The 57,671-nt window shown below is 41.5% G+C and carries 50 protein-coding genes (1 of these 50 running past the window's edge); 30 read left to right on the top strand and 20 right to left on the bottom strand.

The window, feature by feature from the left end:
* Window positions 1-591, bottom strand: the start of a protein-coding gene (locus P2W72_RS03430; protein ID WP_276359489.1) for a dehydrogenase E1 component subunit alpha/beta. 1,392 nt of this gene lie to the left of the window's left edge; the window shows 591 of its 1,983 coding nt (coding positions 1-591); its start codon is at window positions 589-591; its stop codon lies off the left edge, out of view.
* Window positions 592-715: 124 nt separating this feature from the next.
* Between P2W72_RS03430 and P2W72_RS03425 the strand changes: the two genes are divergently transcribed.
* The 8 genes from P2W72_RS03425 (at window position 716) to P2W72_RS03390 (ending at window position 8,701) form a co-directional block, all read left to right on the top strand.
* On the top strand, window positions 716-1,306 hold the full coding sequence (locus P2W72_RS03425) for a gluconate 2-dehydrogenase subunit 3 family protein (protein ID WP_276359488.1): 591 nt from the start codon (window positions 716-718) through the stop codon (window positions 1,304-1,306).
* 32 nt (window positions 1,307-1,338) lie between these two features.
* Entirely contained in the window at window positions 1,339-3,042 is a 1,704-nt protein-coding gene (locus tag P2W72_RS03420; RefSeq protein ID WP_276359487.1) for a GMC family oxidoreductase, read from the top strand.
* 92 nt (window positions 3,043-3,134) lie between these two features.
* Window positions 3,135-4,217, top strand: a complete 1,083-nt coding sequence (locus tag P2W72_RS03415) for a Gfo/Idh/MocA family oxidoreductase (protein ID WP_276359486.1) — start codon at window positions 3,135-3,137, stop codon at window positions 4,215-4,217.
* A gap of 34 nt (window positions 4,218-4,251) precedes the next feature.
* Complete coding sequence (locus P2W72_RS03410) at window positions 4,252-5,265, top strand: 3-hydroxyacyl-CoA dehydrogenase family protein (protein ID WP_276359485.1); 1,014 nt, start codon at window positions 4,252-4,254, stop codon at window positions 5,263-5,265.
* Window positions 5,266-5,411: 146 nt separating this feature from the next.
* Window positions 5,412-6,053 (top strand): carbohydrate-binding family 9-like protein, encoded by a 642-nt coding sequence (locus tag P2W72_RS03405; protein WP_276359484.1) that lies wholly within the window; start codon window positions 5,412-5,414, stop codon window positions 6,051-6,053.
* A 24-nt stretch (window positions 6,054-6,077) separates the two neighbouring features.
* Window positions 6,078-6,479 (top strand): Rid family detoxifying hydrolase, encoded by a 402-nt coding sequence (locus P2W72_RS03400; protein WP_276359483.1) that lies wholly within the window; start codon window positions 6,078-6,080, stop codon window positions 6,477-6,479.
* A 14-nt stretch (window positions 6,480-6,493) separates the two neighbouring features.
* Window positions 6,494-7,582, top strand: a complete 1,089-nt coding sequence (locus tag P2W72_RS03395) for a membrane dipeptidase (RefSeq protein ID WP_276359482.1) — start codon at window positions 6,494-6,496, stop codon at window positions 7,580-7,582.
* Between the two features lie 15 nt (window positions 7,583-7,597).
* Entirely contained in the window at window positions 7,598-8,701 is a 1,104-nt protein-coding gene (locus P2W72_RS03390) for a D-TA family PLP-dependent enzyme (RefSeq protein WP_276359481.1), read from the top strand.
* A gap of 347 nt (window positions 8,702-9,048) precedes the next feature.
* Here P2W72_RS03390 and P2W72_RS03385 read toward each other — a convergent pair whose 3' ends face one another.
* Complete coding sequence (locus P2W72_RS03385) at window positions 9,049-10,245, bottom strand: TlpA disulfide reductase family protein (RefSeq protein ID WP_276359480.1); 1,197 nt, start codon at window positions 10,243-10,245, stop codon at window positions 9,049-9,051.
* A gap of 475 nt (window positions 10,246-10,720) precedes the next feature.
* Between P2W72_RS03385 and P2W72_RS03380 the strand changes: the two genes are divergently transcribed.
* The 9 genes from P2W72_RS03380 to P2W72_RS03340 all read left to right on the top strand — a co-directional run bounded on the left by P2W72_RS03380 (window position 10,721) and on the right by P2W72_RS03340 (window position 26,947).
* Window positions 10,721-12,184: a hypothetical protein gene (locus P2W72_RS03380; protein WP_276359479.1), complete on the top strand. Its 1,464-nt coding sequence runs from the start codon at window positions 10,721-10,723 to the stop codon at window positions 12,182-12,184.
* Window positions 12,181-13,704 (top strand): hypothetical protein, encoded by a 1,524-nt coding sequence (locus P2W72_RS03375; RefSeq protein WP_276359478.1) that lies wholly within the window; start codon window positions 12,181-12,183, stop codon window positions 13,702-13,704. Before P2W72_RS03380 ends, P2W72_RS03375 begins: the two co-directional genes overlap by 4 nt.
* A gap of 24 nt (window positions 13,705-13,728) precedes the next feature.
* A complete protein-coding gene (locus tag P2W72_RS03370) occupies window positions 13,729-15,204 on the top strand; it encodes a neutral/alkaline non-lysosomal ceramidase N-terminal domain-containing protein (protein WP_276359477.1) in 1,476 nt (491 codons plus the stop codon).
* A gap of 15 nt (window positions 15,205-15,219) precedes the next feature.
* Window positions 15,220-16,782: a hypothetical protein gene (locus tag P2W72_RS03365; RefSeq protein WP_276359476.1), complete on the top strand. Its 1,563-nt coding sequence runs from the start codon at window positions 15,220-15,222 to the stop codon at window positions 16,780-16,782.
* Window positions 16,783-16,800: 18 nt separating this feature from the next.
* Entirely contained in the window at window positions 16,801-19,770 is a 2,970-nt protein-coding gene (locus P2W72_RS03360) for a PVC-type heme-binding CxxCH protein (RefSeq protein ID WP_276359474.1), read from the top strand.
* 63 nt (window positions 19,771-19,833) lie between these two features.
* On the top strand, window positions 19,834-21,441 hold the full coding sequence (locus P2W72_RS03355) for a N,N-dimethylformamidase beta subunit family domain-containing protein (RefSeq protein WP_276359473.1): 1,608 nt from the start codon (window positions 19,834-19,836) through the stop codon (window positions 21,439-21,441).
* A 73-nt stretch (window positions 21,442-21,514) separates the two neighbouring features.
* Window positions 21,515-24,667, top strand: coding sequence for a PVC-type heme-binding CxxCH protein (locus P2W72_RS03350; protein WP_276359472.1), 3,153 nt, complete (start codon window positions 21,515-21,517; stop codon window positions 24,665-24,667).
* A gap of 26 nt (window positions 24,668-24,693) precedes the next feature.
* The gene (locus tag P2W72_RS03345; protein ID WP_276359471.1) at window positions 24,694-25,515 is read left to right on the top strand and encodes a DUF1080 domain-containing protein; all 822 of its coding nucleotides are present in this window, start codon (window positions 24,694-24,696) and stop codon (window positions 25,513-25,515) included.
* A gap of 70 nt (window positions 25,516-25,585) precedes the next feature.
* Window positions 25,586-26,947 carry a DUF1080 domain-containing protein gene (locus tag P2W72_RS03340; RefSeq protein ID WP_276359470.1) on the top strand — a complete coding sequence of 454 codons (1,362 nt, stop codon included), beginning with the start codon at window positions 25,586-25,588 and terminating at the stop codon, window positions 26,945-26,947.
* Between the two features lie 84 nt (window positions 26,948-27,031).
* Here P2W72_RS03340 and P2W72_RS03335 read toward each other — a convergent pair whose 3' ends face one another.
* The 13 genes from P2W72_RS03335 to pdxA form a co-directional block, all read right to left on the bottom strand.
* Window positions 27,032-28,252 carry an MFS transporter gene (locus tag P2W72_RS03335; RefSeq protein WP_276359469.1) on the bottom strand — a complete coding sequence of 407 codons (1,221 nt, stop codon included), beginning with the start codon at window positions 28,250-28,252 and terminating at the stop codon, window positions 27,032-27,034.
* Between the two features lie 154 nt (window positions 28,253-28,406).
* Entirely contained in the window at window positions 28,407-29,795 is a 1,389-nt protein-coding gene (locus P2W72_RS03330) for a LutB/LldF family L-lactate oxidation iron-sulfur protein (RefSeq protein ID WP_276359468.1), read from the bottom strand.
* A gap of 168 nt (window positions 29,796-29,963) precedes the next feature.
* Entirely contained in the window at window positions 29,964-31,478 is a 1,515-nt protein-coding gene (locus P2W72_RS03325; protein ID WP_276359467.1) for a M28 family peptidase, read from the bottom strand.
* Window positions 31,479-31,555: 77 nt separating this feature from the next.
* A complete protein-coding gene (locus P2W72_RS03320; protein ID WP_276359466.1) occupies window positions 31,556-33,160 on the bottom strand; it encodes a M28 family peptidase in 1,605 nt (534 codons plus the stop codon).
* 27 nt (window positions 33,161-33,187) lie between these two features.
* Window positions 33,188-33,622, bottom strand: coding sequence for a ribose 5-phosphate isomerase B (rpiB, locus tag P2W72_RS03315; RefSeq protein ID WP_276359465.1), 435 nt, complete (start codon window positions 33,620-33,622; stop codon window positions 33,188-33,190).
* Between the two features lie 26 nt (window positions 33,623-33,648).
* Window positions 33,649-34,527, bottom strand: coding sequence for a twin-arginine translocase subunit TatC (tatC, locus tag P2W72_RS03310; RefSeq protein WP_276359464.1), 879 nt, complete (start codon window positions 34,525-34,527; stop codon window positions 33,649-33,651).
* A 129-nt stretch (window positions 34,528-34,656) separates the two neighbouring features.
* On the bottom strand, window positions 34,657-35,997 hold the full coding sequence (gene accC, locus P2W72_RS03305) for an acetyl-CoA carboxylase biotin carboxylase subunit (protein ID WP_276359463.1): 1,341 nt from the start codon (window positions 35,995-35,997) through the stop codon (window positions 34,657-34,659).
* A gap of 102 nt (window positions 35,998-36,099) precedes the next feature.
* Window positions 36,100-36,585, bottom strand: a complete 486-nt coding sequence (gene accB / locus P2W72_RS03300) for an acetyl-CoA carboxylase biotin carboxyl carrier protein (RefSeq protein ID WP_276359462.1) — start codon at window positions 36,583-36,585, stop codon at window positions 36,100-36,102.
* 70 nt (window positions 36,586-36,655) lie between these two features.
* Window positions 36,656-37,642, bottom strand: a complete 987-nt coding sequence (locus tag P2W72_RS03295) for a beta-ketoacyl-ACP synthase III (protein ID WP_276359461.1) — start codon at window positions 37,640-37,642, stop codon at window positions 36,656-36,658.
* A gap of 18 nt (window positions 37,643-37,660) precedes the next feature.
* Complete coding sequence (plsX, locus tag P2W72_RS03290) at window positions 37,661-38,596, bottom strand: phosphate acyltransferase PlsX (protein ID WP_276359460.1); 936 nt, start codon at window positions 38,594-38,596, stop codon at window positions 37,661-37,663.
* A 14-nt stretch (window positions 38,597-38,610) separates the two neighbouring features.
* Entirely contained in the window at window positions 38,611-38,802 is a 192-nt protein-coding gene (gene rpmF, locus P2W72_RS03285; protein ID WP_276359459.1) for a 50S ribosomal protein L32, read from the bottom strand.
* 17 nt (window positions 38,803-38,819) lie between these two features.
* A complete protein-coding gene (locus P2W72_RS03280) occupies window positions 38,820-39,362 on the bottom strand; it encodes a DUF177 domain-containing protein (RefSeq protein WP_276359458.1) in 543 nt (180 codons plus the stop codon).
* A 100-nt stretch (window positions 39,363-39,462) separates the two neighbouring features.
* Window positions 39,463-40,518: a 4-hydroxythreonine-4-phosphate dehydrogenase PdxA gene (gene pdxA / locus P2W72_RS03275; protein ID WP_276359456.1), complete on the bottom strand. Its 1,056-nt coding sequence runs from the start codon at window positions 40,516-40,518 to the stop codon at window positions 39,463-39,465.
* A gap of 253 nt (window positions 40,519-40,771) precedes the next feature.
* Between pdxA and rsmA the strand changes: the two genes are divergently transcribed.
* From rsmA to P2W72_RS03255, 4 genes are all read left to right on the top strand, one after another.
* Entirely contained in the window at window positions 40,772-41,569 is a 798-nt protein-coding gene (gene rsmA / locus P2W72_RS03270) for a 16S rRNA (adenine(1518)-N(6)/adenine(1519)-N(6))-dimethyltransferase RsmA (RefSeq protein WP_276359455.1), read from the top strand.
* Entirely contained in the window at window positions 41,562-42,503 is a 942-nt protein-coding gene (locus P2W72_RS03265) for an NAD(P)-dependent oxidoreductase (protein WP_276359454.1), read from the top strand. The genes rsmA and P2W72_RS03265 overlap by 8 nt, the downstream gene beginning before the upstream one ends.
* Window positions 42,504-42,667: 164 nt before the next feature.
* On the top strand, window positions 42,668-43,141 hold the full coding sequence (greA, locus tag P2W72_RS03260; protein ID WP_276359453.1) for a transcription elongation factor GreA: 474 nt from the start codon (window positions 42,668-42,670) through the stop codon (window positions 43,139-43,141).
* Window positions 43,142-43,172: 31 nt separating this feature from the next.
* On the top strand, window positions 43,173-43,565 hold the full coding sequence (locus tag P2W72_RS03255; RefSeq protein WP_276359452.1) for an HIT family protein: 393 nt from the start codon (window positions 43,173-43,175) through the stop codon (window positions 43,563-43,565).
* Window positions 43,566-43,569: 4 nt separating this feature from the next.
* On the opposite strand, the gene ruvC is transcribed toward P2W72_RS03255, so the two are convergent.
* Window positions 43,570-44,139 (bottom strand): crossover junction endodeoxyribonuclease RuvC, encoded by a 570-nt coding sequence (gene ruvC / locus P2W72_RS03250; protein WP_276359451.1) that lies wholly within the window; start codon window positions 44,137-44,139, stop codon window positions 43,570-43,572.
* 107 nt (window positions 44,140-44,246) lie between these two features.
* On the opposite strand from ruvC, the gene P2W72_RS03245 reads away from it, so the two are divergent.
* The 6 genes from P2W72_RS03245 to P2W72_RS03220 all read left to right on the top strand — a co-directional run bounded on the left by P2W72_RS03245 (window position 44,247) and on the right by P2W72_RS03220 (window position 50,313).
* Complete coding sequence (locus tag P2W72_RS03245; RefSeq protein ID WP_276359450.1) at window positions 44,247-45,221, top strand: lysylphosphatidylglycerol synthase domain-containing protein; 975 nt, start codon at window positions 44,247-44,249, stop codon at window positions 45,219-45,221.
* On the top strand, window positions 45,202-46,338 hold the full coding sequence (locus P2W72_RS03240; protein WP_346429764.1) for a glycosyltransferase: 1,137 nt from the start codon (window positions 45,202-45,204) through the stop codon (window positions 46,336-46,338). Before P2W72_RS03245 ends, P2W72_RS03240 begins: the two co-directional genes overlap by 20 nt.
* Window positions 46,339-46,546: 208 nt before the next feature.
* Entirely contained in the window at window positions 46,547-47,791 is a 1,245-nt protein-coding gene (locus P2W72_RS03235; RefSeq protein WP_276359449.1) for a PP2C family protein-serine/threonine phosphatase, read from the top strand.
* A 28-nt stretch (window positions 47,792-47,819) separates the two neighbouring features.
* Window positions 47,820-48,419 carry a ribonuclease HII gene (locus tag P2W72_RS03230; protein ID WP_276359448.1) on the top strand — a complete coding sequence of 200 codons (600 nt, stop codon included), beginning with the start codon at window positions 47,820-47,822 and terminating at the stop codon, window positions 48,417-48,419.
* An 83-nt stretch (window positions 48,420-48,502) separates the two neighbouring features.
* Window positions 48,503-49,579, top strand: a complete 1,077-nt coding sequence (gene gcvT / locus P2W72_RS03225; RefSeq protein WP_276359446.1) for a glycine cleavage system aminomethyltransferase GcvT — start codon at window positions 48,503-48,505, stop codon at window positions 49,577-49,579.
* A gap of 23 nt (window positions 49,580-49,602) precedes the next feature.
* A complete protein-coding gene (locus tag P2W72_RS03220) occupies window positions 49,603-50,313 on the top strand; it encodes a 2-phosphosulfolactate phosphatase (RefSeq protein WP_276359445.1) in 711 nt (236 codons plus the stop codon).
* Window positions 50,314-50,350: 37 nt separating this feature from the next.
* Here P2W72_RS03220 and P2W72_RS03215 read toward each other — a convergent pair whose 3' ends face one another.
* The 3 genes from P2W72_RS03215 to rsgA are packed head-to-tail and all read right to left on the bottom strand — an operon-like array spanning window position 50,351 to window position 52,057.
* A complete protein-coding gene (locus tag P2W72_RS03215; RefSeq protein ID WP_276359444.1) occupies window positions 50,351-50,677 on the bottom strand; it encodes a nucleotide pyrophosphohydrolase in 327 nt (108 codons plus the stop codon).
* Window positions 50,678-50,681: 4 nt separating this feature from the next.
* A complete protein-coding gene (gene dtd / locus P2W72_RS03210) occupies window positions 50,682-51,134 on the bottom strand; it encodes a D-aminoacyl-tRNA deacylase (RefSeq protein ID WP_276359443.1) in 453 nt (150 codons plus the stop codon).
* A gap of 2 nt (window positions 51,135-51,136) precedes the next feature.
* Window positions 51,137-52,057 carry a ribosome small subunit-dependent GTPase A gene (rsgA, locus tag P2W72_RS03205; protein ID WP_276359442.1) on the bottom strand — a complete coding sequence of 307 codons (921 nt, stop codon included), beginning with the start codon at window positions 52,055-52,057 and terminating at the stop codon, window positions 51,137-51,139.
* A 401-nt stretch (window positions 52,058-52,458) separates the two neighbouring features.
* Here rsgA and thrA point away from each other — a divergent pair, with 401 nt between their 5' ends.
* The 3 genes from thrA to thrC are packed head-to-tail and all read left to right on the top strand — an operon-like array spanning window position 52,459 to window position 57,176.
* Window positions 52,459-54,915 (top strand): bifunctional aspartate kinase/homoserine dehydrogenase I, encoded by a 2,457-nt coding sequence (thrA, locus tag P2W72_RS03200; RefSeq protein WP_276359441.1) that lies wholly within the window; start codon window positions 52,459-52,461, stop codon window positions 54,913-54,915.
* Window positions 54,916-54,933: 18 nt separating this feature from the next.
* On the top strand, window positions 54,934-55,869 hold the full coding sequence (locus P2W72_RS03195; protein ID WP_276359440.1) for a homoserine kinase: 936 nt from the start codon (window positions 54,934-54,936) through the stop codon (window positions 55,867-55,869).
* Window positions 55,869-57,176 carry a threonine synthase gene (gene thrC / locus P2W72_RS03190; protein ID WP_276359439.1) on the top strand — a complete coding sequence of 436 codons (1,308 nt, stop codon included), beginning with the start codon at window positions 55,869-55,871 and terminating at the stop codon, window positions 57,174-57,176. Before P2W72_RS03195 ends, thrC begins: the two co-directional genes overlap by 1 nt.
* Window positions 57,177-57,239: 63 nt before the next feature.
* Here the strand turns inward: thrC and P2W72_RS03185 are convergent.
* The coding region (locus tag P2W72_RS03185) for a methylenetetrahydrofolate reductase (RefSeq protein ID WP_276359438.1) at window positions 57,240-57,671 on the bottom strand (432 nt) is incomplete at its 5' end.

Raw genomic sequence — 57,671 nt, 5'->3', positions numbered from 1 at the left:
GTCAACGAGGTTTTCGCAGCGGTATTGCTCATTGACGGGGGTTGATAAACCATAGCCATTATTTTCAATCACAAAAATAACAGGCAGATCCCATACAGCAGCCACATTCAGGGCTTCATGGAATTCACCCTCGCTAGTAGCACCCTCACCGGTAAATACCAGTGTAGCTTTTTGGCGGTTCTCCAGAATATCGGCTAAAGCAATGCCGTCGGCAAGAGAAAGCTGCGGGCCTAAATGAGAGATCATTCCGATAATATGGTAATCCTGCGTTCCGAAATGGAAGGAGCGATCGCGGCCTTTGGTAAAGCCTTCCAGCTTGCCCTGCCATTGAGCCATTAGTTTTGAGAGTGGAATTTCCCGGCCGGTAAATACCCCCAGATTTCGATGCATAGGCAGAATATATTCATCAGAATGCATCGCCAAAGTAGTTCCCACCGCAATGGCCTCCTGCCCGATTCCCGAGAACCATTTGCCTATTCTGCCCTGTCTGAGAAGAATCAGCATTTTCTCTTCGATCATCCGCGGTCTGAGCAGATGTTCGTAAAGCTTCAGAAGAGTTTGATCATCGAGGTTTTTTCGGTCAAAAATCATGGCTAAACATACAGTTTTTCTAAAAAAACTCTCTAAATTAAGCTTTTCTAAAAATGTTGAGGATATCGGGGTTTTACCCCTTTTTTAGCAGTTTTTAAATAATATTTGTAATAATATATACTAAATGAACAGAAGAGAAGCAGTCAGGAGAGCCACTTTTTTACTGGGTGGAGCACTAACTATGTCAGGCTTCGGGGCCTTTGCCGGTGTGTTAAGCCCTGAAAGCGTTAAAGGTTTTGAAGTAAAATCAATTGAATCACAGGAAGCGTTGATCGCAGAACTTGCGAATACTATCATTCCTGACAGAAAGGATATTCCGGGTGCAAAAGCTGCGGGATTGGGTCCCTTCATTGTTATGATGATGAAGGATTGTTATACCGCTGATATGCAAAGTCATTTTGCTGCCGGATTGATGAAGGTTGAAGAAGTGGCTCAAAGTCAGTTTAAGCGCTCATTTACATCGCTGAGTCTGAAAGAACGTGAAGAATTATTCAAATTGTTTAAGACAGAAGCCGAAACGCAGAAAAAAACGAATGCTGCCGGCGGCGGTCCGGTTGCTCCTCCGCACTTCTTCCAGTTACTGGCAGAGTTAACCTACCTTGGTTACTATACTTCAGAAATTGGTGCTACCAAGGCATTGCGTTATATGCACATTCCGGGAAAATACGAAGCCTGCATCCCCTTACAGCCGGGACAAAAAGCATGGGCAACTTAATTGATTGATAAACAGCATATTTACAAGGATAAATGAATCTTAATATAAAAGCAGATAAGCAGAATACCTACGATGCGATCGTTGTTGGTTCGGGTATTAGCGGTGGCTGGGCAGCCAAAGAATTAACTGAAAAAGGACTGAAGGTATTGATGCTGGAGCGTGGCCGTAATGTGGAGCATGTGAAGGATTACGATACGGCTCTGATGAAGCCCTGGGAATTTAAGCACAGAGGCAGGATTACTCCTGAGGAGAAGGCCTCTCACCTGATACAGACCCGTGGAGGGCAGTACAGCGAACTCAACGCTAAGTTTTGGGTAAATGATCTTGATTGTCCATATACTGAAGTAAAGCGTTTTGACTGGTACCGTGGTTATCACGTGGGCGGAAGGTCTATTACCTGGGGACGTGGTTGTCTGCGTTTGAGTGAGATGGATTTTTCGGCCAATGCAAAAGACGGGTATGGAGTTGACTGGCCGGTACGTTACAAGGATATAGCTCCATGGTACGATTACGTGGAACGCTTTGCCGGTATCAGCGGGCAAAACGAAGGTTTGGCTCAATTGCCTGATGGTATTTTTCTGCCTCCATTTGAGATGAACTGTGTTGAGAAGGCGGTGAAGGAGAGAATCGAAAAACATTATAATAAGACCAGAATGATGACGGTTTACCGTATGGCGAACCTCACTGTTCCGCATAATGGCAGGGGTACCTGCCAGAACAGAAACCTTTGTAACAGGGGCTGTCCTTTCGGCGCGTATTTTAGTACTCAGTCTGCAACACTTCCTGCTGCAGTGGCAACAGGAAATCTGACGCTTCGTCCTTATTCTATTGTAAGCTCTGTACTTTACGATAAAGAGAGCGGAAAGGCTAAAGGAGTTCTGGTGATCGATTCAGAAACCAATGAGCATATCGAATATTATGCAAAAGTGATTTTCATGAACGCGTCCACTCTGGGAACCACCCAGATCCTTTTGAATTCTACTTCTGATACCTTCCCTGACGGATTGGGCAACAGCAGCGGTCATTTAGGCCATAACCTGATGGATCATCACTTCCAGGTTGGAGCAAGTGGAAGGGCAGAAGGGTTTGATGATAAATATTACTACGGACGCCGTCCGATTGGTGTTTACATTCCGCGTTACCGTAACCTTGGTGATAAGCCGGAACGCGATTACCTGCGTGGGTTTCATTACGGAGGCAGTGCCAGCCGTACCGGATGGCAAAGGGCAATTCCGGAGATGGGCTATGGTCAGGATTTTGCGGAAGATATGGAAGAACCGGGACCATGGATGATGGGACTGGGATCTTTTGGCGAGCATCTGCCAGAGTATAAGAATCGTGTGTTTCTTGATGAGACCAAAAAGGATAAATGGGGAATCCCATTGCTTGCCGTAGACTGTGAGTTTGGTGAGAACGAGCGTAAGATGCGTATCGACATGAGAAATGATGCAGCAGAAATTCTTGAAAATGCGGGAATGAAAGACATCACCACTTTCGACAGGGGTGCAATACCGGGAATGGCCATTCACGAAATGGGAACAGCCAGGATGGGACATGACCCTAAAACTTCAGTACTGAATAAGTGGAACCAGATGCACGATGTGAAGAACGTGTTTGTAACAGATGGTGCATTCATGACTTCAAACGCATGTCAGAATCCATCTCTTACCTATATGGCATTCACTGCAAGAGCATGTGATTATGCGGTAAAAGAGCTTAAGAAAGGTAATTTATAATAATCGGAATACGCCGTTCATGGATAGTGGTTTATTTAACCACATAGAAACTTTAGAACTTATACATCAGTAAATCGAACAATATTTTTAATATGTCAAATCAAGTTAAACCTGTACGCGTCCTTGTTGTAGGCTGCGGAAACATGGGCGCTTCACACGCCATTGCTTATCATACCAATCCCGGATTTGAAATTGTAGGATTGGTATCACGAGGAAAGTCAAAAGAGTTATTAAACACCAGAATGGGTAGTAATTATCCTTTATTTGAGGATATGGATTCTGCAATGGCAGCAACCAGCCCGGATGCGGTTTGTATCTCTACTTATCCCGACACTCATGAAAAATATGCCGTTCAGGCATTTGAGGCCGGATGCCATGTATTCATTGAAAAACCGGTAGCAGATTCAGTGAAAGGTGCAGAGCGTGTGGTTGCTGCAGCGAAAAAGGCAAATAAGAAATTAGTTGTTGGATATATCCTGCGTCATCATCCATCATGGGAGAAGTTTATCGAGCTGACCTCCCAGCTTGGTAAGCCATTGGTGATGAGGATGAACCTGAATCAGCAAAGCGATGGTGCGATGTGGACCCTGCACCGTAATCTGATGAGCTCTCTGAGCCCAATTGTGGATTGCGGAGTGCATTATATTGATGTAATGTGTCAGATGACGCGTTCAAAGCCGGTACAGGTTTATGCGATCGGTGCCAGACTGACTGATGATATTCCTGCGGATAATTATAATTATGGTCAGCTTCAGATTCGTTTTGAAGATGGTTCAGTGGGATGGTACGAAGCTGGCTGGGGACCAATGATCAGCGAAACCGCTTACTTTGTGAAAGATGTATTTGGGCCGAAGGGTTCAGTATCTATCGTTGCTAAAAATGCAGGTGGTGCAGGTAAATCTGCTTCGATCGAATCGCATTCCAAAACAGAATCAATACTTTTCCATCATGCTGACCTCGACAAAGATGAAAAATTTGCCAAGAAGGATATCCTGGTCAATCTGGAGGATGAGCCTGATCATCAGGAGCTTTGTAACCGTGAACAAAGATATTTCCTGAAATCTATTCTGGAGGATATTGATCTTACTGCACATGGCGAAGATGCGGTGAACAGTCTGCGTATTGCTTTTGCATGCGATGAGTCTGTCAGGACCGGTCAGGTTGTAAAACTTTAATAATCAAGAGGTAATTCACATAGCGTTTAATCTTATGTCAGAAATTCCACCAAGTAATGAAATTCCTGTAGGTGTTGTCGGACTGGGCCTAATGGGCTGCAGTATCGTAACCTGCCTGCTGATGGCCGGTCATCCGGTAGTTGCCATAGCTCCGATCAGTATCGATATGGGTACCGCTGAGCCTCGTATCCGCCGGCATTTTGTCAAAGCAAAAGAAGAGGGACTGGTTACAGAGGATCCTGAATTTTACTTCAAAAATCTGACCATTACGGAGGATTATTCTGCATTGAAGTCCTGCAGGCTGGTGATTGAGTGTACTATTGAGAGTGAGGAGATCAAGAAATCGGTATATGGGAAGATCGAAGCGGTAATCGCAGAAGATGCACTGATGACTTCCAATACCTCCGCAATTCCAATCAGTCTCTTGCAGAAAATGACTAAACATCCGGATCGTTTCTTCGGATTGCACTGGGCGGAGCCTTCGCATACCACCCGTTTCCTTGAAGTGATCTGCGGAGATCAGAGTGACATCAAAAAAGGGGAATATCTTTACGATCTTTCTCACCGCTGGAATAAAGAACCCACGCTGGTAAGAAAGGATATCCGCGGATTTATCGGTAACCGCCTGATGTATGCAATGTACCGTGAGGCATTTTACCTGGTAGAGAACGGTTACGCTACCGTTGAGGATATCGACAGAGCATGCCGCAACAATACCGGCTACTGGATGACTTTGGTAGGGGTGTTCGGCTGGATGGATCTGACAGGTGTACCTGCTTATCATAATGTGATGAAAGATCTGAATCCAACCCTTTGCAATGATACCCATGTGCCTAAACTAATCGATGATATCGTAAAAGAAGGCGGTAAAGGTGTTGCTAACGGACATGGGTTTTATAAGTACACCCCTGAAGAGTCGCATATGTGGGAAGAGGTATTCTCAGATTTCAATTATGACATCCGTAATCTGGCAATGAAATATCCTGCTGATATTGTGAAGCAGAGACTGCAGAAGCTAAAAGAAGAGGAAGAAAAGAAAAACAGTTAACCTTCAATGGATTACTGACAATTAAAAACAAGAAAAATAAACAGATGAACCCAACATGATTAAACTAATCATTAAGCACACAGGGCAATGATTAGTTTAATCATCAAAGGCTCCATCTGACAATTAAAAACAAGAAAAATAAACAGATGAAACAACTTTCAGTTCCTTTTATCCATGTGGATGATATCAGTGCAGTGAATGAGATTTCAGGCAAGCTGGATCGTGTACATCAGGAGTTAATTCATCTTGCTCCGTGGCCCGGATTTGCTTATAAACCCCAGGTTGCATTTGCTCTTGCTCATGGTGATAAGGCTTTGTTTCTGAAGTTTTACGTGGAAGAAAAGCATCTGAAGGCAATTTATTCAGAACCGAATAATCCGGTTTACAAGGATAGTTGTGTGGAAATGTTCATCTCTTTCGGAGAGGAACAGGAATATTATAATTTCGAGTTCAATTGTGCCGGAACCTGTTTACTGAGTTTTGGGGAGCAAAGGGCTATGCGTCTGATGTCGTCGGATGAAACAATCCGAAGCATCGCTTTTCAAAATTCGATAAAACCTGTGAGCTCAAAAGATGCAAACATTGCCTGGGAGCTGACCGTAGCGATACCATTCAGTGTTTTTCAGTACCATGAGATTGGCTCATTCAAGGGTAAAAAATGTCGTGCTAATTTTTACAAGTGCGGAGATGACCTTCCTGAACCTCATTATGTGGTTTGGAATGAAATCAAAACAGAACAACCTGACTTTCATCGTCCGGAGTTTTTCGGAGCGGTAGAATTTAATTAAACATCAATTTTAAAAAACATAATCATGGAAAAGATAGAAATACAACACCCGGATAAGGCGGATAAATCATTCACAACGGGAGCATATTCAGCAGGGGTAATGGTTGCAGGCGACTGGCTGTTCGTAAGCGGACAAGCAGCGGTTGATTTTACAACCAGTGAGTTTAAGCTCGGAACAATCGAAGAGGAAACTCATTTAACCATTCACAATGTGAAGCGTATCTGTGAAGCTGCCGGATTTACTTTGGATGATATCGTGAAATGTACAGTTCACCTGAGCGATATTAAGGATTTCGATCGTTACAATGCGGTTTATGCCTCTTATTTTACCAAAGTTAAGCCTGCCCGTACCACTGTTCAGTCAGGTTTGGGACATGGTATCAAAGTGGAAATCGATGCGATTGCATTCCGCCAGGACAAAAAATAATTTGTAAGGATAAGATGAGAGATGAATCTTTATTCATGATCGACTGCCATCTCGATCTGGCAATGAATGCCATCGAGTGGAATCGTGACCTTCGGAAAACGGTTAATGAAATCCGCAGCCGTGAACTTGGTATGACTGATAAGCTGGACAGGGCAAAGGGTGTTGTTGCACTTCCGGAACTGCGTAAAGGAAATATCGGACTGGTTGTTGCTACGCAGATTGCACGTTATGTGGAGGCGGGCAGCGCCCTGCCGGGATGGAATTCACCTGAGATTGCATGGGGCATTTCACAGGCTCAGCTGGCCTGGTACCGCGCCATGGAAGATCATGGTGAAATGGTTCAGATCACTAATTTACCTGAACTTGAAAAGCATCTCAAATTATGGTTTGATACCACAGTTCCTAATCAGAATAAACCTGTCGGCTATATTTTAAGTCTGGAAGGTGCAGATTCATTTGTCAAACTTTCTTATCTGGAGAAGGCTTATGCCTATGGCCTGCGTGCCTGTGGACCGGCTCACTATGGCCCCGGGCGTTATGCTGCAGGTACCGGAATGACCGACGGACTGACGGTAGCAGGTAAAGAACTGGTGAGGGAAATGGATAATTTAAACATGATTCTGGATGTTACCCACCTTACCGACAAGGGTTTTGAGGAGGCGACGGCCATTTTCAAAGGCCCGGTTTGGGCAAGTCATCATAATTGCCGTAAACTTGTTGATCATCAGCGTCAGCTAACTGATGATCAGATCCGGGTTTTGGTTGAGAGGGATGCTGTAATCGGTGGTGTGTTCGATACCTGGATGCTCTGTGATAACTGGGTTCGTGGGGTGGATGATCCTAAAGAACGTGGAATTAATATTGAAAAGGTGGTAGATCACTTTGATCATATCTGTCAGCTTGCCGGCAACAGTTTGCATATTGCCATTGGCAGCGATCTGGACGGGGCCTATGGTAAAGAACAGTCGCCTTATGATCTGGAAGATATTGCTGATCTGCAATCCCTGAGCGGAATTCTTAGCAGGAGAGGCTACTCATCTGAAGATATTGAAAATATTTTTTATAAAAACTGGCTGAGATTTCTCAGAAAAGCCTGGGCCTGATCTAATGAACTTCCTATGAACTGGTATACCATCAATCATGTAGAAAATATTGACTCTCCGGCACTGATTGTGTATAAAGACCGGGTGCAGCAAAATATACAGAATGTTCTCACCATGGTGAAAGATCCTGCACAATTGCGTCCGCATGTCAAGACCAATAAAATGCTGGAAGTCTGCAAAATGATGATGAATTCAGGCATCAGTAAGTTTAAGGCAGCCAGTATTGCTGAAGCTGAAATGCTGGGAATGGCCGGTGCAAGAGACGTTATTCTGGCCTATCAGCCAGTGAAGCCTAAGTTTCTGCGATTACTGAATCTGATTAAGGCTTATCCTGACACGAAGTACTCCTGTCTGGTTGATAATCCGGGATCTTTAAAGATGTTTTCCGGGATGGCATCTGAGGCGGGGCTTACAATTGATATTTTTATCGACCTGAATGTGGGAATGAACCGGACAGGGATTAAACCCTCGGATGCTTATAATCTGTTTAATGAAGTTAAGAGCCTAGCCGGTGTAGATTTTAAAGGATTCCATGCTTATGATGGGCATATCAGGGATTATGATCTGACTGAGCGGATAGCACATTGTGACCGCGATTTTAAGGAAGCTGAAGAGCTTCGCAATAAAATTCAGCAGTCAGGACACGGTTTCCCTTTACTTGTGGCAGGTGGTTCTCCGACATTTGCTATACATTCAGCAAGAAACCATGTCGAATGCTGTCCGGGAACATTTATTTTCTGGGACAAGGGTTATCATGATGCCCTGCCTGAACAGGATTTCCATTATGCCGCAATGGTCCTGACAAGGGTTATCTCATTGCCTGATGAAGGCAAAATTTGCATTGACCTCGGACATAAATCGATCGCATCCGAAAATGAATTGCAGAAACGGGTTTATTTTCCTGATTATCCGGAACTGAAGCCTTTTGGTCAGAATGAGGAGCATATGGTTATTGAAGTGGGGCGCGATCATCAATTTAAGATCGGAGATGTATTGTACGCATTACCAATCCATGTTTGTCCGACTGTTGCCCTTTATGATCGGGCACAAATTGTGGAAGACGGAAACAGGGTTGATACCTGGAGAGTGATTGCCAGGGACAGGCAGATTAATTATTGAACATCTTATATTGAATGTGTCTCATAAGGCTTTCAGGATGCAGGTTTTAAAAATTAGAGCCGCGAAAACAATTAATGAAATTATTTCCCCGATAACAGAATCTCTTTCTTAAACCGGATAAACTCTGTACAATAGCTTTACAGAAAACTATCCTGATCATATGACCTGATTTAATTTCTGTCAATATTCCTTTATTATATAGGATAATTCCCCCAATAAAGTAATAAATTTCGTATCAGATATTTAAATCTGAACGTTACTGTTCATATCATTTACCTTATTGATACATTCTGCAGGAGGTTTTAACTAAATTTTCAGCAATATTAAAAGAGGATATACAACATACTTCAATTTTTATATTCTTGTAAAGAATCCTGTAAGAATTTGTCTAAATCGTCCAGTTCTATGTCCCGTCTTATTATCTTTCCATGTTTGTTTACTAAATAATTTAATGGCAGCCGGGTAGCTATAAAATTCTCGATATTTTTAGAATCTTTGGGTTTAACCGATTCGCTTACATTATACCAGGGGATATTATCATATTTAGATATTTTTATCCACCACTCTTTATCTTTATCCACAGAAACAGCAAGGATATCAAAATCCTTGGTTTTATATTTTTGATAGATCACTTTTAACCGGGGTGTTTGGTAGCGACAGGGGAGGCACCAGGAAGCCCAAAGATCTATTAAGGTATATTTTTTCTTTGTATAATCATATTTAAAGGGCTTTCCGTAAATATCACTTCCGTAAATTTGCGGTACATCTCCTCCTATCCTTAATTTTTCTACAGATTTAAGAAAAGTATAAGCTTTTTTGGCATATTCTGTTTTTTTGACTTCCGGATCTAAGCCATCCAATACATTTTTATATAATGAATAGTTCTCGAAAAAATCTGGCATTTGGGTAATTAAATAGGGAGTGATCAAAGTAGAGGGGTTATTTTTAATATACTCATATGTGCCTTCGTGGTAGATAAGTCTTTCTTTGTTTTCTATTATGCTTGATGAGTCGAGGTACTTTTTATACTTGTCATTATTCCCTTGTTGTAAAAAGATATCTGCCAGGTGAAGGTATTTTCGTTTTTCGGCAAGCAGCCTTTTTCTTTTTAAATTTACGCCTGAATAGTATTCATCTAATTTCTGTTGCGTGGGTGATGTGGACCTGATACTATGGTAATTTTGTAGGATTTGATATTTACCATTCGCCTGAAAAAAATATTTTCCATTCTTTTCCAAATACAATTGACAAGGGTGCAACCACCCTTCAACAGTAAATTTTCCCTCCCGATACGGAATATTATTATGAAAATCGATATAATAAAAGCCTTTTTCCGGAACGGTACTATTAAATTTAAACTGATTATTTCTTACAATAGTAGAGTCGTAAACTTCAGTTAAATCTAAATTTGTAAGCCTTACTTTTGTGCCGTTTATACTATCTACTTGTCCTGTAATAATGATTCCGTCAATGTTATTTCTGCATGCAGGTGATATCAAAATTACTGTGAGTATAGCTATTACAGATATTTTTATTTGATTCATATATCTTTTTTACCTGATTTTAAACTAATTTAATACATTCCTGCGGTGATAAATCATATAAATTTGTATATAACTTAATTTAATTAACTCAGCTTGTTGCAAAATCTAATTCTCCGGTCATCACCTTCAACCGGTTTATTTTTCTTAACAGATTTCTTATTTGATTCAAATATTCTGATTGTATGGTCTTATAGGAGAGTTTATCAGGGAGCTGAAAGGTGCCGGGCAGGATTCCGGGGCTTAAGTCCGGCGAAAATGCAGTGTCATACAGCAGTGATTTAGAAGGATTTGTTAAGTCACGTGTACAACTGACTATTATGTCAGAGGGTAAGCCGCTTTTGAATTAAAACAGGGGCTGAACATTAACAAGATATTTTATTAACTTAAGCATGCTATAAATTTAATTTTCAGCAGCTGAGCCGGGTTCGGGCAGGATTGATAGGAAAGGCTGTTATTTAATCTGCAATCTATACCTATGAACCTAAGACCCGGAGTTGCCTGCCTTGCTTTTGCATTGCTCTTCAGCTCAATTTTTTTAATTTTTTCTCCGATTGTTTCTGTTGCTCAGCATGCGGTTTTTCGTGCGGGTGCATCAACTGCAAATATTACACCACCACTGGGAGAGGGTATTGTAGGCAATTTTGGTGTTCCCCCTCCGGCAATGCATGTACATGACGAACTTCACGCACGCACACTTGTGCTGGATGATGGGAAGCTTAAACTTGTATTTGTGATTGTGGACAATGTGGGAGTGAACAGGGAGGTGTTTGATGCTGCCAGAAAACTTATTCAGGATGAAACTCAGATTTCCGGAGAACAGGTTCTGATGTCGGCAGTACATACCCATTCTGCAACGAGTGTCAGCGGAATTGGAGAGAAAAGGAGGGGCTGGAATGTGGGCAAACCTCTCGACGATTATCAGCGTTTTCTGGTGCGTCGCATAGCCGATGGAGTGCGTGTGGCATTAAATAATCTGGAACCTGCCCGTATAGGCTGGGGCATTGGAAATGTACCTCAGCACCTTTTTAACCGTCGCTGGAAAATGAAAACCCCGGTAACCAATCCTTTTGGAGCGAAGGATCAGGTGCTTATGAATCCTGGTATTGCCAATCCGGATATGCTTGAGCCTGCCGGTCCGACTGATCCCGGAGTTTCATTTATTTCTGTACAGTCATTGCAGGGACGCCCGATTGCTTTACTTGCCAATTACTCCCTTCACTATGTTGGGGGGCTTCCAAAAGATCATATCTCTGCTGATTATTTTGCCGTTTTCGCAGATCGTATTCAGGAATTGCTGAAGGCTGATCGTCAGGATCCTCCTTTTGTAGGTATTCTGTCGAATGGCACTTCCGGAGATGTCAATAATATCAATTTCCGGGGTCCGGCAGAAAAGCATCCTCCTTATGCTAAAATGAGGATCGTAGCGAATGATGTGGCTGCTGAAGTTCTTCGTGTTTATCAGACAATTGAACATAAAGACTGGGTGCCCTTGGCGGCAGCACAGTCAGAGTTGAATCTGATGGTCCGTAAGCCGGATGTGCAAATGCTTGATTACTCCCGTAAGGTTCTGGCAAAACCAGATACCGAAACTCCGGTACACCGTCTGGAAAAAACTTATGCTGAAAGAACTATCCAGACCCTTGAATGGCCTGATCAGATCAATGTTATTCTTCAGACTTTTGGTATAGGAGAACTTGGGATTGCAGCGATACCTTTTGAGGTATTTACTGAGACCGGACTGGAGATTAAAGCTAAAAGTCCTTTCAAAACTACATTTACTATAGAACTTGCTAACGGTAATTATGGATATCTGCCTACTCCGGAACAACATCAGCTTGGAGGATATGAAACCTGGCTCGGTACAAACAGGGTGGAGAAAGAAGCGTCCCGGAAAATTGTAAAGGATCTGCTTAAACTTTTTAACAAGATAAAAAAATGAAGTATAAAGAAATAATTTTAACTTTTATATTGACTTTATCACTTGTTGTTTACGATGTTAGTGCGCAGACAACAGTATTCAAAGCCGGTTTTGCCGAGCGCGATATTACTCCGGATATCGGTATGGAGTCTCCGGGCAATTATGGGAAAGCACATCATAAGACCTTTCATGACCCATGTAAGGTTCGTGTCGCGGTGTTTGATGACGGGCTGAAGCGTACAGCACTTGTAGGTGTTGATTTACTCTTTGTGACACGTCATCTGGTTCAGGAGGTACGTGCCGAAATTCAGAAACGCTGTGGTATAGATCCTGCTTCTGTAATGATCGGTGCATCCCACTCTCATTCATCCGGCCCGATTGGCATGGGAGAACCAGGTGATTTTGACAAAGCCTCACCATTGGTTAAGGATCTTGTAAACAATCATTCCATAGTTTCTGATCCGGGATATACACAATTGCTTAAAAAGCAGATTGTTGATGCGGTCGTGATCGCCTATAATAATCGTACAGATGCCAAACTTGCAGTGGGGAACGGTCATGAAGATAAGGTATCCTTCAACCGTCGTTTGCGGATGAAGAACGGAATGAGTTATTCTCATCCGGGGGCAGGAAATCCGGATATCATTGATTATGCCGGACCAATTGACCCGCAGGTGGGTACTGTTGGTGTCTGGGATTTGAAGGGCAATTTGCTCGGAACAGTGGTGAATTTTTCATGCCATGCCACCACTAATCCGGGAGGCATTTCTGCAAACTGGATTGGTGCAATGGAGAAAACGATTCGCGGTGCAACAGGAAACGCTGCTTTACCGGTTGTTTTTATGCAGGGCGCATGCGGTGATATCACGCAGGTCGATAATCTGACGAAATTCCAAAATCCGGGAGCTGAAGAATGGTGGGATATAGTAGGAGGTCGTGTTGGTGCTGAAGCTTATAAAACTTTATTACTTATTCGCCGGGGAGCAGGAAGTGAAATCCCACTGGATAGCAGACAGCGTGTATGGACAGTAAAGCGCCGTATTCCTACAGCTGAAAAAGTTCAGAAGGCATTCGAACTTGTGAAGGCAGGCCCTGAGAAGTCGGGTACTACCGAATGGACTTTTGCAAAGGAAATCCTTGTATTAGATGCAATCATCAAAGCAAGGCCATTAGTTGAAGTTGAAGTTCAGGCTATTCAGGTGGGTCCAATGGTATTTGTATCAAATCCTGCAGAGTATTTTGTTCAGTATGGTCTGGATATTAAGGCAGGAAGTAAATTTCCATTCACATTTGTAGTGGAACTCGCTAACGGTATTACAGGATATGTGCCAACTGAAGAGGCATTGGGACCAAATGGTGGTGGATATGAAACCCGTCTTACGTCTTACAGTAATCTGGAGGTTTCGGCCGGAAGGCAATTCGCCAATACCGGTATTGAGCTGGCTAATCAGATGGTACCCGGAAAAGTTCCTTTGCCGCCTCCACCGCCACCATTTAAGGCACCATGGGCTTATGGTAATTTGCCTCCTGAATTGAAATAAATTGATAAACCAGCTTCTGATTAAATGATAAAAAACGTTTTTTCAATAACTTTCTTTTTTGTTCTGGTAATGAATTCGATGTTGCTACCGGCGAATACTTCCTTTCAAGACGAAGGGTTCAAAGCTGGAGCATCTAAAACCAGGATGACACCTCCCATTGGAAGCATAATCGGTGATTCTTACGGTATCAGGGTTTCTGAAGGAGTGCATGATGATCTTTACATCAAAACCCTGGTTTTTGAGCACGGTGGAGAGAAGGTTGCATTTATCACTCTGGATGTCATTAGTTTGCCGCATTTGCTGGTAATGAAAAGCAGGCAATTAATTTTTCAGCAAACGGGAATAGCAGTAAACAATATTATCCTGAATGCCACTCATGCTCATGCCGGGCCTCAGATGAACCCGCTTTTCTGGGATGTTCTAGGAGGATCCGCAAAGTTAAAGAGTCAGGAGTATACCCATAATCTCCCTGAACTTATAGCGGTAAGTGTAAAATCGGCTGTTTCTAAAATTCAGCCTGTTCGTGTATCTGTTGGAAGTGTTCAGGAGAATACCATAAGCTTCAACCGGCGCTATTTGATGAAAGATGGAGGATTCAGAACCAATCCCGGTAAGTTGAACCCGGATGTTGTGAGGCCGGCCGGACCGATTGATCCGGCATTATCTATAGTGTATTTCGAATCTCTGGATAAGAAGCCGGTAGCTATTTTGGTTAATTTCGCTTTGCATGTTGCTATTGTTGGCGGTAACCGGTTCTCCTCCGATTTTCCCGGGGTAATGTCTGAATTGATTGGGAAGATAAAGGGGGAGGAATTCGTGACTATATTTACGAATGGAACCTCGGGGAATATCAATCATGTAGATGTTTCAAATCCTGATCAGTTAAGTGGATTTGATGAATCCAGACGCATAGGGACTATTTTGGCTGGCAGAGTACTTTCTGCACTCCCTTCATTGCGTTCAGTTCCAATTCAGTCCCTGAAAGCTAAAACTCAAGCCATTAATTTACCGGTTTTCCGATCCGTAGAACAAAGTGAAGCTGAGTGGGCAAGGGACGTGATTTCAAAATTTGGGAAGTCTGGTGGTTCCGGATTTACAGATGTAGTAAGTGCATGGAGAATGCTGGACCTTGTAAAGTATCAGGGCGGACTGGAGTCAAGACATAAATCGACCACAACTGTACCACTTACAGAGGATGGTACAGCCCTTGAAACTGAAGTTTCTGTAATAGCATTTGGCGATCAAATGGCGCTGGTGGGCTTCCCCGGTGATGCCTTTGTGGAACTGGGACTCGGTATAAAACTAAACTCACCTTTCCCTTTTACAATCGTTAGTGAACAATCCGGAAATGGAACAATAAGCTATATGCCAAATAAAAAAGCATTTCCCGAAGGTCAATATGAAGTGAACAGTGTACGATATAGCTCAGGGGGTGGTGAAGTTTTGGTTGATGCTGTAATAGAGAACTTGATTTCAATATTTTACCATAAGAGACAGTAAAAAAATGAAAAGTATATGAGAAGTTTAAAAACCAAGTCGGGTATTCTCAAAATATCTGATAGTTCTGATGTGTGCAGATCTGTGCCCGAAGTAGCTAAAACTACATTTTTAGTAAAAATTGTTAAGTCAAGCTTTTCTCGCCTGTGCATCTCAATGTTACTATTCAGTAGCATCCTGATTATTGCTCAAACTGTATTTGCACAGCCTGCCAAAGTCTTCAAAGCAGGAGCAGCAACCAGTAATATCACCCCTAAAATAGGCACATCGATTAATGGGAATATGAAAGACGGTATCGTCAAACAGATTCATGATGAAACTCATGCCCGTTGTATTGTTCTTGACGATGGGAAGACAAAATTGGCCATGCTTACTGTTGACCTATGTATGATTTACAGGGAAGAGCTGGATGCAGCCAAACAGAGGGCGCATGAATTAACGGGTATTCCGGTAGAAAACATGATGATGTCGGCAACACATACACATTCAGGAGGCACTGCATGTTCAGTCTTTCAAAGTGATCCGGATCAGGAATACCTGAAATTTCTTAGGGAAAGAATCGCTGACGCTGTAATACGGGCAAATAATAATCTGGCTCCGGCGCGTATTGGTTGGGCGGTTGGCAGGGAAGAAAATCAGGTGTTTAATCGTCGATGGAAAATGAAACCCGGCAAACCATTAATGAATCCATTTGGTACAGAAGATCAGGTAAAAATGAATCCCGGTGTCGCTAATCCGGATCGTCTTGAACCATCCGGCCCTACAGATCCGGAACTGCCAATTATTTCAATACAAACCCCCGAAGGCAGACCGGTTGCTTTGCTTGCAAATTACTCCCTTCATTATGTTGGAGGAACCGGCCCAGGTGAAATATCAGCAGATTACTATGGAATGTTTGCCGAACGAATGAAAGTCTTGCTGGAGTCGGACAATAATGGATTTCCTCCTTTTGTAGCGATGCTGTCAAATGGAACAAGCGGAAATATTAATAATGTCAATTGGTTTGCAAATGAACCTCTTCCTGTTATGCGTCCTTATGAGAAAATGCGCCAGGTCGCCAATGTCATAGCTGCCGAAGCTTATAAAACTTATCAAACTATCCGTTATCATGATTGGATTTCTTTAAGTTCTGCACAAACAGAGATTAATCTGGGAGTACGCTTACCTAAAAAGGAAGAGATTGAACATGCAAAAGGAATCATTGCGAAAGCAAGTGGGCCGGTAATGAATACAATGGAAGAAATTTATGCCCGTGAGACTATGCTAATCAAGGATTTTCCAAAACAAGTACCTCTTATTATTCAGGCTTTTCGAGTTGGGGATCTCGCAATCACAGCAGTACCTTGTGAAATATTTGTTGAAATTGGTTTGGATATCAAGGCTAAAAGTCCGTTTAAGCCAACATTTACAACATCTCTGGCTAATGGTTATAATGGCTATTTACCAACTCCTGAGCATCATAAATTAGGTGGATATGAAACCTGGAGAGCAAGATCCAGCTATCTTGAGGTAGATGCCTCCACAAAAATTACTGAAAATATTTTGGAGCTTCTCCGTAAACTGGAAAGCTCAAAACCATGAATTTATCTATGATTAACTATGAAATCCCTCTTTTTTAAACGAAAATTAACACTATTCATCTTTGTATTGCCTGCCCTGATTTTCCTGATCATTGCCTGGCAAAATAATTCGCGTACCACCGAAATTAAGAAGGCTCTTGAGAGCTTCAGGATTGAGGAAGGAATGCGTATTGATCTGATTGCTGCCGAACCGCTGGTGGTCGACCCCGTCGCATTTGTATTTGACGAGAACCGTCATATGTATGTGGTTGAAGATCGTGGATATCCGGATCCTGCGGAAGGAGGTGCTCCAACCAGACTTGGAAGGATTGCTTTACTGAAGGATACAAACGGGGACGGCAAATATGACAAACGAACTGAGTTTGCAGAAGGGCTGACATATCCGAATGGTATTTTACCCTGGAAAGGAGGGGTGTTTGTTACCTGCTCTCCTGATATTTATTATATGAAAGATACTGATGGGGATGGTGTTGCTGATATTAAGAAGGTAGTACTTACGGGCTTTTTTGCAACCCAAACCGCCCAGATCAGGACAAGCCATCCGATACTCGGACTGGATGGATGGATTTACATTACCGGCGGACTTAACGGAGGGAATGTAACTTCTCCTGAACATCCCGACAGACCGGCTGTTTCCTATAAATCTGCTGATGGCCGTTTTAATCCGGAGACCATGGAGTTTCAGGTTACCGGAGGAAAAAGTCAGTTTGGATTAACTTTTGATCCCTATGGCCGGCGTTTCGGGACATCCAATCGCCATCCGGTGATGCATGCCGTGATGGAACCCTGGTATCTGAAAAGAAATTCAAGTCTGCTTTTTAATGAAAGCGTGCAAAATGTTTCCAAAACAGAGGCTGAAGCAGTGGTTTATCCAATCTCTAATGCTGTGACCAGTGCCGATTTTATTCCTAAACTCATTGGTCGCTCCCATGCGGGAACTTTTACGGCTGCAAGCGGTTTACTCGCTTTTAATGGAACAGCTTTAAGTCCTGCGCATCAGGGTAATATTTTCATCTGTGAGTCTGCTCAAAATCTGGTACAGCGGCAGATTGTTTCACCGTCTGGTGTATCATTCAGTTCAAAAATTCCTTATGAAGGAAAAGAGTTTTTATCCTCTACAGATGAATGGTTTCGTCCGGTATTTCTACAGCATGGTCCTGAGGGAGCTTTATACCTGGCAGATATGCACCGAAAGGTAATTGATCACCCGGCCTATATTCCTGCAGAAGCCAGGCCAGGTCTGGACTGGGAAAGCGGAAAGACTGATGGAAGAATCTATCGGATCGTCAGAAAAGATTTTAAAGAGAATCCGGCAGCACTTTCTGCCCGTTTAAATTCGGGGAGTTCAATAGCTGAAATTGTGGCTGTACTTTCCTCTCCTGAAGAGTGGGAGCGGGCAACTGCACATCGTTTATTAATTGAAAAAAATGATGCTTCAGCAGTAATGCAGCTTCGTAAAATAGTATTGGAGTCGGCATATCCTGAAAGCCGTGCCCGTGCTTTATGGATATTGAATTCACTGAATTCACTGGATGCTGTAAGTATCCGCAGAGCACTTACTGATAAGGTTTCAGGCGTGCGTGAGCAGGCGGTATTGCTTGCAGGGAATCTGAGTACAAAATATCCTGAACTGGTTCAGATTTTAACGGCATCTGCAAAAGATGAGGCAATCCGTGTTCGGTTCAATACTGCATTGGTTCTAGGTTCGCTTGAAGGAAATGGTGTGGTAGAGGCGATGGCCTCAATAGCTGCCCGCGATGGTGCGGATCAATGGGTACGGGCAGGAGTTTTAAGTGGTATCGAAAAGCGTATGCCTCAGTTTCTTAACGCATTCAGAATGCAAAAAAATGCTGATCCTAAAGCTTTTTCTGCTGTGATGCAGGATCTTGGACGTTTATTAGGCAATGGCGGAACTGTAGCCGATTCACGTGTTTTCTTTAAAGACGTACTCAATTCTTCGTCGGGTATGGACTGGCGAATCTCAAGTTTGCTGGGTTTAGCTGAGGGGGCCTCAGGAAGGCTGAAAGATTTTGGTACTTCAAGCAAGGGGCTGATCTATGCAATTCAGGGTTCACCGGCATCTGTACAGCAGCTGGATAATTTTATTGCTGCCACTATCAGAGTAGCAGAAAATCCTGCTGCACCTGTCTCTGAGCGTATTCGTGCTACCGCACTTCTCGGTTTTACTGATTTTGAACGTTCTCAGAAAACACTTCAAAAGCTGTTAGACCCACGTACCGCACCAGACCTCATGCTGCAAACGGTTGCAACAATCAGCAGACTGAATGATCCGCGGGGAGCTTCTTTACTTACCGAAAAACAATCCTGGAAAGCATATACTCCCAGAGTTAAATCTTCGGTAATCGCGGCTCTGGTATCCAAGCCTGCTTATATTCAGGTATTATTCACAGCAATTGAAGGAGGGATCATTACCGGAGCTGAAATTTCTTCTGCAGATCGTGTCCGCCTGATCTCTTACAAGGATACAGCAATCAGTGAACGTGCGAAGCAGCTGTTTAACGATCTGGAGGGTGGCGACCGTATGAAAGTGTATCAGGATTATAAACAAAGTCTGAATGCTTCTGCTGATCCTGGATTGGGTAAAGCAGTATTTCAGAAAGCATGTTCGGCCTGTCATACTTATCAGAAAGAAGGAGGAAAGGTTGGGCCTGACCTTACCGGAGTTAAAAATCAGCCGGCTGAAGCGCTGTTGCTTCACATTCTGGTTCCAAATTATGAGGTATTGCCGGCCTATCAATCAGTTTCGGTCAGTACAAATGATGGGCGCTCAATCAGCGGATGGCTGGTTTCAGAAACAGAGAACAGTCTGACATTGCGTACCACTTTCGGAACAGATGAATCTGTATTACGTAAGAATATTGCGACATTAAGCAATAATGGACTATCCTTAATGCCCGACGGTCTGGAGAATACAATCTCCAAAGATGAAATGGCAAAACTGATAGCTTATTTGAAGAGTGGTTCCTGAAAAAAAAAATAATTTCCCTGAATACGATTAAGGATTTTTATGACCCCCTTTTAGTTGAACAGAATGAAAAAAGTAGTGAATAATTTAACCCGTCGCAAATTACTGAAAGACGCTGCCAAAGCGGGAATTTTGGGGGTAATGACACCATTAACAGGTATTGCAGCGGCTGCACCTCAAAAGAAGGGGTTAATTCATACCGAGAACCAGAAAGAAGGAACTACCGATTGGCAATTAACCTATGTCAAATCAGAAGAGTTTCGTTCAAAAGAGATCGAAGGTTTTTGTTCAAAAACAAGCCTTCGGACCGGAGAATCCCTGGATATATTTGTCAGCACTTCTGTTCAGACTGATGTGAGCATCGATTTGTATCGGATGGGTTATTATGGAGGTAAAGGCGGTCGCTTCATGCAAAGCTTAGGCCCGTTCCGGGTGCGTACCCAGGCTGTTCCTCCAATAGCTGAACATCGTCTGAGAGAGTGTGACTGGGAACGTACCACTTCTTTTAAGGTACCTGAAGACTGGCTCAGCGGAGTTTATCTCGGGAAGCTTTCCTGCAATGCTCACCGTTACGAAAGTTATATTATTTTCATTGTAAGGGATGATAGAAAAGCTGATCTGATGTTTCAAACCAGTGATACAACCTGGCAGGCCTATAATAAATGGCCGGATACCAATTTTTCACTTTATACCAGCGATCCTCCGCTCCAACCGCATAGCGGAAGAACATGGTCAAGCTTCGATCGCCCCTATAGCAAGTATCCACAGGTAGTTGACCAGCCTCTCTCTCAGGGCTCCGGTGAGTTCCTGCTTTGGGAATTTCCACTCTGCTTCTGGTTAGAGAAAGAAGGTTATGATGTAACCTATTGTTCAAATATTGATACTCATTCAGATCCTGAGGGGCTGAACAGAGTCAGGTGTTTTCTTTCAGTAGGACATGATGAATACTGGACTCTTCCCATGTTTGAAAATGTGAAAAATGCTGTCGAAAAGGGACTTAACGCCGCGTTTTTATCGGGTAATTCACTGATGTGGGTTATTGATCTGAAGCCAGGAGTTAAAATGGATCCGACAAAACTGGATAAACCTTCGGGATTAAGCAAGAGCGGAGGGGATCGCCTTGAAGTAATACCCGATGCCGGAGAGAATCCCAACCGAACGATTTACAGGATTGGACGTTTTGGCGGAATCAGTAAAACTGAAGAGGCATTGGGTATCATGGGGCCGTTTGCACGTAATGACTGGCCTAATGAAAATACACTGATAGGAGCCAGAACGATGTATCCTTTCAATGGTTCTGCCGACTGGATTGTAAGTAAACCTGAACATTGGATATTTGAGGGAACCGGAATTAAAAAGGGTGATAAAATAAAGGGGCTTGTTGGCTGGGAACATCATGGTGATCCGGCAGATATTCCAGGCTTGGAGGTGGTGGCAGAGGGTACTACAATCAATAGTGCCGGTGCAAAATCTTATTATACAGCAACAGTTTATCCCGGAGCTAAAGGTAACTGGGTCTTTAACGCAGCAACAATTTACTGGTCGTTCGGATTGGCGGTGCCTCCGGGTGTAATAACCCCTAATTCACACTTTGGCCGTCCGCACGGTGTGGACGAAAGAGTTCAGAAAATAACCTCTAATTTTTTAAAGCGCTGCGGGATTCGGGTGCCTTAATGATGAATAAACAGAATATTAAAACCAGTATAAAAATTGTACATTAAAGCATTCAATTGTAACATTATACTTCATGAAAAAATTCGGTCTGGCATTAAAACGTACTTATAAATTCCCATTTTATATTCTGCTAGTTTGTTTTGTTCTCTTTATTCTTGCAAATAAGGGAAAAGAAACCGCAGTTGCTGAGCTCGACGGGTTGAAAGTGCCCGAAGGGTATACCATTGAAAGAGCTGTTGATCCGTCTATGATTTCCTATCCGATGTTTGCTTCTTTTGACGGTGATGGCAGACTCTTTGTATTTGAATCTGATGGCAGCTCTCCTACCAATGAGAGTATGCTAAAAAAGCCTCCTTATCATATTCGTTTACTTGAAGATACCAATGGCGATGGCATTTTTGATAAGAGCAAGATCTTTGCTGACTCACTTTCTTTTCCCAAGGGAGGGGTATTTTATAATGGGAGTCTATATGTTACATCTTCGCCTGACCTGATAAAGCTTACCGATACTGATAATGATGGTGTAGCTGATAAACGTGAAGTTATCCTGACAGGTTGGGTATTGAATTCCAATGGAGCCTTACTCGGAGGGCCTTTTATGGGTCCCGATGGCTGGCTATACATGACTGATGCCCGGAGAGGGTTTGACATTACAACAAAAGAGGGGCAAAATCTGAAAGGCAGCAGTGCCAGAATCTGGAGATGCAGACCTGATGGAAGTGGGCTTGAATCAATGGCCGGTGGAGGGTTTGATAACTCAATTGAGATTGCTTTCATGCCATCAGGAGAAACATTCGGTACCATGACGTATTTTGTAGATCCTCAGGGAGGATATAGAGATGCCCTGATGCACTGGGTTGAAGGTGGAGTTTATCCAAAGCCAAACCCTGTAATTGAAAAAGATAAATTCACAATGACCGGTGATCTGATGCCGGTAATGACCAAAATGGCCAGGGTAGCACCTTCCGGCTTGATGCGTTATCGTAATCACACTCTGGGTAAGGAATATCAGGGTAATGTTTTCAGTGCAGAGTTTAATACAGGTCGTATCATGCGCCATCAGATAAGTGCCGATGGGGCCTCTTACAAAACGGTAGATTCGCCTTTTATTACCTCCACTGTTCAGGATATGCACTTAACGGATGTTCTGGAAGATGCGGATGGAAGTATGCTGGTATTGAATACCGGAGGCTGGTTTATTTTAGGTTGTCCGTTGTCAAGAGTAGCCAAGCTTGATGTTCCGGGTGGGATATACCGGATTAGAAAGATTGGTACTCCTGGACTTAAAGATCCATGGGGAAAATCTTTGGATCTTAAATCTATGACCGCTCAGAAACTTGCTGAAACACTCAGGGATTCCAGATTGGCTGTGCGCGATAAGGCTATTGAAGCTCTGGTACAAAAAGGGGAAGCAGCTGTTTTGCCAATAAAAAACACAGTATTGAAGTCTGCAGATCCGGAGATTCGTGCTGCCGGAATATTTGCTTTATATCGTATCGGAACAGCAAATTCGATTAAGGAAGCCAGATCAGGATTGTATGATGCGAATCCGGTTGTCAGAACTTCTGCGGCCCGGGTGATGGGGCTTGCAAAGAATAAAGAATCGGTTTCCAAATTGATGGAATTGATTCAGAAAGATACTGCTCCGGTACGCCGTCAGGCTGCAACGGCACTGGGTCAGATTGGAGATAAAGTTGCAGTGCAAGCATTACTGAATGCATCTGCAAGCAATAAAGATCGCTTTGTTGAGCATGCGCTGATTTATTCCCTGATCAGCTTAAAGTCGCCTGCACCGCTCACTGCGGCATTAAAGAGTCCTTCATTGAGCATCCGAAAAACTGCACTTATTGCTCTGGATCAAATGGAAGGCTCTGTGCTTAAGAAGGAGGATCTGGTTTCATTCCTGAACAGTAAAGATGAACAACTTCGTAAAACAGGCATCTGGGTAGCTTCACACCATCAGGATTGGTCTGATGTGGTGATCAGTTTCCTGAGAGCCCGTTTGAGTAATCCTTCATTGTCTGATGCTGACGTGGCTGCGGTTCGCGACCTGATGATTACTTTCAGTCAGAACAGGCAAATGCAATCTTTCATGACCGAACAGTTGCAGAATAATGCAAAAACTCCTGCCCGGCAAACTTTCCTGATTGATGTGATTACACATTCATCTGTCAGGGAAATCCCATCAGAGTGGGTAGGGCAATTGAGTAATCTGCTCGATAAAGGAAATACAGAGATCAGGTCGCAGGTGCTGGGATTGATCGAAGCCAGAAGGATCAGGGCATTGAACGATAAGTTAAAATCGATTATTCAGGATCAGGGAACTTCTGCTGATTTCCGCCTCAAGGCTCTCAGTTCAAAATTGCTTTCTGAACCTAAACTATCTGACTCGGAGTTTCAGTTGGTATTTGTTTATCTGGATAAGAAATATGAATCCCCACTCAGACAGACTGCAGCCAGATTGCTGGTAGCTGCTGACCTGAGTGATATGCAGCTTGTTAAACTGGCAAAAGAACAATTACCTCAGGTTGAGGCCTTCCTTCTTCCAAATCTGGTGAGTGCTTTTGAAGGTAATTCAAATTCAGATGTAGGGGAAGCACTTGTTGCAGCGCTCGGTAGTTCATCTGATCGGCTTGAAAATATAGCTGAACAGGATCTGCAAAGTCTTTTGAGTAAATATCCTGTGAAAGTTAAGAATGCAGGAACACCGCTTCTCGAAACTCTTCGCCGTAGAAATGAAGCTCGTTTGTCTGAATTACAGGCTTTGGAAGCTAAACTCAAAACAGGGGATGTTGCCAATGGAGCAAAAATATTTTTTGGTAAGGGTGTTTGCGGTAGTTGCCATGCGGTAGCGAATAAAGGTGCAGATTTTGGCCCTGATCTTACCAATATCGGACAGATTCGCTCCGGGCATGATATACTTGAGGCGATTTTGTATCCGGGTGCCAGTTTTGCCCGTGAATATGAAACCAGCCGTATCAGTACAAAAACCGGTACTTACACAGGTGTGATCAAAGAACAATTCCCCGAAGCGATCATTATTTCAACCGGACCGGGATTAAAAGTTCGTGTTCCCCGTTCAGAGATTACCGGAATTGAACCGGTCAATGTTTCAATGATGCCACCGGGACTGGATAAGCAATTAAGTGTTGAAGAGCTGTCAGATCTGATGGCTTATCTCAATTCACTTCCTGATGGATTGGGAACTATCAGAAAAAAGAATTAATCTAGATGAATATTTAAAACCTTAAAATGAAAAATACAATTCTCTATTCTCTTGCACTTATTTTTTTTCTTTTTGTCGCAGAATCATGCGGAACAAAAAGGGTAGTACAAAATGAAATCGTTAAATATTCGGGTAAAACGCAAAGCTTGTTTAACGGGCAAAACCTTGATGGCTGGTATAAATTTATCAAAGGCAGGGGGCGTGATGTTGATCCCAAGACTGTTTTTTCAGTTGAGAACGGAATGATCCATGTTAGTGGTGAAGAATATGGTTGCATCACTACGAATGAGGAATACAGCGATTATAAATTGGTAGTTGAATTTAAGTGGGGGCCAAAAACTCATGCTCCGAGAATAGATAAAGCAAGGGATGGCGGGATACTTCTTCATTCAACAGGTGTTGATGGCGGTTATTCAGGAACCTGGATGTACTCAATCGAGTGTCAGATCATTGAGGGGGGAACCGGAGATTTTCTGGTTGTAGGAGATGGTACTAAAAACTTTTCTTTAACCAGTAATGTAGCACCTAAAACAGGTAAAGGCAATGTTTATAAGGCAGATGGACAGCCATTGACAATCAATTCAGGAAGAATAGACTGGTGGGGAAGGGACCCTGAGTGGAAAGATGTACTGGGTTTCAGAGGTAAGCAGGATGTTGAAAAAGAGGTTGGCAAATGGAACAGAATAGAGTGTTTTGTGAAAGGAGATAAAGTTTCTGCTTATTTGAACGGTGTTCTGGTTAATGAGGCATACAATGTGAGACCAACAAGGGGTAAGATTCAGCTACAATCTGAGGGGGCGGAGATGTTTTTCAGAAAAGTTGAGATCACTCCCATCGCAGCTGAATGATCGACAGCTTGTCTTTTAATGTTTAATGATAAAATAATTTATATTCTTTAATTCAATGAAAATGAACCTAATGAAAATTTTCCGCTCCGGTTTGCTGACAGCACTTTTGATCCCGGGATTTCTGGTTTATGGAGCTGATCGGGTAAAAGGTACCCTGCCGGCTTCGCATAATATTGTACCAGCTGCTTTGCAGGAACAGGGTTTTGTAGCGCTTTTCAATGGCAAAGATTTATCGGGCTGGAAAGGTTTGGTTGGAGATCCGGTCAAACGGTCTAAGATGGATGCAAAAACACTTGCTGCAGCTCAGAAGAAAGCAGATGAGGAAATGAGAGAGAGCTGGAAGGTAGTGGATGGCGAGTTAAGATTTATGGGCCATGGAAATAATATCACTACAGTTAAAAAATATGGTGATTTTGAAATGCTCGTAGATTGGAAGATCATTGATGACGGTAAGAAAGAGGGAGACGCAGGGATTTATCTCAGAGGCACCCCACAGGTTCAGATCTGGGATAATGCGCGCGTTAATGTAGGAGCTCAGGTTGGTTCAGGAGGACTTTATAACAATAAGGTCCATGAAAGTAAACCATTAAAAGTTGCGGATAAAAAGCTGGGCGAGTGGAATACATTCAGAATTTTGATGAAAGGCGATCGTGTTACAGTTCATTTGAATGGTGAGCTGGTAACTGATAATGTGATTCTGGAAAATTTCTGGGACAGAAACCTGCCAATATTTGCCAGGGAACAGATTGAACTGCAGGCTCATGGTTCACCGATTCATTATCGTAATATTTATATCCGTGAAATACCGGCTGTTAAACCTTTTCAGTTAAGTGCAAAAGAGAAGAAAGAGGGCTTTAAGGTTCTTTTTGATGGTACCAATATGTTTAACTGGCAAGGTAATACAAGAGATTATATTACCGAAGATGGAGTGCTGGCAGTTCGCCCGAAATCGGGAAAGAGTACAGGGAATCTCTATACCAAAGAAGAGTACAGTGATTTTATTTTCCGTTTTGAGTTTCAGTTAACTCCCGGAGCCAATAACGGACTGGGAATCAGGGCACCACTTGGAGGTGATGCTGCTTATCAGGGCATGGAATTGCAGATTCTCGATAACGATGCACCGGTTTACAAAGATCTGAAAATCTATCAGTACCATGGATCAATTTATGGTACTGTTCCTGCAAAGAGAGGGTATTTAAAGCCGACTGGTGAGTGGAATTATCAGGAAGTGATTGTTCAGGGACCGAAGATTAAAGTTATTTTGAACGGGACTGTTATCCTCGATGCTGACATTACAGATGCCAGAAAGAACGGTGCAGCAGATGGCCAGAAGCATCCCGGATTAATGCGCGAACGCGGTTATATCGGATTCCTCGGGCATGGTTCACCTTTACAGTTCAGGAATATCAGGATTAAAGATCTGAGTAAATAAGCATAATTAAAATTCTGAAGCAAAAAGCCCCGGCAGGATTTCAAACTTGCCGGGGCTTTTTATTTCAACTTTAAGCTTTTGTCTTTAAGCTTTTACCTTTTTTTCAGGTTCTCTGAAGAATATCAGGAAAATTATTAATACAGCCAATGAGCCCCAGGCCGGATAAATCCAGATTCCCTGCCAGTCATGTGCCATTGTTCCTGCAGCCTGCTCAAGTGTATGTACTGCCTGTGAAACACCGGCAAGGTGAGTACCCACAAATGCTCCCAAACCCCAGAGGATGAATGCAATTAGTCCCTGAGCTGCGCCTCTGATACGCTCATTAGCTTCTTCGTCAACATACAATTGTCCGGCTATGAAGAGGAAGTCATAACATACTCCGTGAAGTAAAATAGCCGCAAATACAAATGTTGTTTGCATGCTTGCTGAGTCAACGCTGCCTGCAAGCAGGAAGTAACGGGTTGCCCAGGCCAGTATTCCGATGAAGATTGTTTTCTTGTAGCCAAATGATCTCAGCATCAATGGCAGCAGAATGAGGAAAAGAATATCCGATACCTGTGCAAGTGACATTTTTGCTGCTGAACGGGTCCAGCCCAGTTCAATCACGAACAGGTTCATGTTCACGAAATAGAAATAAAGTGGGATACAGATCAGAAACATGCATCCGATGAAGATGGCGAAGGATGGTTTTTTCAATAAGGCGAGTGCATCCAGACCAAGGATTTCACCCATACTAACATCCTTGCCGGTTTTCATAGGTGGAGTATGTGGTAAAGTCAGGCAGAACAGACCAAATAAAATGGAGATTGTACCTGCTACATAAAATTGAACAGCTGAAAGTTCACCCTCAAAGGCAAAGCTGAGTAATATGCCTGCTGCGATCCATCCTACAGCCGAAAGTGTTTTTACCAATGGGAAGTCGCGCTTGGGGTTTTCAAGATGATGCAGGGAAACAGAATTACCGAGCGCAAGTGTAGGAACATAGGTGCAACAATACAGAATCAGCATCGGGTAGAAGCTGCCGAAGGTGGTCATTTCGGGGAGTAAGAATAAAAGTAATCCTCCGAAAATGCCAAGGAATGCCAGTATTTTTTCAGAAGCAAAATAGCGGTCGGCAATGAGGCCTACAAAGAAAGGAGCAATCATTGCCCCTATGGCGAAAGCACCATAAGCAAGTCCGATTTGTTCACCACTAAACTGAAGGGTTTTACTGAGATAGGTCCCCATACTTACATACCATGATCCCCAGATCAGGTATTGTAGAAACATAAAGATTGCTAATTTGATTCTGATTTGTTTTTGCATACAGGCGGTTTATTGAGTGATTAATTAATTATTTAAGCTATGGAATAAAAATTAATTAATGCTAATAATTATGGAATATTTGAATGCACAGGGATAGTACATCTCTGGGTGATAGTTTTTTCAGGAAAACGGATTGGAATGAACCTTTAGAAAATTAATTCGAATTCTCAGACTGCCTTTCCTGCCATTGTTTGCTGAATGATTTTTCGGCAACTACAGGAAGTTCGCGGTGCTTACCCCAGCTCTTTTTAAAGAATGTCCGGAGCAGAAAATTCTTGAATTTCCCTCCAACCATATCCATCTTTTTGCGCTTGCTCATTCCGATTTTCCAGCCTTTCCAGCCGATACTTTCTGATTTAGGGCTCAATCCTTCCTTAACGGCATCCCTGCGGTTAAGAAGGAGCATTTTATGAATGTCAATCTTTACCGGACAAACCTCAGTACATTTTCCGCAAAGGCTGGATGCATAACTAAGGTGTTTGAACTCCTTCATTCCTGCCATGTGCGGAGTAATGATGGAGCCAATCGGTCCGCTGTAAGTGGTCTCGTAGGTATGACCACCAATGTTTTTGTAAACAGGACATGCATTTAAACATGCACCGCAGCGTATACAGTATAGTGCCTGGCGCTGTTCTTTCTGTGCAAGCAGGTTGGTGCGCCCGTTATCAAGCAGTATAACGTACATCTCATCAGGACCATCACTCTCATTATTTTGCTTTGGTCCGCTAAGTATGGTATTGTAAACAGTAAGATTTTGTCCGGTACCATGTGCAGAGAGCGTTGGCCAGAACAAATCAAGATCATTGATGGAGGGAATGAGTTTTTCGATTCCAACAATGGCAATGTGTATTTTAGGAAAAGTAGTGGTCAGTCTGGCATTGCCTTCATTTTCTGTCACTGCTATACTGCCGGTATCGGCAATCAGAAAATTGCCGCCGGTGATTCCAATATCGTAAGACGTATATTTTTCTCTTAGCAATTCCCGGGCCTTCAGTGTAAGTTGCTCCGGACTTGAATCAATTGGAGTTCCGAATTTTTCATGAAACAACTTTGCAATATCTTCCTTACTAAGATGCATTGCAGGAGTAACGATGTGATAAGGTTTTTGTCCGAGAAGCTGAACAATATATTCGCCCAGATCACTTTCTAAAGCTTCAATATGATTTTTTTCGAGAAATTCGTTCAGATGAATTTCCTCGGTTGCCATGGATTTTGATTTGATTACAGTTTTGGCATTCGCTTTTTTAATAATCTGAAGGATCTCTTTTCTGGCTTCTTCGGCATCGTTGGCCCAAATCACTTTACCGCCTTTTTTCTGGAAATTAGTCTCGAATTCCGGCAAAAGCTTATCCAGATTCTCCATTACCTTCCACTTAATCGTATGTGCTTTTCGCTTTGAGTTTTCAAGATTGGCAAACTTTGAAAGGCCACGGGCAACGGCGGTATTGTATTTACCAATATTGTAATTGATAATACGGCGATGGTCTAAATCAAATGCTTTAGTATCAGAGGTATGGATGAAATCGCTGGCTAACTTACTCATTATGCGAATTTAACTATTTTGAGGATAATTGACCCTGAATCCTTCAAATTTCAAAGAATTCAAAATGCACGACTTATATTTTTTGAAACAGATGTAACGAAAAGCAGCTATAACACGTCTATATGGAAATGAGATTGAGAATCTGATCAGGTTCAGCCTTTGATTTAATCATTTTCTAACCGGAAGAACATCAACAACAGGTCTTTTATCCCGGTTAGCAAGGTCCCAACCGGTGAAATAAGCCAGTTGTGCACGCTTGCTCAGAAGGTGAAAATTGATTTTACTGATCTCATCACTTCCTTTATGATAATCTTCATGTTTGCCATTATAGTAAAATATAACCGGAACTCCGCTTTTAGCGAAATTGTAATGGTCTGACCAGTAATAGATCTGATCATCAGGTGCATTATGCTTATAGTCGATCTTCATTTTAGTGTAAACGGCATTGGCATTTTCACTGATTTTGTGAAGGTCGGAGCTTAACCTGTCGGCTCCAACCAGGAAACAGTAATTAGCTGAATCAGGAGAGTTTTTATATTCGAATCCGATTCTGCCAATCATGTCAATATTAAGGTTTGTAATTGTTTTGGCCATAGGAAACACCGGATTCAGGGAGTAGTACTCTGAACCTAAAAGGTTTTTTTCTTCTCCGGTAAACATCAGAAAAAGAATACTGCGTCGTGGCCCATGTCCTTCTTTTTTTGCCCTGGCAAAGGCTTTTGCAATAGCAAGGACACCCGAAGTTCCTGATCCGTCATCATCGGCACCATTGAATACTTTATCTTTCCCTCCATCTGTATTCAGCCCGATATGATCATAATGTGCTGAATAAACCAGTACTTCTTCCTTAAGGTCTGTTCCTTCGAGATATCCCAATATATTGAATGATTTTAACGGCCTTTGAACGGGCCCGTAGCTCATTTTAATTTCGGCTTTTAGTTGGAGGGTGGTTAAATTCTCATTGTTTTTTTGAAGATTTTCGACTGTTTTTCCTGACCTGCTCAACATAAGGTTTGCAATATCCTCACTGATCTGAATTATGCCCGGTGCATTTTCCCTGATTGGTAAACTTTCTCTGATGCCATTTTTAACACTCAGGCTTACAGCAGAATGGTGTGAATATTTTGCGTTTCGTTCTTCTGTATTGAGAGTAACTATCAATGCAGGCTTTTTACTTTTTAAATAATTTTGACGGCTTATTTGCTCAGAAGAATTTCCATTTAGAATTATTAATATCACTTTACCGGCTATTTCAATGTTTTTTAATTCAGATTCTGGCCGATTACCAATAAAAGTGATTTCATTTACCTGTATATTTTTAGCTTCTCCGCTACCACTGAACCAAAAGTCTTTTCCCGGTTTAAGTATCGAATTATTGACCTCAAAAGAATTGGCAATCATTGAAGTCTCGATCAGTTGGACATCCTGCAGATGCGATCCGTTTACAGGAGCAAGTAGGTTCAGCTTTCTGAATTCTTTCGCAATATATGCTGCAGCCATTTCTGCACCCCGTTTGCCGGCCTCTCGTCCTTCATATTTATCAGATGCCAGGATGCTTAAGTGTTTTCTGGTGATCTTTGGATTGATTTCAGCAGAATATTTCTGAGCAATGGGATCCTGAGCATAAACAGATAGCGATATCTGTGCAATAAACATGAGATAGAGTAATGTTTTCCTGATCATATCTTCTCAAGTTAAAAAAATGCCTGCTTTGGTCAAAAAAAAAGCTTCCGTAGAGGGAAGCTTTTTGATTTTTAATTTTATCTGCTGGCGGGCATGTCATTCTTAACATCAACAACCGGCCTTTTATCACGGTTTAACAAATCCCATCCGGTATAATAAACCAGTTGAGCCCGTTTGGCCAGAAGCTTGAAATTGATCTTGCTCACCTCGTCGCTTGGTTTATGATAATCTTCATGTACCCCGTTAAAATAGAATATGATCGGAATATTGTGCTTGGCAAAATTATAATGGTCTGAGCGGTAATAGATTCTCTCAGGGTCTTTAGGGTCATTATACTTATAATCAATCTTCATTTTGGTATAAGTAGCATTTGCATGTTCACTGATCTTATGCAGGTCAGTACTTAGCTTGTCTGATCCGATCAGGTAACAATAGTTCACTGAATCTGCTGAGTTTTTATATTCTTCACCGGTTCTGCCAATCATGTCAATGTTAAGATTGGTAACAGTATTAGCCAATGGGAAAATGGGGTTTAATGAGTAATATTCAGAACCAAGCAAACCTTTTTCTTCACCGGTTACCAGCAGAAACAGGATGCTTCTTCTCGGGCCATTTCCTGATTTTTTTGCTTTTGCATAAGCTTTGGCAATTGTCAGTACTCCGGTAGTTCCTGAACCATCATCATCAGCGCCATTGTTGATTTTATCAGTGCCACCGTTCTCTGTAATTCCAACATGGTCGTAATGTGCTGAGAAAACTACTAACTCATCCTTCAGGTCAGTTCCTTCAAGGTATCCCAAAACATTCACTGATTTTACATCTTTCTTTACCGGGCCATAATTAATGGATACATCAGCCGGCAATGTCTGAGATTGCGGAGTTCCGCTGTTATCAATCGCTGATTTTAAAGCCTCATAGGTTTTACCCGATTTTTTCAGGAATTGATCAGCAATCTCAGGTGTAATATTAATCTGGGCTATAGCTCCTGAGCGGGGGGCTGTAACAGGCAGGTCTGCTTTTTTAATGCTCAAACGACCACCAGACGGGCTGTATGATTTCAGGGCTTTAGTTACATCCGGACTAACTGCCAGAATCAGAGAAGGATCCTTACTCATCACATATTGAAGACGTTTAAATCTGTTAGTGCTCCAGTCTGAAGCTGCAGAGGTCTTGCTGATTGCAGAAATGCCATTGCTCATTGGCTCACCTTTATTAATCATTAAAACCACTTTTCCGCTGATGTTGATGTTTTTCAGATCATCATAATTGTCGGCGCCAATTCCGTATCCGATAAATACAATCTCGTTAGCACTTATTTTTTTTGCATCACCATTTCCACTAAATAGAAAGTCTTTACCAATGGTTAACGCTTTGTCATTTGCTGTAAATGAACTTACTTCAAATTTGGTTTCAATTAAAGGAACCTCCTGAAAATAGGAACCATTTACCGGAGCTTGTAATTTCAGTTTTTTGAATTCAGTTGCAATGTATTCTGCAGCCATTTCAGCACCATGTTTCCCTGTTTCCCTTCCTTCAAATTTGTCGGAAGCAAGAATATTCAGATGTTTTTTAGCCTGTTTTAAACTAATTTGTGCTGCATATTTCTCTGCATTCGGATCTTGGGCAATAGCGGGCAAGCTAAAGCCCAATATGAGCAATGCCCATAAGGATTGTTTTTTCATTATAATAATTGGTTGTTAGTTTTGAATTTAGCAGGAGATTTTATTGACCCTGTTTGCATGTCGTCCGCCTTCAAACTCAGAGTTGATGAATTTAAGGCAGATATCTTTTGCTTCCTGTTGTGAAATAAATCGTGCCGGAATGCATAGAATATTTGCATTGTTGTGAGCCCGGGCAAGTTCAGCCAGTTCTTCATTCCAGCAAATTGCTGCTCTGATTCCCTGGTGCTTGTTTGCAGTAATTGCTACACCGTTAGCGCTACCGCAGATCAGAATACCGATAGAGTACTCTCCCTTTTCAACTGCTTCTGCAACCGGGTGTGCAAAATCCGGATAATCTACTGAGTCGGCACTGTATGTTCCGAAATCTTTAATGTTATTTTCTTTAAGAAAATCGATTAGCATGCTTTTATATTCAAAACCTGCATGATCAGCTCCAATTGCTATGCTGATGTTCTTACTCATAATAGTTGTTTTATTTTTTATGACGATCAGTCGTTTTTATAAAAATCAAGTTCAGCTTTTGCCTTTTTTGCTGCTACACTCGCTGAAACATAGATACTTATCTCATAAAGCAAGAACAAGGGGAAGCTTACCGTAAGCATGGTTATAAGATCGGGAGTAGGAGTAACTACAGCAGCGATAATAAGGATGATAACGGTTGCATATCTTCTGGATGATCTCATAAACTCCGGTGTCATCACTCCCAATTTGGAAAGTATGAAAATGACTATTGGTAGCTCAAAAGTAATTGCTGCTCCAATAGTTAGGGTTGCAAGAACTGAAAAATACGAATCAATGGTAATCTGGTTATTAATGATTGAACTTACCTCCCAGTTAGATAAGAAGTTAATTGATAAAGGAGATATTATGTAATAACCAAAAAGTAATCCGATAATGAAAAGAAGAGATGCCCAGAAAACAAAACCTGTAGCCGATTTACGCTCATTTTCATGCAGAGCCGGTTTTACAAAGCGCCAGAGTTCAAAGAGCAGATATGGAATACCTAAAACGATACCAATCATCAGAGAGGAGTTTAGCTGTAAAGTAAACTGCCCACCCAGTTCAGTATTGATAATATTGAAGCTTAATTTTTGAACACAAAATTCGGCACCAAGATTAAATTTCTCAGTTAATGCACACATCATTCTGTAAGTCCAGAAATCAGTTCGGCCGGGACCCATGATGATTTTATCAAAAATAAAATCATAGAAGCTGTATGCCAGAACAGTGAAAGTAACAATGGCAATTGAAGCTCTGATCAGGTGCCCGCGAAGGACATCCAGATGATCAAAAAAAGACATTTCGGCTTCAATAGTTTTACCCTTTTCCTTGATAGCCTTAACCAGATCAGTACGTTCTTTACTCATAATTTGAAAACAAAAATACCATTCTATTTGATTTTAGAATGGTATTCTGCAGATATTTAAAAACATCAATTCATTTGTGACATTCAGCTTGAAAATCAATTGTTTTTCTCTTTGCGAATGTGCAAAGGCTTATTCGCTGAGATCAAAGCTTTCCATAAACTTTGTGGTAAAATTACCTGCTCTGAAATTAGGATCTTTCATCAGCCTTAAGTGAAATGGTATGGTTGTTTTTACACCTTCAATCACAAATTCACTTAAAGAGCGTTCCATCGTGCAAATTGCTTCTTCGCGGGTTTGTGCCACGCAAATCAGCTTGGCGATCATTGAATCATAATTTGGCGGAATTTGATAACCTGCATACACGTGTGTGTCTACACGTACACCATGTCCACCCGGCGAGTGGAAATTGGTAATTAGTCCCGGAGACGGTCTGAAGTTATTGAATGGATCTTCCGCATTGATACGGCATTCGATCGCATGCATCTCAGGAATATAATTTTTACCTGAGATAGGAATACCTGCAGCAACTTTGATTTGTTCTTTGATCAGGTCAAAGTTGATTACTTCTTCGGTAACCGGATGCTCAACCTGAATACGGGTGTTCATTTCCATAAAGTAAAAATTCCGGTGTTTATCAACCAGGAATTCTACAGTACCGGCACCTTCATAATTTACAGCCATTGCACCTTTGATGGCAGCTTCGCCCATTTTCTCTCTTAACTCAGGAGTCATGAAAGGTGATGGTGATTCTTCCACCAATTTCTGGTGGCGGCGCTGAATAGAACAATCACGTTCTGAAAGGTGGCATACCTTTCCATATTGATCTCCGATTACCTGAATTTCGATATGTCGCGGATCTTCTACGTATTTTTCGAGATAAAGTCCGTCATTGCCAAATGCTGCGGCAGACTCCTGGCGTGCTGAGTCCCATGCAGGTTCGAATTCTTCATCATTCCATACAATACGCATACCACGGCCACCACCGCCGGCTGTTGCCTTAAGAATGACCGGATAGCCTATCTCATTCGAGATCTTCAAACCTTCTTTTACATCGGTAAGTAATCCTTCAGAACCCGGAATAGTAGGTACACCCGCAAGCTTCATGGTTTCCTTGGCTGATGCCTTATCGCCCATTCCATTAATCTGCTCTGCGGTAGCACCGATAAATTTGATTCCGTACTCATGGCATATAGCTGAAAATTTTGCATTCTCAGATAGGAAACCATAACCCGGATGTATTGCATCTGCATTGGTTAATTCAGCTGCAGAAATGATATTAGGTATATTCAGATAGGAATCGCGGCTTGCCGGCGGACCGATACAAACGGCTTCATCAGCAAAACGTACGTGTAAACTATCCCTGTCGGCAGTTGAATAAACTGCTACAGTTTTTACACCCATTTCCTTACAGGTACGGATGATGCGGAGAGCTATTTCACCACGATTTGCAATCAGTATTTTCTTAAACATATTTTTCGATTTGGAAATTTGATGATTTGATTATTTGAGAAATTAGATAAATCTGCTGATCCGGTTACGGATCTTCAAATCTTCAAATTGTTAACCATCAAATTAAACAGGTTCAACCAGGAATAATGGCTGGTCGTATTCTACCGGACTTGCATTGTCTACCAGAACTTTCACTATTCTTCCAGAGATCTCAGATTCGATCTCATTAAACAACTTCATAGCTTCAATGATGCACACAACCTGGCCTGCTTTTACTTCATCACCAACATTAACAAATAAAGGCTTATCCGGTGAAGATGAGCGGTAGAAAGTACCGATCATTGGTGATTTTATAGTCAGGTAATTGGAAGTATCATCTTTTGCCGGGGCAGCAGCTACTGCTTGTTCTGCCGGAGCTGAAACGCTTACCGTGGTTGCTGCTGCAGTTGCCTGAATTTGTGGAACAGCCTGAGCAGGAGCACTGGTTACATAGGTAGGGGCCTGATTGGTTTTTATGGTAATTTTAAACTCTTTCTGTTCAATTGAAACTTCATTTACTCCAGATTTGGAGACAAATTTTATAAGTTCCTGAATTTGTTTAATATCCATTTTGTTTAGTTTAGGGTCTAAGATTATAGTTTAAATTTATAATAAAATTATTGAGAAATGATGCTGTTTTTTAATAAGCCCATTTCAGATAAAGAGAACCCCAGGTAAACCCGCCACCAAAAGCAGCAAGTACCAGGTTATCACCCTTTTTTAATTTACTTTCCCATTCCCACAGACAAAGGGGAATAGTTCCGTTGGTAGTATTGCCGTATTTTTCGATGTTAATCATTACTTTTTCAGGGTCAATTCCGCAACGGCTGCTGGTTGCATCAATGATCCTTTTGTTTGCCTGATGAGGCACAAGCCAGTTGACATCTTCAGAACTCAGATTGTTCTTCTCCATGATCTCGGCCGCAACATCTGCCATATTGGTTACAGCAAATTTGAACACTGCCTGACCTTCCTGATGAAGGAAATGCTCGTCGTTGTCTACCGTTTCGTGGCTTGCCGGTCTGAGTGATCCACCTGCTTTCTGGCAAAGGTAAGGACCACCTGAACCATCACTTTTCAGGATAGAATCAATTACGCCAAAACCATCGGTATTTGGCTCAAGTAAAACTGCTCCGCAGCCGTCGCCAAAAATGATACAGCTTTTACGGTCTTTATAATTGATGATTGACGACATTTTATCGCCGCCAACTACAAGTACTTTTTTATGTTTTCCGGTTTCAATAAACTGAGAGCCGGTGGCTAAGCCATAAAGGAATCCTGAACAGGCAGCATTCAAATCATATCCCCATGCATTTACCGCTCCGATTTTATGTGCAAGAATATTAGCCGATGCAGGGAAAACCATATCCGGTGTTGTGGTGCAGAAAATGATCAGATCGATTTCTGTTGCACTGATGCCGCGCTTTTCCAGTAATCCGTTTACGGCATGAGTAGCCATATCAGAAGTTCCAAGATTACCTTTAAGGATACGGCGTTCCTTAATTCCGGTACGGGTGGTTATCCATTCATCATTCGTTTCCACGATCCCTTCCAGTTCCTTATTAGTTAAAATATAATCAGGAACGTAGCCGTTAACAGCCGTTATTGCAGCGTGAATTTTAGACATTATAAACTGGAACTAATATTATTTAAAAGCTTCTTTGACTTTATCAATAAATCCGGATTCTATCATGGTTCTTGATAAAAGTACCATGTTTTTTATTGCTTCCGGACTGGATATTCCGTGTCCGATCAAAACCGGAGCATTTATTCCCAGAATTGGGCTGCCTCCGTATTGTTCATAATTGAAACGGTCAAAGAATTCATCTTTGAATCCTTTTTTGAGGGTCAGGATATAGAAAGTCTCGGCAAGTTTCAGCATTACATTGCCTGTAAAGCCGTCGCACACAATTACATCGGCCCTGTCGTTAAAAAGATCACGACCCTCTATATTTCCTACGAAATTTAAATTGGTTTTCTGTAAAAGAGGGAAGGTAGCCTGAGTTAGTACATTCCCTTTCTCTTCCTCCTCTCCGATATTCATCAGGGCCACTTTAGGATTTGAAAGGTTGTAAACATGCTCGGCATATAAACTGCCTAAAATTCCAAACTGGGCCAGAACTTCAGGCTTGCAATCGGCATTGGCGCCAACATCAAGCATGATTCCGAATCCCGATTTTAATTTAGGGACATTAGTAGCTACCGCAGGTCGTATTACACCCGGCACAGGTTTGACGCTGAAAATTGCGCCTACCAGCATAGCTCCGGTATTTCCTGCCGAAGCAAAAGAGTCTATTTTGCCGTCTTTAAGGTACTGATAGCCCAGACTGATGCTGGAATTTGGTTTCTGAAGTACAGATTTTGTTCCGTGTTCGCCCATACCGATAACTTCGGTGGTATGAACGAATTCGAAAACATCCGGATTGACACCTTGTTCAGCAAGAATGGGTAAGACCTGATCTTTATCACCAAAAAGTACTATTTTCTGGTCTGCTGACAAGGCTTTTTGAGCTGCAATTGCACCCAAAACTGTCGCCCTGGGAGCAAAATCTCCACCCATAATGTCTAAGCCGATCTTCATATCAGAAAGGTAACTTAGGCAATAGAAGAATTCTCAATTACCAGCTTTCCGTTGTAATACAAGTTTCCGTCAACTGTATAAGCACGGTGAGGTAAGTGTACAGCACCAGTAGTCTGGCAGGTAGTTAAACCCGGAGCCACTGCCTTGTAGTGAGTTCTTCTTTTATCTCTTCTTGATTTGGATATTTTCCGTTTTGGATGTGCCATTTGTTCCTATGTATTAATTATTGTTTTTTTATTTTTTTTAAAGCTTCCCATCTCGGGTCAGCAATTTCTTCTTCTTTTACTTCTTTCGGCCCCGGTGCAAGCTGCTTTAATTTTTCAATCATCTCAATGTCGCACCATTGGGTGTTTCCTTCATCTTCACAACGGCTGATATAAGGAGCTGCCAGATTGATATATTCATAGATCAGTGTAGCTACATTGATCTCCGATTCATTTCGTTTCAATACAACGATCTCTTCGGTATCATCTTCCAGATCTTCCTCATCTGTGAATTTTGCAATCTGTCTTTCCTTTATGTCCACATGAAGCGGATAGTCAGCAAGACAAACATCACAGGCCAGCTTTATTTCACCTGAAATATGAAAATGCAGGATCATCATCGTTTCCTGCTTATCCAAATCAAGTTTTACCTCCAGCTTACCGCTTTTAACCAATGAGTATTCAAACTCGCTGAAAAAAGCATCATTAACCCCGAATTCAAACTCGTGAATTCCAGTCTTTAATCCGGTAAACGGAATGCTATATTGTTGTAACGATTTCAAAGCACGCCAATTGAGCCTGCAAATTTAGGAAAATTTATTTAGTTGCTAACAGTTTTTTGAAAATCAGATAAGATTGTCCCTGATGGGCAATATTTTCTGATTAATCTCTGTCTTTTGAGAATTTACTAAGTTTTAACGGGTTTGAGCTAAGTTCAGCACTTTCTCTGCGACGTTCTACGATATTAATAGCAGTAAAAAGAGCTTCCCTGAATGAATTTGCAGAAGCCTGATTCTTTCCGGCAATGTCATAACCCGTTCCATGATCAGGAGAGGTTCTGACAACCGGCAGACCTGCCGTGAAATTTACACCGTTATGGAATGCGATCTGCTTGAACGGAATTAGGCCCTGATCATGATACATAGCCAGTACTGCATCAAATTTCAGATAAGTATGTGCTGCAAAGAACCCATCGGCGGCATAAGGCCCGAAAGCAAAAATCCCATTGGCATTTGCTTCTTCAATTGCAGGAACAATAGTTTCAAGCTCCTCATTGCCGATCAGACCTGCATCTCCGGCATGCGGGTTTAATCCGAGAACTGCAATTTTAGGTTTTTGTATCCAGAAATCCTTTTTTAAACTCTGGCTCATCAAAGCAAGCTTCGACAGAATGGCCTCTTTAGTAATTTTTGAAGGAACCTCACTCACAGGGACATGGCCCGTTACTACCCCAACGCGGATATCCTCACTGACAAGGAACATTAACGAATCCGGGGAATTGGTTTTAGCCTGAATGTACTCTGTATGACCGGCAAAATTGAAAGTATCACTCTGGATATTGTGTTTATTAATAGGAGCGGTTACCAAAGCATCGGTTTTTCCGGCTATCAGATCATCAAGTGCTCTTTCCAGAGAAATGAATGCATACTTACCTCCGGTTTCAGTTGCCATACCCAGTTCGATCCGTACATCTTCTTCCCAGCAATTGATCATATTAGGGCGTTTATCATGTGCCTGTTCGGGGCTGTTAATAACATTAAAACTGAAATCACTGACGTCCAGTGATTTGCGGTGGAACGAAGCTACTTTGGTATGTCCGTATACTATTGGTGTACAATAATCCATAATCCGGCTATCCATCAAAGTTTTAATGATAACTTCTAAACCGATGCCGTTTACATCACCTATAGAGATCCCGATTTTAATTTTATCGCTCATTCCTGCTTTCCCTTTTTTATCAAATAATTAACGCAAAATAAAGACTTTAATCCCAAACTGCAATCAGGTTATAAGTTTTAAGTTTCGGAAGATCATCATTCATTGAGAAAAGCCTTCCACAGGAGTGCGATCTTCATTGACAAACAGACAAATCAGCACATTGACAAATAAATTCCATTTGCAGATTTGCTCATTCCTCAATTTGCTCATTCAATATCTCATTTTTCCGTAATTTGCGCCAAATGCAGCTGGTATGAGTTTAGTAAAGGCAAAGAAACATCTCGGACAACACTTTTTAACCGATAAGAATATTGCTGAGAAGATCGTCAATAGTCTTCAGGCAAAAGATCAGTATAAACAGGTGCTTGAGGTTGGACCGGGTATGGGTATTCTTTCAGATTTTTTACTGAGCAAAAAGGAATGGGAAACATTTCTTATTGATATTGATAAAGAGTCATATGATTTTTTGAAGAAGAAATATCCTCAGCTGGGAGAAAAACTCATCAACGGCGATTTTCTTGAACTTGATTTTAAATCCGTTTTTCCGGGAAAGCTTGCTGTTATCGGAAATTTCCCATACAATATTTCTTCACAGATTCTTTTTAAGGTATTGGATAACCGCGATCAGGTAACAGAAGTGGTGGGTATGTTCCAAAAGGAGGTTGCAGAGCGTTGTGCTGAAAAGCCGGGAAGTAAGGAGTACGGAATTTTAAGCGTATTCCTGCAGGCTTATTACAGGGTAGAATATCTCTTTTCAGTTAAACCCGGAGTCTTTAATCCTCCACCGAAAGTTACATCGGCGGTCATCAGGCTTATCAGAAATGAGGTTGATAAGTTGGATTGCGATGAAAAATTGTTCTGGCAGGTTGTAAAAGCCGGATTTAATCAAAGGAGGAAAACATTGAGGAATGCATTATCATCACTTATTCCCAGAGAAGCTGCTTGTCAGGATCCAGTGCTTGATTTAAGAGCAGAGCGTTTAAGTGTTAATGATTTTGTTAAACTGACCAATCTGGTCTCATCATTAAGAAAGTTGCAACAGAATGACTAAAAAGATACTTATAGCAGATCATTTGCATCCTTCTTTTAAGCAGGAAGTGGAAAAGCTGGGTTTGCAGTGCGATGATGTGCCTGAAATCAGCAGGGAGGAAACCCTGAAAATTCTTCCTGAGTATCTGGGAATTGCAATCAGAACTAAATTTCAGATCGACAGGGAAGTTATAGATGCAGGAAGTAATCTTAAGGTAATTGCCCGTGCAGGTGCCGGAATGGACAATGTGGATGAAGAATATGCAAAGTCGAAAGGAATATATTGTATCAATGCTCCTGAAGGTAACCGGGATGCGGTAGCAGAACATATGATCGGAATGCTGCTTTCCCTGCTTAATAATTTGCGCAATGCAGATATGGAAGTCCGAAATGGTATCTGGAACAGGGAGGGAAATCGGGGATGGGAGTTAAAGGGCAGGACAGTGGCAGTGATTGGTTATGGCAATAACGGACAAATGATGGCGCAAAAACTTTCGGGCTTCGGGGTTAAAGTTATTGCATACGATAAATATAAGACAGGTTTTAGTGATTCGTTTGCCACCGAAGTTAGCATGGAGGAGGTTGTGAAACAGGCTGATATCATCAGTTTTCATATCCCTCTGACTAATGAGACCAGGCAGCTGGTAAATGAGGAGTACCTGTTTCATTTCAGAAAACCTGTCATTTTGCTCAATGCATCGCGAGGCGAAGTAGTGAATACCAATGCTGTTCTTGCAGCTTTGCGTTCAGGGAAAATTACTGCTGCCGGACTGGATGTTCTGGAAATTGAAAAATTTCCGGCACTTTATCAACAGTCCTGGTTTAACGAGCTCAGGGAAAGTCAGAAAGTATTGTTGAGCCCGCATATTGCCGGCTGGACACATGAATCCTACAGAAAAATATCAGAAGTGCTGGCAGAGAAACTTGCCGCGCTGATGCCCGCGCTGATGGATTGATTTTTTATCAGATCTGAGTTCTAAAATCCGGATTTGCAAAGAGAAATTTGGATTTCTAAAATCAAAAATATTATCTTCGTGTTGATACGAGCAAGACTATATTGGCTTAGGCCGACATAGTCTTGTTTGTTTTTTAGAGTTAACCAAAATAAACTGTGTGAGATATGACGGAAGTAACTTATTATACCAAAGAAGGATTAGAGAAATTAAAAGAGGAGCTGCATCATTTAAAAACTGAAGGTCGTGCCCAGATATCAAAGGCAATTGCAGAAGCCAGGGATAAAGGTGATCTTTCTGAAAATGCTGAATATGATGCGGCCAAAGAAGCGCAGGGTCATCATGAATCTAAAATAGCGAAGCTTACCAATGTGCTGGCCAATGCACGATTGATTGATGAATCAAAACTGGATACTTCAAAAGTGCTTGCTTTATCTATCGTAAAGATTAAAAATGTAAATAATGGTGCTACGATGACTTATCAACTGGTTTCTGAATCAGAGGCTGATCTTAAGTCGGGTAAAATATCGGTAAAGTCGCCGATTGCACAGGGTTTATTGGGCAAGACCGTTGGAGATAGAGCTGAAATAGCTGTTCCTGCTGGGAAAATTGAATTTGAGATTATTGAGATCAGCAGATAATTAGTATTCACAAAGATTAAACAAGAACAATATGGAATCAATCTTTTCAAAAATTGTATCAGGTGATATTCCTGCTCATAAAGTAGCAGAGACTCTTGAATATCTGGCTTTTCTGGATATTAATCCTCTTACTGAGGGGCACCTTTTGGTTATCCCCAAGAAGGAGGTTGATTATATTTTTGATCTTGACAGTGAAACCTATGTAGGTTTGATGATGTTCGCCCAGATTGTGGCTACAGGACTTAAGAAGGCTATTCCCTGCGAGCGTATCGGGCTTAGCGTTATCGGTCTGGAAGTCCCTCATGCCCATATTCACCTCATTCCGGTCAACACAATGGATGACATGAATTTCAGCAGACCCAAGCTGAAGTTAAGTGATGAGAGACTGACAGAGATTGCAGAAAAAATTCGCGAACATCTTTAAATCCTTATTTTTTTATCCTTTTCTGATTGTCTTTGGCAAAAGCGTCCCAGCCTGAATAAGATTTTTTGGATCCATCAGTGCTTATTTTCTGGAATGAATGGCATACTGCAACTGCAAGCCCGTCGGTTGCATCCAGAAATTCCGGAGTTTCTGTGAACTTCAGCAGGGTTTTTAACATGGCAGCGACCTGTTCCTTGGATGCGTTTCCATTTCCGGTGATCGATTGCTTGATTTTTCTTGGCGAGTATTCGAAAATGGGTAAACTACGCGATAGTGCAGCGGCCATGGCAACACCCTGTGCCCGGCCCAGCTTTAGCATCACCTGAATATTCTTTCCGTAAAATGGAGCCTCAATAGCCAGACAATCAGGTTTATACTGGTCTATCAGTACTACGGTTCTTTCAAAGATATGCTTAAGTTTAAGTGGATGGTCGTCAAGATGGTCGAGCTTTACAATGCCCATGCATTCCAGATCTAAATTGTTCTTTACTTCCCTGACAATGCCATAACCCATAACACTGGTTCCGGGATCGATACCCAGAATGATACGCTCATTTGATTTCTCTTTTAACATCTTCAGCAATATTAAGGATTTAGCGCCTTTTTTCAGTTTATGCCTGATTGCATTTTCAAAATTTAAATACTGAGCAGCTTTTGCTTAACATTGCATAAAATTATCAATTGAATCCCCGGGTCAGAAAATTTCTAAGTATTTGTATCAAGATCGCTATTATAGGTCTTGCTTTCAGTTATATTTTCAGAAAACTCAGTGACAATCAAAGTATTGCCGACTTTAGAATGCTTTTAACTGAGTTATCGGCCGGAAAAGTATGGCTTGTTTTATCGGCAGTGATTTTGCTGATGTTTTTGAACTGGTTTCTGGAGTCTTTGAAATGGAAATACCTTGTTCAGAAAATTGAAAATATTGCTATCTGGAAGGCTGTAGAATCGGTTTTTTGCGGGCTTACCTGGGCTGTTTTTACGCCTAACAGAATTGGAGAATTTGGAGGAAGGGTACTTTTCCTTTCGCCAAGGAAGAGGATTATGGGAGTAGTTGCGATGAGTGTCGGATCTTTCGGACAAATGGCAGTAACCAATGTGATTGGTAGCCTGGCTTTGTTCTGGTTTGTATTCAATTTCATGAACCTGAATCCATTTTTACTTTTTGGTATTGGATTTCTGATAGTTATTTTCTGCGGATTTTTTCTGTTATTCTATTTTAATATCCACTGGATTGATGGCCTGCTTTCAGGGATTAATTTCATGCAGCGCTACAAACGTTTCTTCATCATATTTGCCAGATATAATAAATCAGAGCTATTCAGGATAATGATCTATTGTATTTCACGTTATCTTGTATATACCACTCAATATTATCTGATTATACATTTGCTTGTACCTGATATCAGAGCCTTTGATATGATCATGATTCTCTTTGTTTTCTATTTTATTCAATCGGCTCTTCCTTCCATTGATTTGCTTGATATAGGTGTTAGAGCAGGTACTGCCAGTTATTTCTTTGCCTTTGTTACTGATCAGGAGCTGGCTATAATGGCTTCAATTGCATCTATATGGCTGATAAATTTAATTATTCCCGCTATTTTAGGCTCGGTATTTGTATTAAAACTAAAATTCTTTGATAGTTCTGCTAATTAGTATTCTGACCCTGATCATGAGCCTGATTTATTCGGCTATGATGCTATTCCTCCGATCGGGATGGGAAAAACTTGGCTTGTTCGTTTTGGTAAACAAACAGTTCAAGACAAGTGTAAGTGTGCTGATTGCAGCGCGTAATGAGGAAAATAATATTGATAAGACTATTTCAGATATTCTTTCTCAGGATTATCCGGCAGATCTTTTTCAACTGATTATTGTAGATGATCATTCTACAGACCGCACTGCAGATATAGTGCAATCGTATGCCTCAAGAGGAGTGAAGCTTATCAGGCTTAATGAAGGCGAGATGCTTAATTCCTATAAGAAGAAAGCAATTTCTGAGGCTATAAAATTTTCGGATGCTGAGCTTATTGTTACAAGCGATGCGGATTGCAGAATGGGATCTCAGTGGCTTTCTACTATTGTTGGTCTTTATGAATCGGGTGATTATAAGTTAATATCCTCCCCCGTAGCCTATTTTCAGGAAAAAAACACTTTTGAGAAAGTGCAAAGCCTTGAATTTTTGTTTCTTATAGGAGGTATGGGCGCAGCAGGAATTGGTAACAAAATGCCAACTACCTGTAATGGTGCCAATCTTGCGTACAGAAGGGATGTATTTTTAGAATTAAAGGGATTTCAGGGCATAGATGACCTCGCTTCAGGCGATGATGAATTGTTTTTGCATAAAGTAGCGTTAGCATATCCTGAAAAAATTGGATTTTGTAAATCCAGAAATGCGATTGTTTATACACATGCCAAATCAAATCTTGGAAGTTTTATTGAGCAGAGAAGACGCTGGGCCTCAAAAAGTACCCGGTATAAAAACAAAAGTGTTTTACTGCTGGGGGTCTTCGTATGGTTGTATAATTTATTGTTTATTTTCAATGCCATTGCCGGCTTCTCAAATCCGGTATTTTGGCAATTATGCCTTTTAAGTTTGATGTTGAAAATGTTTGTTGAGCTTATTATCCTTATTCCTTTATGTAGTTTTTCAGGGAAAAAGGAATTGCTCCGGTATCTGCCGCTACTAAGTGTAGTTCATATTTTTTATCTGATATTTATAGGCATCGCAGGCAACTCCGGAAAGTATTATTGGAAAGGCAGACTGGTAAGATGAAAAATCAATTTTTAAAGTCAGATTCCTGATACTTGGTGTTGATTAAGTCAGATTTTTATATTTGCGATAAAATTTTCATTTGGGGCTAAAATATCATTGTTCAACAATATTTTCTTAACTAAAAGCTAACAAGGAATGTGCCCTTTATCCTTGTAAACTCGCATAATTTAGTTATTTTTAAAATCAAAGAATTACCAAAATATTAGCATTGTCAGATAAAGCAATTTCAGTAAAAAAGGATGAAAATGAGTTGATTCAACTTCTTCTCAAACGTCAGGCGGAATTAAACTCATTGCTTGAGATTACTCAGGCAATAAATAAGGACAGCTCATCTTTTTTACTTTTTGAAATGCTTGAAGTGATTCTTAACGTTCATCTGAAAATTGGTAAAATCAGACTTTTGATTCGTGAAGGAGAGCATTTTTATTGTGCTACACGTTTTGGAGGTGATTTTGAGAATGCAAAAATTCTTCAGCAGACCTGCCAGGCGCTGACCAATTATAAGGACATTACTACTCTTAAATCAAGTACAGATCCTTTATTGAACAAATACGAATATTTTGTTCCGGTTTTTCATAAGGATGAGTTCTTAGCTTTTGTGCTCATCGGAGATCTCAAGACCGGACAGAATTTATTGAGTAACGATCTCAATTTTGTTCAGACACTGATTAATGTTATAGTTGTAGCGCTTGAGAATAAAAAGTTATTTCGCGAAAGAGTTGAACGGGAGCGTTTACAGCGGGACATGGAACTGGCTGTTGAAGTTCAGGGGATGCTGATTCCCGGAAGTTTGCCTAAAAGCGGTTCTCTGGAGGTTGGAGCTACTTATCTTCCGAATCAGAATATTGGTGGCGACTATTTTGACTTTATTGAAACCAGGCCTTATGAATATCTCTGGTGTATTGCCGATGCATCCGGAAAAGGGGTTTCTGCAGCCTTACTGATGGCCAATCTTCAGGCAAGTCTTAGAGCCTGGGCTTCTGTTGAGGATGATCTGGTGAAGATCATCGAACGATTGAATGAGATTGTGGTTTCCAATACAAACGGAGAACGTTTCATTACCCTGTTTCTGGGTCTTTACAATGAACAGACCAGAGAATTAAAATACGTAAATGCCGGGCATAATCCGCCAATAATGCTTAAGGATGGAGTTGTTAAGTTTTTAAAAGATGGTACAACCATAATCGGAGCATTTGATACATTGCCTAAAATTATTGTAGGCAAAGAAATTCTTACACCGGGGAGTATTGTATTTAATTATACCGATGGTTTGGTTGAAAGTGCAGATGAAGATGTTTATATTTCAGACGAAGATCTGGTAGGTTTTTTGCTGAATAACAAAGATCTGTCGGTGGATAATCTGAATGAGAATATATTGAGAGACCTTCAAACATCCAATTCTGCCAAAATGAATTCGGATGATATCACCATTCTGACCCTTCGTGTGCGGTAATTAATTGTACTGTTTTCAATTTTAACAGATGCTTTCATCCTTTTATCAGTCTGAACTTATTGAAGCCGGTTGCGATGAGGCCGGGAGAGGCTGTTTGGCAGGCCCTGTTTTTGCCGCTGCAGTCATATTGCCTCAGGATTTTTCGCATCCTGTACTGAACGATTCAAAAAAGCTTAAAGAAAAGGAGCGTTTCGAACTTCGTGATCTGATTGAAAAGCAGGCACTGTCTTTTGCAGTTGGTGTGATTGATCATCAGGAGATTGACAGGATAAATATTTTAAATGCATCTTTCAGGGCAATGCATCTTGCACTCGATCAGCTCAATATTCGCCCCGGATTGATTCTGGTTGACGGTAACCGCTTTAAGCCTTATAGCAACCTTCCGCATCAGTGCATCATTAAGGGAGACGGGAAGTTCTATTCTATTGCTGCTGCTTCAATTCTTGCCAAGACGTACCGTGATGAATATATGTTGAAAATCGCGAGTGAATACCCTCAGTATGAATGGGAAATCAATAAGGGATATCCAACAATAAAACACCGCAATGCAGTTATTGCACATGGATTGTCGCCATACCACAGAAAAAGCTTCAGAATCAGTGATCCGCAGCTGAGTTTATCATTGTAACGGACGTTTTTACTATGGCAAATTTAAAGCAATCATTTAATCGTTTTTAATTACTTTTGCCGCAACCAATAAGGTTCCTGATTATGAAGAATGTTGCTTTAAATGATACACATATCGCACTTGGTGCAAAGATGGTGCCCTTTGCCGGTTTTAATATGCCGGTACAATACAGTGGAATAAATATTGAACATGAAACCGTTCGAAAGGGCGTAGGGGTGTTTGATGTAAGCCACATGGGCGAGTTTATTCTGAAAGGCGATGGAACGCTTGATCTTATTCAGCGTGTGTGTTCAAATGATGCATCCAGACTTTTTGATGGTAAAATTCAATACTCCTGTCTTCCTAATGAGGATGGCGGTATCGTTGATGACCTTTTGGTTTATCGTATCGATGAAAAAACCTATCTGCTGGTTGTAAATGCTTCCAATATTGAAAAAGACTGGAACTGGATTTCTAAATACAATACAGGTGGAGTAGAGATGAAAAATATTTCTGATCAGACATCATTGCTTGCAGTGCAGGGACCCAAAGCAGCTCAGGCTTTGCAGAGTCTGACAGATGTTGATCTTGGATCGATGGAATACTATACCTTTAAAAAGGGAGTATTTGCAGGAGTTGAGAATGTGCTGATCTCTGCAACAGGGTATACCGGAGCCGGTGGTTTTGAATTATATTTCGATAAGGAACATTCTCAGCATATCTGGGATGCTATATTTAAAGCAGGAGAACCCTATGGAATTAAACCGATAGGTCTGGCTGCCCGTGATACCCTCAGACTGGAAATGGGTTTCTGTCTTTACGGGAATGATATAGATGATACAACATCCCCGATTGAAGCAGGTCTGGGCTGGATCACCAAGTTTACCAAAGACTTTGTTAATTCAGCAAATCTTGCCGCACAGAAGCAGAATGGGGTTAAACGTAAGTTGATAGGTTTTGAGATGATAGAACGCGGCATTCCCCGCCATGATTATGAAATTGTTGATGCTGAGGGTAATCTGATTGGTAAAGTAACTTCCGGAACCCAATCTCCAACATTACAGAAGGCAATTGGAATGGCTTACGTGAAAACAGAATTTTCAAAAGAAGGGTCTGAAATTTATATTAAGATCCGCGACAATAAAATATTGGCAAGAGTAGTGAAAATGCCTTTTAAATAATTTTTAGCTGCCAGTATTTTAGAATGGAAACACGCAATCTGGAAGTATGTCTGACACCGGCACTGCTTCACTTACATGATATAAAAGATAGTATAGTTGTTGTTATAGATATTTTCAGAGCTACCTCCTCTATCTGTTATGGTATTGATAATGGTGCTGAAGCTATCATTCCGGTAGCAACAATTGAAGCCTGCAGGTCATACAGTCATTCTGATTTTCTGCTGGCTGCTGAACGTAACGGCGAAGTGGTTGAAGGTTTTGATTTCGGGAATTCACCATTTTCGTACACAGCTGAAAAAGTTGCAGGTAAAACAATTGTACTTACTACAACCAATGGTACACATGCAATAAATATGTCGCGTGGTGCAAGTAAGATTGTAATTGGTTCTTTTTTGAATTTAGCAGCTTTATGCGACTGGATTAAAACACAACCCAATAATGTGTTGCTTTTATGCTCAGGCTGGAAAGATAAAGTTAATCTGGAAGATACATTGTTTGCAGGCGGAGTAGTGCATCACCTGAAGAACGAAGCTTATACTCTTGATGATGCAGGAATTGCCTCTGAAGATCTTTATGTGATGGCCAAGAATGATTTGAGATCCTACCTGAAGAAAACTTCACATAGCGAACGTTTGAAGAAACTCGGTATTGAAGAGGATATCAAATTTTGTCTGAACCTCAACGTCACTAAAAGTATTCCTGTTCTGGATGGAGAACGATTGATAAAAATGTGATTCAATCATCTTTTTGGCGGAAGAGGGGCATAAATAGTTATTTCAGTTTTTCGTTATTCTTATGCCTGTCGGCATCGCGGATATTTTTCTTTTCCAGATTTTTTTCCAGAGCCTCAGTAAGATTGATACCGGTTTGATTAGCCAGGCAAATCAGAACAAAAAGTACATCTGCCATTTCATCCGCAAGATCATGGCCTTCATCTGATTTTTTGAAAGATTGCTCGCCATACTTTCTTGCCATGATGCGGGCAACTTCACCAACTTCTTCCATCAGTATTGCGGTATTGGTCAGCTCATTGAAATAACGTACCCCGGTTGTTCTGATCCATTGGTCTACAGTTTGCTGTGCTTCATCTATTGTCATCTTGCTATTCTTTTGCTTTGGTGTCTATACAAATGGTAACAGGGCCGTCATTAATCAGACTGATTTGCATATCTGCACCGAAAATGCCTGTCTGGATTTTCTTTCCGCTAAGGTTCTCCAGCTCCAGAATCATTTTTTCATACATCGGAATGGCAAATTCAGGTCTTGCCGAACGGGTAAAGCCAGGGCGGTTTCCCTTTTTCGTAGATGCAAACAAGGTGAATTGACTAATAAGCAAAATATTGCCATTGATATCGGCAAGCGCTTTATTCATCAGGCCGCTCTCATCTGAAAATATTCTCATATTATTGATTTTCTGTGCCAGCCAGATCAGATCATCATCTGTATCGTTGTCTTCAATTCCCAGCAAAACCAGAAACCCTTGTTTTATTTCTCCGCTTATCCTCCCCTCAACACTGCAGGAAGCACGGCTTACCCTTTGAATTACTGCTCTCATTTTTATGATCTCGTATCATTGTCGTGATAAATACTCAGGTAGCTGTCATATCTGGAAGGCTCGAATTCACCCTCCTCAAGCGCTGCAAGCACTGCACAGCCGGGCTCATTGATATGCCTGCAATTGTGAAAACGGCAATCTCCCATCAATTTTCTTATTTCAGGAAATAATCGTCCAAGTTCTTGTTTTTCAATATCGAAGACCCCCAGTTCACGTATTCCCGGGGTATCTATCAGGTATCCGCCGAAAGGCAATTCAAACATTTCAGCAAATGTTGTGGTATGTTTTCCCTTATCGCTCCAGTCAGAAATCTCTCCGGTTTTGAGTTCTGTTCCCGGAAGTAAAGCATTGATCAGCGTTGATTTTCCAACACCCGAATGCCCGCTTACCAGGGTTACCTTGTCCTTAAGCAGCTCTCTGATCTGATCAATATTGGTTTCTTTGAGAGCAGAAACGCTATAACACGGATAGCCGGCATTTTCATAAATCCGCTGATACTCTTTGAGTATCTCAATCCCTTCATCACTGAAAAGATCAAGCTTATTAAATATTAGTTTTGCCGGGATGTCGTATGCTTCTGCCGTGACAAGAAATCGGTCTATGAATCCAAGAGATGTGCGGGGTGAGGCAAGGGTAACAATCAGAAACGCCTGATCCAGATTTGCGGCAATGATCTGTGCCTGCTTGGACAGGTTTACTGATTTACGGATAATATAATTTTTTCTGGGTTTCAGGGCCTTAATTAATCCGGTTTCCTGATCGGGTTCGGGTTCTATTTCTACATGATCGCCTACAGCAACGGGATTTGTTGTTTTGATATCCAGAGTCCGGAATTTACCCTTAATACGGCAATTAATGGTTTTACCCTCATCGGTTAAAACCTCGTACCAGCTTCCTGTTGATTTAATGACCAGTCCCTGCATATAATCTGTAAAGATAAAGGCTTGATTATGTAATCAGTAATCAAGTGTCCTATTTGTTATCGTTTTATTAAGAAATCATCTTTTTTTAAAATAATTTATCAATTATTTGATAATCCGGAAATTAAAACCGTAATTTACGGCACATAAAAAAGAAATGATTACTAATCTTTATACCACAACAACAACTACAACCACCACGCTGATGCTTGGGGAAGGTAATTGTATGGTGTAAATTAACATAAAAACATCAAAAAGCGCCTTCCTCCGATAATGGGGAAGGCGTTTTTTTTTATCAAAAAAAGGAAACAGCTAAAAATGAATTGATTGTGTGTGTATCAGTTTGAATAACAGATAAAATGCAATTGCAGATTCATCATCAAAAAAGAATAAATAGTATAGGAATGAAAGTTTTAAAATTCGGGGGGACCTCAGTAGGATCGGTAGAATCGATCAGTAAGTTATTGCAGATCATTGAAAAGGAACAGGCTAATTCGGGAAACCCTGTGGTTGTTCTTTCAGCAATGAGCGGTGTCACGAACCTGCTTTCTTCCATGGCCGATAAAGCCGCACAAGGGGGGAACTTTAGTAATGAGCTGAAGGAACTCGAAGACCGCCATTTTCATGTGATCAAGGAATTGCTTGCGGTATCGAAGCAGAATCCGGTATTTACCAAACTCAGAATCCTGTTTAATGAGCTTGAAGATTTGCTTCAGGGAGTAATGATTCTTCGCGAGCTTACCCCAAGAACAAGGGATCTGGTGTTGAGCTATGGTGAGCGCTGCTCTACTTTTATGGTCAGTAAGATTGCCGGGCAGAATCTGGATAATGATGTATATATCAATGCCGCTGATGTGATTAAGACTGACAGCTCTTTCGGGCAGGCCCGTGTGAATATGGAGCTGACTGAAATTCTGATCCGGGATGTATATGAAGCAAATAAGTCGAAGGTTATGTTTGTAACCGGATTTATTGCCAGTAATGATGAAGGCCGTATTACTACGTTGGGAAGAGGTGGAAGCGATTATACCGCTGCCATCTTCGGATCGGCATTGAATGCAGAAGAAATTGAGATATGGACCGATGTGAATGGGATGATGACGGCAGATCCGAGAATGGTAAAGAAAGCATTTTCATTGCCTGAGCTATCTTACACTGAAGCGATGGAATTATCTTTCTTCGGTGCGAAGGTAATATATCCGCCGACCATGATTCCTGCATTCATGAAGAAAATTCCGATCGTGATCAGGAATACTTTCGAACCTGAATTTCCTGGATCGGTGATTCGTCATAACTGTGAGAACTCAAATCTTGCCATAAAGGGAATCTCATCAATTAATGATATCAGTATCATCAATATTGAAGGAAGTGGGATGGTTGGGAAGGCAGGTTTCAGCGGACGTTTATTCTCATTACTTGCACGTGAGCAAATCAATGTTATCCTGATTACTCAATCATCTTCAGAGCATAGCATCACATTTGCCATTCATCCTTCAGATGCAGAAAGAGCACAAAAATTAATTGAGCAGGAGTTTGAACTTGAACTTCTTGCCAAAAAGATTGAGCCACCGGTGTTTGAGCAGGGGCTTTCGGTTTTGGCAATCGTTGGAGAAAATATGAAAAAGACTCCGGGGATTTCCGGGAAGCTGTTCCATGCTTTGGGCCGTAACGGGATCAATGTCAGAGCAATTGCGCAGGGATCGTCCGAATATAATATTTCAGTAGTGATTTCTAAAGAAGACCTGAATAAAGGACTGAATGCTGTTCATGATGCTTTCTTCGTTGAGCTGAATAAGACCCTGCATGTATTTTGTCTGGGTACCGGAAATATCGGCACTACTCTTTTCAAGCAGTTACAGGATCACAGGGAATTTCTGCAGAAACATAATGGAATACAGATTCGTGTGGTTGGTGTGGGCAATACCCGTAAAATGCTGTTTAATGAGAATGGCATTGACCTTGAAAGCTGGCAGCATGACCTTCAGGAGAAGGGCGAACCGGCAGATCTTGCAGACTTTGTCCAGAAAATGAAGGAAATGAACCTGCCGAATTGTGTTTTCACCGATAATACCGCAAGTTTAAAGCCAATCGAATACTATCATGAGATATTCAGTTCGAATATTTCAATTGTAACCTGCAATAAGATTGGTAATTCATCATCCTATGCACAGTATAAGTTATTCAGAGATACTGCCAGATTGCATGGGGTAGATTATTTCTATGAAACCAATGTGGGTGCCGGACTGCCTATCGTAAGAACTCTGAAAGATTTAATGGTTAGCGGCGACCGTATTTTAAGTATTGAATCAATACTTTCAGGAACTATTTCCTATATCTTCAATAACTTTAAAGGGAATGTTACTTTCCATGATATTGTGAAGGAAGCGCAGGAGAAAGGTTATACCGAACCTGATCCGAGAGATGATCTTCGGGGTACCGACTTTATGAGGAAGATGTTGATTCTGGCTCGCGATGCCGGGTATGAGCTTGAAGCAAATGATGTTAATATTGAGAGTATGCTTCCAAAATCATGTATTGAAGCTGAGTCTGTTGAGGATTTCTATGAGGCTCTAAAAGCTGAGAATAATTTCTTTGAGAATTTGAAAAGCAAGGCAGAGTCAGAACGTAAAGTATTGAGATATATCGGTAAGCTTGAAAACGGTAAAGTAAAGATCAGTCTTCAGATGGTAGATGATGCTCATCCGTTTTATGCTCTTTCAGGCAGTGATAATATCATTTCATTCATTACCGACAGATACAGAGAAAGACCAATGGTGGTAAAAGGACCGGGTGCAGGTGCTGAAGTTACCGCAGCAGGTGTTTTTGCAGATATCGTGAATGTGGGTGCTCAGCAATTCTGAGTTCAGTAAAAAATAAATATGAAGAGATCAGTAAATGTTTTTGCTCCGGCAACAGTAGCCAATGTGGTATGCGGATATGATGTTCTGGGGTTTGCAGTTAATGCTCCGGGCGATGAGGTAATCATGCGGATCAAGGATGAACCGGGAGTAAAGATTACCAAAATTAGCGGCGATGAGGGGCGTTTGCCTTATGATCCTGCGAAGAATACAGTGAGCCTGAGCGTTCAGCACTATCTGAACCATATCGGCAGGAATGATGTTGGCGTTGAAATTGAATTGTATAAGAAGATGCCGATTGGCAGTGGTTTGGGTTCAAGCTCTGCCAGTACAGTAGCCGGTTTATTTGCAATTAATACCCTGATGGATAGTCCGCTCACAAGGATGGATCTTGTTCCCTTTGCCATGAAAGGCGAGGAGATGGCTTGCGGATATGGTCATGCAGATAATGTGGCTCCGGCATTACTGGGAGGTTTTGTACTTGTCAGAAGTTATGATCCCCTTGATATTATTCAGCTGCCTTATCCTGAAGAACTCTATTGCTCAATTGTATTTCCGCAGATCGATGTTCCTACCCGTGATGCCCGTCAGATCATCAGAACAAAAGTTCCATTGAAAGATGCAGTTGTACAGTGGGGAAATGTTGCCGGTTTGGTTAGCGGACTCTATACTAAAGATATCGATCTGATTGCCAGAAGTATGAAAGATGTGATCGTAGAGCCTGTGAGGTCAATTCTGATACCGGATTTTTACAGATTGAGAGAAATTGCGCTGGAAAATGGTGCCCTGACTTTCGGAATTTCCGGATCAGGACCTTCTGTATTTACTTTCACCAGAAATGCTGAAGACGCGAGCAGAATCAATAAAAAACTACAGGAACATTTCCTTTGGCTGGATACTGAAAGTATTGCTTATCAGTCGCCAATCAATGCTAATGGCCCGATAATATTAGATTAATGAAATTATACAGTACTAACAATAAAGAGTTAAGAGTTCCTTTTAAGGAAGCAGTGTTTAATAGTTTACCTGCTGACAAGGGCCTGTATATGCCGGAACACATACCCGTACTCGATCCGGAGTTTATCAGTAACCTTGGAAAATACACCCTGCCAGAGATTGCATTTCAGGTAGCCAGAACGATACTTAATGGAGCAATTCCTGATAATGATCTTCAGGCCATAGTAAATGATGCGATCAATTTTGAAGCGCCCCTTGTTGAGATATCTGATCGCGTCAATGTGCTGGAATTGTTTCATGGTCCTTCGCTGGCTTTCAAGGATTTTGGCGCCAGATTCATGAGCAGGGTAATGAGTTATTTTCTGGAAGCGGGAGAGAAGCAGCTGGATGTTCTGGTAGCCACATCAGGAGATACCGGAGGTGCAGTTGCACTTGGATTTCTGGGTGTTCCCAATGTCAGGGTTACAATACTTTACCCAAAGGGGAAGGTTAGTCCGATACAGGAATTACAACTCACCACCAATGGACAGAACATTCGTGCCATTGAAATTGATGGTACCTTTGATGATTGCCAGGCTCTGGTAAAAAGGGCATTTAATGATCCTGAGCTGAAGGAAAAGTTTCGTCTCACTTCTGCCAACTCAATTAATATTTCAAGGTTAATTCCACAGACTTTTTATTACTTCAACGCCTATGCACAGTTGCTGCGCAGAGGTTTTAAGGAGGTTGTTTTCTCTGTGCCAAGTGGTAATTTTGGAAATATTGGTGCCGGTTTGCTTGCCTGGAAAATGGGTCTGCCCGTTAAGCAGTTTCTTGCTGCTACCAATGTGAATGATACGGTTCCTGCATTTTTAAGAACAGGAGTTTATCAGGCAAAGCCGAGTGTACAGACCTGGTCTAATGCAATGGATGTGGGTGATCCAAGTAACTGGGTGCGTATCATGGATATGTTTGGAGGTGACCGGGATGAACTTCAAAAAGTTCTGACTGCTTACAGCTATAATGATGAGGAGACACTTGAGGCAATTAAGCAGGTACATACAGAGAATGGCTACATTATGTGTCCGCATACAGCAATTGCCTGGCTTGCATTGAAGCAATGGAAGAATGATCATCAGGCTGATGAGGCAGCAGGTGTGTTTTTATCCACGGCTCATCCTTGTAAGTTCCCGGATATTTTTCCGGAAGAAATAGGTGCTGAAATTGTTATTCCTGCACAGGTAAAAGAGCTGGAAGGCAGGGATAGGCTTGCAGTGAGTCTGGGGAAGGATTTTGAATCATTTAAATCCTTTTTGCTTGCAGGATAAGCCAGAAAATTTAAGGCATACAAAAAGCCAGCTCATCGGGCTGGCTTTTTGTATATCAAATGATCAGAAAATTGCTTCTGCAATTCGTTTTGTAGGTCCGGGATTGCTCATGGTGTAAAAGTGTAATACCGGAGCACCAATCTTCATCAGTTCTTTACACTGAGCAATCATATGCTCAATGCCTACTTCTCTGACTTCCTTCTCTGATTTACACTTCAGCACAGCTTCACTAAGATCTTCAGGGAGGTCAATATGGAAGATTTTCGGTAAGCTGATCAGTTGTTTGGACGATGTAATCGGTTTTAATCCGGGGATAATCGGAACATTGATACCGTTTTCGCGGCACATCTTTACAAATTCAACGTATTTAGAATTGTCGAAAAACATTTGAGTAACGATAAACTGAGCCCCCAGCTCAACTTTCTTTTTCAGGAAGCTGAAATCTGTTTTCATGTTCGGCGCTTCGAAATGTTTCTCAGGATAACCGGCAACACC

Source organism: Daejeonella sp. H1SJ63, assembly GCF_029360775.1.
GTDB lineage: Bacteria > Bacteroidota > Bacteroidia > Sphingobacteriales > Sphingobacteriaceae > Daejeonella.
Note: the sequence above shows the minus strand (reverse complement) of the source record. Positions and strands in the feature narration are given on the sequence as shown.

Excerpts from the sequence above, each read along its gene's own strand:
- P2W72_RS03425 (WP_276359488.1), top strand. The coding sequence starts at position 716 with ATGAACAGAAGAGAAGCAGTCAGGAGAGCCACTTTTTTACTGGGTGGA.
- P2W72_RS03420 (WP_276359487.1), top strand. The coding sequence starts at position 1,339 with ATGAATCTTAATATAAAAGCAGATAAGCAGAATACCTACGATGCGATC.
- P2W72_RS03415 (WP_276359486.1), top strand. The coding sequence starts at position 3,135 with ATGTCAAATCAAGTTAAACCTGTACGCGTCCTTGTTGTAGGCTGCGGA.
- P2W72_RS03410 (WP_276359485.1), top strand. The coding sequence starts at position 4,252 with ATGTCAGAAATTCCACCAAGTAATGAAATTCCTGTAGGTGTTGTCGGA.
- P2W72_RS03405 (WP_276359484.1), top strand. The coding sequence starts at position 5,412 with ATGAAACAACTTTCAGTTCCTTTTATCCATGTGGATGATATCAGTGCA.
- P2W72_RS03400 (WP_276359483.1), top strand. The coding sequence starts at position 6,078 with ATGGAAAAGATAGAAATACAACACCCGGATAAGGCGGATAAATCATTC.
- P2W72_RS03395 (WP_276359482.1), top strand. The coding sequence starts at position 6,494 with ATGAGAGATGAATCTTTATTCATGATCGACTGCCATCTCGATCTGGCA.
- P2W72_RS03390 (WP_276359481.1), top strand. The coding sequence starts at position 7,598 with ATGAACTGGTATACCATCAATCATGTAGAAAATATTGACTCTCCGGCA.
- P2W72_RS03385 (WP_276359480.1), bottom strand. The coding sequence starts at position 10,245 with ATGAATCAAATAAAAATATCTGTAATAGCTATACTCACAGTAATTTTG.
- P2W72_RS03380 (WP_276359479.1), top strand. The coding sequence starts at position 10,721 with ATGAACCTAAGACCCGGAGTTGCCTGCCTTGCTTTTGCATTGCTCTTC.
- P2W72_RS03375 (WP_276359478.1), top strand. The coding sequence starts at position 12,181 with ATGAAGTATAAAGAAATAATTTTAACTTTTATATTGACTTTATCACTT.
- P2W72_RS03370 (WP_276359477.1), top strand. The coding sequence starts at position 13,729 with ATGATAAAAAACGTTTTTTCAATAACTTTCTTTTTTGTTCTGGTAATG.
- P2W72_RS03365 (WP_276359476.1), top strand. The coding sequence starts at position 15,220 with ATGAGAAGTTTAAAAACCAAGTCGGGTATTCTCAAAATATCTGATAGT.
- P2W72_RS03360 (WP_276359474.1), top strand. The coding sequence starts at position 16,801 with ATGAAATCCCTCTTTTTTAAACGAAAATTAACACTATTCATCTTTGTA.
- P2W72_RS03355 (WP_276359473.1), top strand. The coding sequence starts at position 19,834 with ATGAAAAAAGTAGTGAATAATTTAACCCGTCGCAAATTACTGAAAGAC.
- P2W72_RS03350 (WP_276359472.1), top strand. The coding sequence starts at position 21,515 with ATGAAAAAATTCGGTCTGGCATTAAAACGTACTTATAAATTCCCATTT.
- P2W72_RS03345 (WP_276359471.1), top strand. The coding sequence starts at position 24,694 with ATGAAAAATACAATTCTCTATTCTCTTGCACTTATTTTTTTTCTTTTT.
- P2W72_RS03340 (WP_276359470.1), top strand. The coding sequence starts at position 25,586 with ATGAAAATTTTCCGCTCCGGTTTGCTGACAGCACTTTTGATCCCGGGA.
- P2W72_RS03335 (WP_276359469.1), bottom strand. The coding sequence starts at position 28,252 with ATGCAAAAACAAATCAGAATCAAATTAGCAATCTTTATGTTTCTACAA.
- P2W72_RS03330 (WP_276359468.1), bottom strand. The coding sequence starts at position 29,795 with ATGAGTAAGTTAGCCAGCGATTTCATCCATACCTCTGATACTAAAGCA.
- P2W72_RS03325 (WP_276359467.1), bottom strand. The coding sequence starts at position 31,478 with ATGATCAGGAAAACATTACTCTATCTCATGTTTATTGCACAGATATCG.
- P2W72_RS03320 (WP_276359466.1), bottom strand. The coding sequence starts at position 33,160 with ATGAAAAAACAATCCTTATGGGCATTGCTCATATTGGGCTTTAGCTTG.
- rpiB (WP_276359465.1), bottom strand. The coding sequence starts at position 33,622 with ATGAGTAAGAACATCAGCATAGCAATTGGAGCTGATCATGCAGGTTTT.
- tatC (WP_276359464.1), bottom strand. The coding sequence starts at position 34,527 with ATGAGTAAAGAACGTACTGATCTGGTTAAGGCTATCAAGGAAAAGGGT.
- accC (WP_276359463.1), bottom strand. The coding sequence starts at position 35,997 with ATGTTTAAGAAAATACTGATTGCAAATCGTGGTGAAATAGCTCTCCGC.
- accB (WP_276359462.1), bottom strand. The coding sequence starts at position 36,585 with ATGGATATTAAACAAATTCAGGAACTTATAAAATTTGTCTCCAAATCT.
- P2W72_RS03295 (WP_276359461.1), bottom strand. The coding sequence starts at position 37,642 with ATGTCTAAAATTCACGCTGCAATAACGGCTGTTAACGGCTACGTTCCT.
- plsX (WP_276359460.1), bottom strand. The coding sequence starts at position 38,596 with ATGAAGATCGGCTTAGACATTATGGGTGGAGATTTTGCTCCCAGGGCG.
- rpmF (WP_276359459.1), bottom strand. The coding sequence starts at position 38,802 with ATGGCACATCCAAAACGGAAAATATCCAAATCAAGAAGAGATAAAAGA.
- pdxA (WP_276359456.1), bottom strand. The coding sequence starts at position 40,518 with ATGAGCGATAAAATTAAAATCGGGATCTCTATAGGTGATGTAAACGGC.
- rsmA (WP_276359455.1), top strand. The coding sequence starts at position 40,772 with ATGAGTTTAGTAAAGGCAAAGAAACATCTCGGACAACACTTTTTAACC.
- P2W72_RS03265 (WP_276359454.1), top strand. The coding sequence starts at position 41,562 with ATGACTAAAAAGATACTTATAGCAGATCATTTGCATCCTTCTTTTAAG.
- greA (WP_276359453.1), top strand. The coding sequence starts at position 42,668 with ATGACGGAAGTAACTTATTATACCAAAGAAGGATTAGAGAAATTAAAA.
- P2W72_RS03255 (WP_276359452.1), top strand. The coding sequence starts at position 43,173 with ATGGAATCAATCTTTTCAAAAATTGTATCAGGTGATATTCCTGCTCAT.
- ruvC (WP_276359451.1), bottom strand. The coding sequence starts at position 44,139 with ATGTTAAAAGAGAAATCAAATGAGCGTATCATTCTGGGTATCGATCCC.
- P2W72_RS03230 (WP_276359448.1), top strand. The coding sequence starts at position 47,820 with ATGCTTTCATCCTTTTATCAGTCTGAACTTATTGAAGCCGGTTGCGAT.
- gcvT (WP_276359446.1), top strand. The coding sequence starts at position 48,503 with ATGAAGAATGTTGCTTTAAATGATACACATATCGCACTTGGTGCAAAG.
- P2W72_RS03220 (WP_276359445.1), top strand. The coding sequence starts at position 49,603 with ATGGAAACACGCAATCTGGAAGTATGTCTGACACCGGCACTGCTTCAC.
- P2W72_RS03215 (WP_276359444.1), bottom strand. The coding sequence starts at position 50,677 with ATGACAATAGATGAAGCACAGCAAACTGTAGACCAATGGATCAGAACA.
- dtd (WP_276359443.1), bottom strand. The coding sequence starts at position 51,134 with ATGAGAGCAGTAATTCAAAGGGTAAGCCGTGCTTCCTGCAGTGTTGAG.
- rsgA (WP_276359442.1), bottom strand. The coding sequence starts at position 52,057 with ATGCAGGGACTGGTCATTAAATCAACAGGAAGCTGGTACGAGGTTTTA.
- thrA (WP_276359441.1), top strand. The coding sequence starts at position 52,459 with ATGAAAGTTTTAAAATTCGGGGGGACCTCAGTAGGATCGGTAGAATCG.
- P2W72_RS03195 (WP_276359440.1), top strand. The coding sequence starts at position 54,934 with ATGAAGAGATCAGTAAATGTTTTTGCTCCGGCAACAGTAGCCAATGTG.
- thrC (WP_276359439.1), top strand. The coding sequence starts at position 55,869 with ATGAAATTATACAGTACTAACAATAAAGAGTTAAGAGTTCCTTTTAAG.